The organism is Agrobacterium sp. InxBP2, from assembly GCF_026191755.1.
GTDB classification, from domain to species: Bacteria; Pseudomonadota; Alphaproteobacteria; order Rhizobiales; family Rhizobiaceae; genus Agrobacterium; species Agrobacterium pusense.
Window position 1 is genome coordinate 1 of record NZ_JAINDY010000016.1, and the last position, 48,373, is coordinate 48,373.

Sequence of the window (48,373 nt, forward strand, 5' to 3'; positions counted from 1 at the left end):
ATCCGTCGTCGCTAAAGCAACGACGTAACCGCGACATTCGGCCTTGCCGAATGCGCTGGACGCGGGGTGGAGCAGCCCGGTAGCTCGTCAGGCTCATAACCTGAAGGCCGCAGGTTCAAATCCTGCCCCCGCAACCAAAACCCTACGCTACAGTATCCCACAATAGCCAAAAAACTACGATCCAGCGCGCTAAACAGCTACGATCAAACAGGCAAAATCCTCGACTTAACAAAGCTCCTCCGCGTCAGCGTCGAGGAGCTTTTTGTGTTTCTGCTGCGTGTCGATCTCTCCAACCTCCATGACCTTTGACCCTGTCCCCTTTGTCCAGTTTTGAGTTCGCTCCAGCGGTTTGGGTTGCTGTATCGCAGCACCTCATCACGTCACGTCGCGGGTTGATTGTCTGAGCGAAGAACTAGGCGGATGTCAGCCACCCGAGTCCAGAGTTTAGTCGATGATCGTTGGAATCGCTGCGCCAGTTTGAAGGCGCTGGTCGGGCGTATTGTCGATAGGCCAACTGCATTGTTATAATTCTGTCAGTGGCCGTAGCAATCGGTTGTCTCCTGCCTCGCCGTTCTGTGCCGCCATACGGGCGTATCGAGCAGGAGGGATGCCGGTGCGTCGGGCAAAAGCCACGCTGAACGTACTTGCTGATCCATATCCCACCCGCTCGGCTACATCGTCTATTGCGAGATCACCGCTCCGCAAGAGCTGCCTCGCCAACGCCATACGCCATGTCAGCAGGTATTCCATCGGCGCAACCCCGACTATTCGGTTGAAGCGCGCAAAAAATGCCGAACGGGAGAGCGCCGCCTCTTTCGCGAGATCAACGACGGTCCAGGGATGGCCGGGACGGTCATGCATAGCCCGAAGTGCCGCCGAAAGGCGCTCATCACCAAGCCCTCTGCCGAGGCCCTGTGCAGAATTGGTGTCGGTTGAGGACCGTAGTGCCTCGATCAACAGCACCTCGATAAGTCGTTCCAGAACCGGTTCGCGCGCTGCGCGCCGTTCCTGCGTCTCCTCGTCGATCAACTGCATCAACGTCGCAAGTCGGGGTTTGTCGCGAACCAGAATCACGTCCGGCAACAGGGAAACGAGCAGGGCCGCATCCGGCGTGCCGAAGCTGCAATGTCCGATACGCATTCGTAGCGCGGGTGGGCCGTCATGTGGTCCCAAATAAAAATGTCCCTCATTGATCTTTGTCGGGACCGTTGCCGGCAAGTCGGCTGTGGCGTTGGCGCTTTCATTGACGAGATCGCGCATGGCAGGCGCGAGAATGAAGTCTCCGGCCTGCAGGATAAACGTTTGTCGGCCACCGAAAGTGACCCGGCATTGCCCTTCCAGGATGGCACAATAAAACGGCTCGCCTGTGCCCTCACGACGTATACGCCATGCACCGGCGCACTCCACCAGTTTCGAAGCCCGCGCGGCGGGTTGCAGGAGTGTGACGATCTCGGTGAGCGGGTCTGTTGTCATATCCAGGACTATTACTAAAGAAATGAGGAGCTTTGAATATATAAAGTCTTCCTTCGGGTCGCTACCATAATGACACAGCCACTTATGGAGAAAATAATGCCCGCAATTCTGATAACCGGTTGTTCCTCGGGTTTTGGCCTGGAAACTGCAAAACTGTTCCTTGAAAAAGGCTGGGACGTGATCGCCACGATGAGAACGCCCGACGAGAGCTTACTCCCTGCGTCTGGGCGTCTCCGTGTTCTAGCACTCGATGTCACCGTCCCGGACAGCATCTCACAGCTTATGAAGGCAACGGGTCAAATCGATGTGCTCGTCAATAACGCCGGGTTCGGAGCACCATCTCCTGTCGAACTGACTGCATCCCAGACCGCACAGGCACTATTTCAGACGAACACGATAGGCACTCTGGCGATGATCCAGGCCCTCGGCCCGCAAATGCGTCGTCGCCGGGCTGGCGTCATTATCAACGTTACGTCCTCGGTCACACTGAAACCGCTACCGGTCATTGGGGTTTATCGCGCCAGCAAGGCCGCAGTGAATGCGCTCAGCGAGTCCCTTGCGATTGAAATGGAGCCTTTCGGCGTTCGCGTCCACATCGTTTTGCCCGGACGTTCGCCGGAAACGAGTTTCGGCGCCAGTGCCCGCCCACACCTGCGCGGCATGGACGATGCGGACTATGCGCCTCTTTTGCAGCAGTTCGTCAGGAATGTTCAGGACGACAAGGGCCCTGTGACCCACGCGCGCGATGTCGCGGAAGCGATCTGGAAGGCTGCCACCGATCCGTCTGCGCCACTGCGCATACCGGCAGGTGCAGACGCAGCGCTATGGATGGCTGAGGCGGGCCTGTAATCAGCGAAATTGCGATCCGTCGCTTCTCTGTCGAGCGTTTGCTGTACCCGGTCATTCCAGATCGGGTACAGCGCTTCGAATTCTGGCTCAGACCTGCCGCAAGCCGCCATCGACGCACAGTTCGGCACCGGCGATGTAACTCGCCTCATCGCTTAACAGGAACAAGGCAGCTGCAGCCACCTCGGCGGGTCGCGCCATCCGTCCCATGGGAATCGGAGCGACAATGGCCGCGCGCATGTCTGGCTGAACCGCAGCCATCATTTCCGTATCGGTTGGACCCGGTGCGACGACGTTAACGCGTATACCCTTGGATGCCAATTCTGCAGTCCAGGTTCGTGCATAGGAACGCACGGCTGCCTTGGTCGCAGCATATGTGCCATAGGAAGCATAGCCGCCGCTGTCTGCAATTGACCCGACGAGGACGACCGAGCCGCCTTCCCTCATCGCCGTCAGAGCCGCCTGGAAGCCGAAGACCATTCCTCGAACGTTGACGTCGAAGTGGCGGTCAAAGTGTTCAGGCGTTATCTCCGTGATCTGGGCGGGCTCGGAAAGACCGGCGTTCAAGACCAGCGCGTCGATACGGCCGTGTTCCCTTCTCACTTTTTCGACCGCCTCCCGCATATCTTCGGGGAGCGCGGCATCGGCGACAATGCCGACCGCACCATGACCGATGGCAGTTGCCACCTTTTCGGCATCTTCACTTCGGCGACTGGTGATGAAAACCATCGCTCCTTCGGCCGAAAGCCGCTCTGCAATTGCCAAGCCGATACCCTTGGCGCCCCCGACAATCAGGGCGACCTTGTTACTCATCCGAGCCATCGTAAGTCCTTTCAATTGATGGTCGCTGCATGATATACATTAGATATCTGGTATCAATTACGCACCTTAAGTAGCCTAGATATGGACGAGTATACTGACCTTGAAGCACTTTCTCAGTGCGCCCTTAGAGACATGGCGCAGGTTCGCCCCGTGCTCGACAAGATCGCGGACAAATGGACAATCCTGATCCTGACGGTGATTTGTCCCAAGCCCTCGCGCTTCAACGAGATCAAGCGCCGTCTCGACGGTATCACCCACAAGGCCTTGGCCGATGCTCTAAAGAGGCTTGAGCGGAACGGTCTTGTGACGAGGACCGTCCTGCCGACCCAGCCGGTGGGTGTAGAATACGCGATCACCCCGCTGGGCCATTCTCTGCGGCAACCGTTTGAGGCCCTGTGCTCATGGGCAGTAGCTAATGGCGATAAGGTCGAGGCCGCTGTGCTGCTTTATGACAACAGGGCAAATCATCGCTGATATCGCGATGGCCGCTTGAGCACCTACTGGCCGGAAGGCTCGTCGTTTTAAACCGGAGAGCCATACCCCGGCTAAGCAGGACGTTTCCGATAATCGTAGGCTGGTTCGGATCTGCGGTTGCCGAACAGTTCACCTCGTTGAACGAAAGGAGATCGGCACTATTTAGAAGAGATGCGGAAACTCGAGAAGAGCGATATCGAACTGATCAGGACGTGGATGTTGTCGCCTGCGATGACGCTGGGATCGTCCGTGCGAGCGAAAGGCATTCTGCAGGAAATGCAGGCCCGACTGCCTGCGGCTTTGAAGAAAGCGATCAGCCTGGAGGGCAACGAGATCACGCTCGCGATGCCAGCCCGCGACAAAAACGCCTTCGACGCCGCTGCGAGGACCGTGGCCGGCGTGATGATGGAAGCCGAAACTCTTCCGGTGATCCCGCGCGAGATACAGGACATCCTCGCCATCAAGACGAGCGAGCGACATCGCTGGCTTGCGGATGGGCGTCTCAAGAACGCCGGGACGAGAACCGTGCGGCTGAACGGCCGTGCCCGGCGCATCACCTTCCATGTCTTCGATCCGAAGGTGGTCGAGGACCTTCTCGATCGCGGGGTCGTGGAAGAGTGGCGGGTGGAGGACGCCGAGGCGAAGGCAGAGAAACGACAGAAAGCGGCCTATCAGAGGCGGCTGGCTCGATCGCTCAAAAAGAAGTTGAAGCCGGGAGAAAAGGCGGGTCAGAAGGTTGACGAAGGTGCGGCCGACCTTCGTGGATGGGGAGAGTTCGACCGGGATGGGTTCCTTCGCTAGGCAATCGCACCAAACATGGTGCCTCCAGCGATTTCGAGAGGCTGTCCCTCCAGCGTTACGGAACGTTCTGTTGTTATCACGCAGCATCAATCGTGGCCGCGGGCCTGGGTCGACCTTCGCGGAATGGAAGGCGGCATAGACTTCCGGCCGGGATATAATGGAAGCCGCCCCACCACAATGTGGGAGAAACTTCTGATTGACGGAACAAACAGGACAAAATCCCCGTTGCTCGTCACAATAATTTCTTTGGAGGCGCGTCATGAGACTCAAGCTGGCTTTAAGCGTGGTTCTAAGCGTTACCTTTACGGCGGCAGCGGCGGAAGCGCGGACACAATTGCATCTTTACGGCACCGTTCCGGTGACGGGTAACCATGTACTGGAGATGGCCCATCAGACAGCCCTCGACAGATGCAGTATCGAACGTTACCCATCATATGGCGACGTGGGTTTCTATGCAGGTGCCTATGGCTCCGCCCAGGTGCGCAGTTGCATGTATCGCAAGGGTTTCGTTTTTGAGAATGGTGAGCCTTTCGCATATCCTGTGAGAAAAGCGACCTACCTTTCATGGTGACGAGATCACGAAACGTCTGACGGCGGAGCGCCTGAGGGGTGAGGGCCGTCTTCGCAATTCACAAGTTGCGGATTTCAGGAGCATGTGATTTTTCAGTCGAGTGGCCCGAATCCGTATTGAAAACCGGCGGCAGAGTATCGATTTCAGGGGTAACCTGGAGGTCGGAATGATCTACGTTATTTTCGCGTTGTGCGCGCTCGCGGTAACATTCTTTGCCTGTCGGTATTTCGCCGCCAAGGCTCTCCTTGTCGAACGCGAAATCGACAAAGCGATCGCAAGGCGGTTTGAATCGAGCGGAAAGGTTATCGAACTGGCGGAGCTGCGAGAGGAAAACGCGGTCATGCGTAATCTTCTGCTAGACCTTCTGGAAAACGAAGCCGTTTTTCCAGTCCAGTCAGTACCTCCATCAAGGGTCGATTTGCGCAGGATGGGCGCCGCAAAGGTCCAGAGGTATCGCGAAATACTTGCTGAAAGTCGGTACGTCTTGCAACAGCGTGGAGCCATTGGGGTCTTCGAAGACCACGGCGCATTCAAGGCCGATCAACGCAGGTCTTGAGTTTAGGAACAGCTCGCGCAGCTTCCTCGTGGGAGTGCGGTAGGAAGATAGGCCTGAAGTTTTCCTTGTAGAGCGAGGCATCTTCACGATCCTGGATTGCTTTACCCGATGAGACCGTCTGACGAACCGTTTCTGCGTGGACTCCATCTGGAATTCCCGACGTGTTTTGACTATCACGGTAGCGCCTCGCGTCGCAGCTGAAGCGAAGCAAAAGTGTATTCGCATGAGAGCCGACAAAGGAATCCGGATGTCGATCACTGTACAGAGAACAATTCCTGCCGAGCGGATGCGCCAGTTCCATCAGATGGTTGATCGCTGGCTGGAAGAAGGTCCGATCAAGCTCGCGACGAACGCAACGATAACCGCCATGGACAACGCCGGCATCCCAAAGGCCGAACAGGCAGCGATCATCGAGGACCGCGATATCATCATGAAATACAATATGCGCCTCGGTGTAATCAGCGAGGTATTCGGCCCCGCCATCGAGAAGGCGGTGGGGTCGTACCGCTCGGGAAGTGAAGCACAGGACGAGATCGCGCGTTTGATTGTAACTGCCATGGGTCTCCGGCAGGACGATGACAGCGAACTGGTCACGTTCACCTTCACGACCCAGAGTGAGGCAGATGTATTCGAAAAAGCCACTTGAAACATCAAATTCTGCCCGCCGCGCGCGGCCCCTGCGAATCAGGGCTTGGGACCGTGACCGTCAATGCGGCTGAAGGGCAGGCAAGATTAGCTCGGGCCTCTATCGATCAATCCATCAATCGGAAAGCGCGACTGGAAACCGATATCGAATTGCCAGACGGATCGTTGGAAGCGTCTCCATAAAATTCGATCGTGACCGGCTCGTCCGCGACATAGATCATTATGTAGCCAATTTCATTCGACGTTCCTTCTGCGGTTCAGATGCATATGCATCCCTCTAGTCGAACGCGCGCAACTCGCGCCGCATCAGGACCCACCATGTCAGGGTCAAGAGAATGCCGATCACAGCGACGAGTATGGCGCTGAACGAAAACGATACCCAGCGCATGAGCCCGACAGTCAACGCCGCACCGATGCCTATGCAGATCTCCTTGATGAACATGGTTTTTTGCCGGACAGAATAGTAGTCGATATGACCAAAGGTACATTCTGCCAGCGAAATCATGAACACCCAGACCACAGCGCCGGTGAATGTATGGACGTGGAATGCACCCGGAAAAGCCAGAAGAAGAAAGCCGGAGAAGATAAAGGCAAAGATCACCAACAGTCGGAAGCGGCAGGTCATCTCGATGAATTTTAACGTCGGTATCTGGCCAAGGACCACCACCGCACTGTTGAGGATGATCATCAGACCATACCAGGCAGGAAGCGACTGCCCCGATTTCAAAATTGTCTGTGGTAGCACCGAAAAAACACCAAAAAGCATCATTCCCATTGCTGTGCCGACAGATATCCACGCGACGATGGCACCGGCTGATTGCCCCTGGAATATTTTGACGTGAATGAGGGTTGTATCGAAGCGTCGAGGCATTGCGACAAGCGCGCAACCCGCGATCAGCGCGGCGGCGCCCCAGAAAAACATGTCTTGTGTAAGAAATGGCAGCATGATCACAAGTCCCGCCGTGAACGCACCGACATTCATGGCGATGCGGTTATTGGCCGAGCCGCGTTTGGATTGCGCAGCGACGTTCTTGATCAGATAGCCACTGTTTGCCGCGCCATAGGAAAAGAGGCATGCCGCAGAAAGCGATTGTATCAGGCTGCAATTAAGAGACAGCAAGCCGGCGCCTGCCGCCATGGCGGCAAGTGAGACCAGCAAGGACCGGCCACCAAACAGATGAATTGTCACTGGCAGCAAAACGAGGCCAAAGCGATAGCCGAGGGCCAGCACGGTATTTGTGGTAGCATCGAGCCAGATATTAGCTTCGCCCAAAACGGCAAAGAGCGTGACGGCCGTCACGATACGGATGCTGATTAAATTAGAATCATACGTCAATCGGCCACGGGAGGCCTCGATTTCAGGTTCGGCATTTCAGCCACTTTTCAAGCTCCGCTGGACCTTAGCGCGAGAGGCGTCCGGCCCTGTTGTTATGTGAATTGGATACGCCGTTTTTGCAGTCTGGGATGGCCTTTAGAAGCAGGTTGGAATAGATTTCAGTGATCACGATCTGGAATAAATGGCATTACTAATGTTGGATCCCGAGGCGGTGCTGACCTTCATTTTGGTGAGCGAACACAAGAGTTTTACCAAGGCGGCGCACGCGCTTAACACCACTCAATCGGCCGTCAGCATGCGTTTGCGTCGGTTGGAAGAAGAATTGGGGGTCCTGCTTGTCGAGCGATCGACACGGAGCCTGAAACTTTCCTCGCCAGGGCAGGCTTTTATACAGCCGGCGCGAGACTTTCTGAGCGCGCATGACCGGGCGATGGGAGTGTTCGAAACGCATCGACCACAATTGAGCATAGGAATAAGCCACCATTTGGTGGGCCTCGACGTCTCACAGGTTTTAGCATCTATCGCTCGCGAGAATCCCGGCCTGATTGTCAATCTCACTGTGGACGGATCGCAGGCCCTTCTCGCCCGATATGAGCAGGGCGAAATGGACGCAATTATCTTGATGAAGCACGCGTCAGGGAGACGGCACGGAGAGAAGATCGGCGTTGCCCGTTTCGGCTGGTTCGGGGCGCCGGATTTCGAGAGCGGGACGCGCGAAGAAATTCCGATCGTCATCTATCCCGAAGGATGCAGTATGCGAAATATGGTCATTAACTCGTTGGGCGATGCGAACGTGCAATGGCGCGAAGCCTTCATCGCTACGTCAGCCACTAACCTCCGCGCGGCGATCCTGGCGGGATTTGGCGTCGGCGCGCTATCGATCAATGTGACAGAAAACGGTTTGCTCGACCTTGGCGATACTTTCGGCCTTCCGCGGCTGCCGTCTCGCGATATTATGCTCTTGTCGCAGGTCCGCTCGCACCAGGCGCAGCGAGGCATCGAGACGATCAAAATGGCAATCAGCGATTTGAGTAACAGCTGAAGCGAATTGCGGTTTCGTCGGGCTTTCGGCAGCTCGGATTCCGCATGTGAAAGCGGCGGTCATCTTGTCGAGTTTACGACAGGTTGGCGACTGATCTGCGGGGCGAAAGGAGATACTCGTGGATGAAAACAGCCTCGACGTCCATCTTGCGCCGATCACCAGGCGGTCGCCGAGCGTGCATTCGTTAGCCATGGCGCTCCAGTGCTCCAGCCGATTGAAATATATCGCGACGCGCCGACCGTTGAGGTCACGTGGCATTTCGTATGTTCATCGCGCCATGCGGCGCAATGCCAGGGGGTCCCATATGTCGTCGAGCGGACCTTCGAGAGCGGTTCGCGGCGAAATGAGCGTCGGTTCGATAATGGTGACTTCGGGTTCGGTCCGGTTCTCTGCCAGAAGTTCGAACCCCTTGTTGAGCATTTGCGCTATATCGGGCTTGATCATGTAGACCGGGAACGGAAGGAACGATGCGAAGGGGTCGTAGTCAAAACAGCCGACAACGATATCGCCAAACGCCTCGCCGTCATGGCGCCCCATGAAACGCAGCAATCCTTCGAAATTGATCGATGAATTGACGAAGAAGCAGCGGGGCAGGCGGCCTTTGCGTTCAAAGAAACGTTCGAAAGCGAGTTCCGTCATGCGTGGTGAATAGCCGGTGATTTCGATATCCTCTCCGTTATCCACCCCGAAATAGGCGGCCTTGGTGGCGTGGAAGCCATCTATACGGGCGCGGCTGGCGTGGTCGTCATGACCGCCGAACAGGATGACGTCGTCAGGGCCGAGAGGTCCGTGTTTTTCCGCATGGGCAAGGATTGCCGATGTCAATATTTCCGCACCATGTCTGTTGTCGGAAATGACCGAGGGTACAAATTTGCCGGGAAGGTCAATATTGACATGCGGCAGTGCTGCGCGGGCGCAGACCTGGTGCACGCCGTCGGGATCAGTCGCGCCCGCAATGAAGAGTGCATCGATCGAATAGGCGATCAGTGTCTCCACCGTGCGGCGTTCTTCTTCAGGATCGCGCCGCCCCGATACAACCATCGGCGAAAGGCCGCGCTTGCGTGCCTGTCCCTCGAATGTTTGTGCCATCGAGGAAAAGAACCGGTTGTCATAAATCGGGACCAGTAGGCCAATGAGTCCGGATTTCGAGCTCCTCAAACCTCTCGCCTGCAGGTTGGCGGTGTAGCGGTGCGTCTTGGCGAGCGATAGAATTTTGTTGGCCGTTTCCTCGGAAATCCGCCTTTTTCGCCATGATCCATTCAGGACGGCGCTGACGGTCGACGCTGATGCGCCGGACAATAGCGACAAGTCGTATATAGTGGCCTTCTTGGAACTCATGCCCGTCATTGTGATCTCCCCAACTGATTCTAATTATTAGAGTAGGCGTCCCCTTGACGGAAGGGAGCTTCATGATATGGTTATTGCACCATCGATTGTGCAACCTGGCAATATCGATTGTGCAAGATGGTTGCTGTGGGAGTGGCAAGGGAGAGTCTCGAATAAGCGAGATGAGAAATTTTGAACGCGCCAGATGAAAAATGGCTGCGGCGGGTTTCGTTTGCCTGTTTTTTGGAGGAGGAACATCATGAAGAAAATTATTGCTGCAGCGGTTGGTCTGTCGCTCGCGCTGCTCTCGTCCGCAGCCTTTGCCGAAGGGCCGAAGGTGGGCGTCGTCGTCAAGATCGGCGGCATTCCGTGGTTCAACGCCATGGAGGCCGGGATCAAGGAGCAGAGCAAGAAGCTCGGCGTTGACGGTTTCATGGTCGGCCCGACGAGCGCCGATCCCGCCCTGCAGGTCCGCGCCATCGAGGACCTGATCGCCCAGAAGGTCGATTTCATCGGCGTCGTGCCGAATGATGCCAAGGTGCTGGAGCCAGTTCTGAAAAAAGCCCAGGCCGCCGGTATCAAGGTCATTACCCATGAATCCCCGAAGCAGCTCGGTGCCGACTGGGATTTCGAACTCGCCTCCGCCAAGGGTTTCGGTGAAGCGCATGGCAAGCTGCTGGCGGAGAAGATGGGCGGCAAGGGCTCCTATGCCGTCTTCGTCGGTTCTCTCACCGTTCCGCTTCACAATGCCTGGGCCGATGCCGCCATCGCCTATATCAAGGCCAATTATCCGGACATGAAGCTGGTCGGTGATCGCTACGGCGTTGCTGAGGACCTCGACAAGAGCCGTTCAACCGCGCTGGACCTGATGTCCGCCAATGCCGACCTCAAGGGCTTTCTGGCCTTCGGCTCGCAGGGACCGATCGGAGCCGGGCGTGCAGTTGAAGAGCGGCGCAAGGATGGCAAGGTCTTCGTCATCGGCCCGTTCTCGCCGGGACAGGGCGCCAAGCTCATCAAGACGGGGGCGCTGACGGGAGGCTTCATGTGGAACCCGAAGCAGGCCGGTGAGGTCTTCATCACGCTCGCGGATCGCATCGCCAAGGGTGAGACACCCAAGGCCGGCGACAATATCGAAGGTCTCGGCACCATCAATCCCGAGGGCAACACCATCGTCGTCGACCAGCTTCTGAAGATCGACAAGGAAAGCATCGACAAGCTCGTTTCCATGGGCCTCTGATCCTCCCCAAGGCCAAGGCGTCGCGCGAGGTGTCATACTCGCGCGACGCCTCATCTGGAAAACATGCCGAGCGCCACGTCTGCAATGCTGCCGCGGCGAGGAGATTTACGTTATCATGAGCGCAGAACCGCTCCTGTCCCTCAAAAATGTCAAAGTCACCTTCGGCGGTGTTCGCGCGCTGAAGGGTGTTTCTTTCGAGGTCAATCCGGGTGAAGTGCATTGCCTTGCCGGCGAGAACGGCTGCGGCAAGAGCACGCTGATCAAGGTCATTACGGGCGTTTACACGCCCCAAAGTGATGCTGAACTCTATTTCGACGGCAAGCCGATAGCCGCAATGACCCCAACGCTTGCGCAATCGCTTGGCATTCAGGTGATCTGGCAGGATCTGGCGCTGTTCGATGAAATGACGGTGGCTGAAAATATCGGCTTCCAGTACGCGGTGAATGCAAAATACGGGCTGGTCGACAAGCGCGCCATCGAGCAGGCTGCCGAAAAGGCGTTGGCCCGGCTCGGTGTCGAGATCGATCTCGACAGGCCGCTCAAGGAACTGCCCATCGCCCAGCGTCAGATCGTGGCGATTGCCCGCGCGTTGGTCGGTGAGGCACGGCTCGTTTTCATGGACGAACCGACCGCGTCGCTCACGCAGTCGGAAACGGATTACCTGATAGACATCGTCCGCAACCTGTCGGCCTCGGGTGTCGCGGTTGTCTTCGTCTCGCACCGCCTTGCGGAAGTGCTTGAGATTTCAGACCGCATAACCGTTTTGCGGGATGGGTCGCTTGTCGGTGTCTTTCCCGTTGAAGGCATGACCCAGTCACGGGTGACCGAGCTGATGACCGGCCGCAATTTCGACAGTGCCGTCATTGCCGCCGATCACGATGACAAACCCGTCGTTCTCTCGGTGCGCGGGCTGAGCCGTGCCGGCGAGTTCGAGGATGTTTCGTTCGATCTGCGGCGGGGCGAAACGCTTGGCATAACGGGCCTACTGGGAGCCGGCCGCACGGAACTGGCTTTGACACTGTTCGGCATGCATCGGCCGCAATCGGGTGAAGTACTGATTGACGGCGAGAAGGTTGATTTCCGTTCCAACCGCGATGCGATCCGGGCGGGCGTAGCCTATCTTTCCGAGGACCGGCTTTCGCTTGGTCTCAACCAGCCGCAATCCATTGCCGACAATCTGGTCATGGCCTCGCTCGACCGGCTGCTGCGCGGCGGCCTGATCTCACCGTCGAAAAAGGCGGATGTCGTTTCCCGCTGGATTTCTGCGCTCGGGGTGAAGATCGGCCTGCCCGAAGACCCGATCCGAACGCTTTCGGGCGGCAACCAGCAGCGTGTGGCGATCGCCAAGTGGCTGGCGATCGGGCCGAAAATCCTCATTCTCGACGCGCCGACCGTGGGGGTCGATGTCGGCGCCCGCGCCGGCATCTTCGAAATCGTCCGCAAGCTCGCCGCAGAAGGTCTCTCGATCATCGTGATCTCCGACGAGCCGCCAGAAGTTTATTTCAATACAGACAGGGTCATCCACATGGTCGAAGGCCGGTTCCACGCCACCTATGATCCGCGACGACTGTCGTTGACCGAACTGGAGGCCGCCATCTATGCGTAGGCTCATCCTCGGACATACGACCGAATTTACGCTGCTTGTGGTCATGGTGCTGCTTTGCACGGGACTGTCCTTCGCCACCGACCGGTTCCTCACCATCTCAAACGCCTTCGATGTACTGAATGTCTCTGCGGTCAACATCATCTTTGCGGTCGGCCTGCTTGTGGTGCTGATCTCGGGCGGTATCGACATTTCCTTCGCGGTCGCCGCTTCCGTCGTTCAATATGTGACGGTGCTGGCGCTCAATGCGCTCGGCGGCGGCAACTGGGCGGAAGGTTTCATCATTGCCGGCGCGGTTGGGCTTGGTCTCGGTTTCGTCAACGCTTTCCTCGTCTGGCGGCTCAACATCATTTCAATCGTCGCGACGATCTCCACCTTCAACATCTTCTTCGGGTTGCTGATGTTCTTCACCAAGGGTGTGTCGATCTACGACCTGCCGGAATGGCTGTCGACGCGTGTGGTATTTTACGAACATGAAATGCCTGATGGTTCATGGGTAGAGCTGACGCTGCCGGTCGTAGTCATGATCCTCTGCTGTATTGCAACGTGGTTCATGATTTCGCGCACCACTGTTGGGCGCAAACTTTACGCCTTCGGCGACAACCCGGAAGGTGCTCGCCGCTTCGGCATCAATATCGGCGCGATGCATTACATTTCTTTCGGCTGGCTCGGCCTGATGGCGGGCATTGCGGGCCTCATGCAGGCGCATTATGCGCAGGAAGTGGTGCCCAACGCGCTTTATGGCCGCGAGCTGGATGTACTTGCAGCAACGGTCCTCGGCGGTGCGCGGCTTGGCGGCGGCAAAGGCTCTGTCATCGGCTGCGTCCTCGGCGTTCTCATGGTGTCGATCACCCAGAACGGTCTCAACCTGATGGGCGTGTCACCCTTTGCCTTCAAGATGATCGTCGGTGCCATCATTCTGATCGCGATCACCCTCTCTTCCACCCGGTTCGACAAGCTTTTGCCGAGTGCGCTTCGCACGTCCACGAGAAAGGGGAGCGCCCACTGATGAGCAGCCTTGTCAGGAAATTCAACGCCATTTTCGGTGCCGATATGGCTGGACCGGTGATTGCCTTCATCGCAGTCATGCTCATTTTCGGAACGTTCGCGAATAACTTCCTCTCGCTTGCGACATTCGGTTCAGTGGCTTTCCAGCTGCCGGAACTCGGCCTTCTCACGCTGGCGATGCTGCTGCCACTGCTGACGGGCGGGATCAATCTGTCCGTCACCTTCGCGGCCAATCTCTCAGGACTTGCCGCAGCCTGGGTACTCCAGGCCCATGGCGGCGTAGATGCACCGCCGAGCGCCTTCCTCTTCGCCTGCCTTGCTGCATTTGTCACCGGCGGGGCTGCCGGTGCCATGACGGGTGCGGCGATCGCCTATACCCGCGCGCATCCCATTCTGGTGACGCTGTCGATGATGATTTTCCTGCGCGGCCTCGGCGAATTTCTGACGCGCGGCGGTGACGTGTCAGGGTTTCCCGCCTACATGGCGCCCCTTGGCCATGGCACGCTTCTCGGTCTGCCGATCCCGCTTCTGATTTTCATCGTCTGCGTGGCGCTCTGGCATGTGCTGCTGACGCGCACGAAGCTCGGCTTCGGGCTGTTGATGATCGGCTCGAATATCGAAGCCGCGCGTTATTCCGGCCTCAACACGCGCAAGATCCAGGTGCTCGTCTACACGCTCTCGGGTCTGATGTGCGCGGTCGCAGGCATCATCATGCTTGCCCGTTTCAACTCCGTCCGTGTCGGCCACGGGGAGTCCTATCTGCTGATCACGGTGCTCGCGGCCTTTCTCGGCGGCATCAATCCCTTTGGTGGTTTCGGTCGTGTGTTTCCCGTTTTTGTCGCGCTCATCGTCCTGCAGCTCCTGTCCTCCGGCCTTAATCTTCTCGGCGCCAACCAGCATCTCGCCACGGCCCTTTGGGGTGTCCTGATGATTGTCGTCATGGCGGCGCGGGGCCTGTTCTCCAGCTACTTCGCATCTCTCAGAAAGAAGGTATGACGTGAAAGGCTTCGGTGTTCACGCAATGATGTGGTCCCTGAACTGGGACCACGAAAACGCCAGACGGTCCATCGCCGCTGCTGCGGATTACGGTCAGGATTTCATCGAGATTCCGCTTATCGATATCCCCTCCGTCGATGCAAAACACACGCGCACGCTGCTGGAAAAATACGGGTTGCGCGCCGTCTGCTCGCTGGTGCTGCCGGAGCCCGCCTGGGCGTCCATACGTCCCGATGCGGCAATCGACTATCTGAACACCGCGCTCGACAAAGCCGCCGATATGGGGGCGGAAGCGCTGACGGGTGTCACCTACGGCGGCACCAATGAGCGAACAGGATTTCCGCCGACACAGGGTGAATATGACAACCTGACAAGGGCGCTTTCGCGGGCTGCCGGCCACGCAAAAACACACGGCCTGCAATTCGGCATCGAGACGGTCAACCGCTACGAGAACCATCTGCTCAACTCCGCCGAACAGGCGGTGGCGCTGGTAGAGCGCATCGGTGCGGACAATGTCTTCATCCATCTCGATACGTTCCATATGAATATGGAGGAAAAGGGCATTGCCAATGGCATCATCGCCGCCCGCAACCATCTGAGATACATGCATATGTCGGAAAGCGACCGCGGCACGCCGGGCTGCGGCAACGTTGCGTGGGACGAAGTGTTCTCAGCGCTCGCAGGCATCGGCTTCAAGGGCGTGCTGACGCTCGAAAGCTTCGCCGCGATGCCCAAGGAGATGGCGGGCGCGATTTCAACCTGGCGCCCGGTTGCGCCCAGCGCCGATGAGGTTCTCGACAAGGGACTGCCATTCCTGCGCGACAAGGCAAACCAGTACCGCATTTTCTGAAAGCACTCATTATCGGGGCAAGTACCTTGAACACTATTGACGATAATGCCCGCGAGATTGTGGGCCTTGCTCTTCAGCGACTGGAAGGGTCAAAGGCCCGGCGTGTGATGGTTGCGATTGCCGGTGCCCCCGGATCGGGAAAATCAACCATCGCCGAGCGTGTGGTCGATGCGTTGAACGCGGGCGAAGGCGTGTCCGCCGCACTGTTCCCGATGGATGGCTTTCATTATGACGATGCGGTGCTTGAGGAGATGAACCGCCGGCCCTTCAAGGGCGCCATCGATACGTTCGATGCTCACGGCCTGCGCCATATGCTTGAGCGCCTGAAAGCCAATCAGGACGACGTCGTTGCCGTCCCCGTCTTTGACCGCGCCATCGAGATCGCCCGCGCCGGTGGCCGCCTGATCCCGCAATCCGTCGATATCATCGTCTGCGAGGGCAATTATCTCCTCGCCGGCCAGTCGCCATGGGATCGCCTCAAGCCGATCTTCGATCTCACTGTCTTCGTTGATGTCGACGAGGACGATCTGCGTGCGCGGCTGCGGGATCGCTGGCGGAGCTTCGGTCTCGGCGAGGGGGAGATCAACCGGAAGGTGGAGGAAAACGATCTCCCCAATGGCCGCTTCATCACATCCACAAGCACGGAGCCGGACCTTCGCATCGGAAATCCGGGAAGCACTCCCGCGTCGTGAAACGGCCTGAAGGGTTGCGCCTCCCCACCCAAAGTCAAGCAAAACAGAAAAGCGAAAGAGACCCCCATGAAACACGGCATCTATTACTCTTACTGGGAACATGAGTGGAGCGCCAAGTTCGGCCCCTATATCGAGAAGGTTGCCAAGCTCGGCTTCGATATCATCGAAGTCGCCGCCCATCACATCAATGAATACAGTGACGCCGAACTCGCCGTCATCAGGCAGAGCGCGAAGGATAACGGCATCATACTCACTGCCGGTATCGGCCCTTCGAAAACGAAAAACCTGTCGTCAGAGGATGCCGCGGTTCGCGCAGCCGGCAAGGCGTTCTTTGAACGCACCCTTACCAATGTCGCCAAGCTCGATATCCATACGATTGGCGGCGCGCTGCATTCCTACTGGCCGATCGACTATTCGCAGCCGGTCGACAAGGCAGGCGATTATGCGCGCGGCGTGGAAGGCATTCATGGCATTGCCGATTTCGCCAATGACCTCGGCATCAACCTTTGCATCGAAGTCCTCAACCGCTTTGAAAACCACGTGCTCAACACGGCTGCCGAAGGCGTCGGTTTCGTCAAGGATGTCGGCAAGAACAACGTGAAAGTCATGCTGGATACTTTCCACATGAATATCGAGGAAGACAGCTTTGGCGAGGCCATCCGCACGGCTGGCCCGTTGCTGGGGCATTTCCATACCGGCGAAAGTAATCGCCGCGTACCGGGCAAGGGCAGGATGCCCTGGCACGAAATTGGCCTCGCCCTGCGCGATATCAATTACACCGGCGCGGTCGTCATGGAGCCTTTCGTGAAGACCGGCGGCACGATCGGCTCCGACATCAAGGTGTGGCGCGATCTGAGCGGCGGCGCCGATCTCGCGAAAATGGACGAGGATGCGCGCAATGCCCTGGCATTCTCCCGTTTCGTCCTTGGCAGCTGATGCCCCATGGCGCGGATGGAGCGGGATGGCTTGATCAAGCGTGAGCCCGATCCGTGAGACAAGCGGTCCAGTCTGGTATCGTTGACGCAGGCGGCACTTGCGCGGTTGCCAGCTGGCCGCGCTTTTTGCGCCAGGGCAATGCGGGACATGACCAAGGGATTATCGCGGGAAGAGGTGGACACACTGGTGTCTTTGCTTCGGCGGGTGCTTGATAATGTGGAGGCACTTGAGACGTGAGTGGCTCTCCAAACGCCCTTATATGCACATGGGTGACGCATGCAATGCAAGAGGATCACCCATTAGGCCGAGACCGCTCCACAAGGGGTCTCGATCTGCCAGTGCGATTGCCAGAGATTAACGGGAACCGCCTAGGAAGCAAGAGCATGCGGCTCGATCGGGACGACGGCTAAAAACCGCTCTTCCAGAATTTGGTGTCAAGAACCGATGTCCGGGCCCGCCCCACAATCGGCAAGGAGCCTCGATCTCCTAGCCGGTCCTTTCGCGCTATGAACAAGGCCTATCGGGAACTCCTTCTGCTGCTCATTCGTTCACGGGTCAGTTTTCAATGATCCGCGTTCTCGCCCCTTGATGCGAAACCTTTGATTTCTCCAATCGATGAAGTGGAACTGGCGATGCCAGGCACCGGCATATTTGAACTTTCACGCCGAAACTTACTTATATCTTCGGCCGCGACCGTCGCTGCCACCACTGTCACCAGGGGAGCAGCAGCCCAGTCAGGAGGAGAAACCATGAAACACACGTCAAGCGTATCGTTGAAGGTCAACGGACAGGTCCGAGACCTTGATGTTGACAATCGCACGTCTCTTCTCGACGCACTGCGCGAACACCTTCACCTGACCGGAACCAAGAAAGGTTGTGATCACGGTCAATGCGGGGCCTGCACCGTACTGGTCGGTGGACGCCGCATCAACTCGTGCCTCTCGCTTGCCGTGATGCATGATGGTGACGACGTTACGACGATCGAGGGCCTGGGACAGCCCGGCAATATGCACCCGATGCAGGCGGCGTTTGTCAAGTTTGACGGCTTCCAGTGTGGCTACTGTACGCCGGGACAAATCTGTTCCTCCGTGGCGGTGCTTGAGGAGATCGCGGCAAACATTCCGAGCCATGTCACGCTGGATCTTAACGCGCAGACATCGGTGAGTGAGGGCGAAATTCGCGAGAGGATGAGCGGCAACATCTGTCGCTGCGGCGCCTATTCCAACATTGTCGAGGCCATCGTCGAAGTTGCGGGGACAAAAGCATGAAAGCCTTCACCTACGAAAAGGCCTCATCTATCGAGGCTGCAACCAGGTCCGCCTTTTCGAACTCGCAAGCAAAGTTCATTGCAGGCGGCACCAATCTCCTCGATTTGATGAAACTGGAGATCGAGACGCCGACACATCTGATCGATGTGAATGGTCTCGGGCTCGATACAATAGAAAAGACGTCTGAGGGAGGCCTGCGCATAGGAGCGATGGTTCGCAATACCGACCTTGCCGCCGATCCAATTGTTCGACGTGATTATGGGCTCCTGTCGCGCGCCTTGCTTGCAGGGGCTTCGGGCCAGCTTCGCAACAGGGCAACAACCGCAGGCAACCTCTTGCAGCGAACACGATGTCCATATTTCTACGACACCGCACAGCCCTGCAACAAGCGTTCGCCGGGAAGTGGCTGTTCCGCCATCGGCGGCTTCAGTCGCCAGCACGCCGTGGTGGGTGTGAGTGATAGCTGTATCGCCACGCATCCCAGTGACATGGCCGTTGCCATGCGCGCACTCGATGCGGTTATCGAGACGGTAAAGGTCGATGGTAGCCGCCGATCAATCCAAATCGCCGACTTCCATCGCTTGCCGGGCGATACCCCTGAGATCGAAACGGTTTTGGAAAAGGGTGAGTTTATCACCGCAGTGGTGCTACCGCCGCCAACTGGAGGAAAACAGATCTACCGCAAGGTCCGCGACCGCGCTTCCTACGCGTTTGCTCTGGTCTCTGTGGGTGCAGTCATCCAGCCTGATGGTACTGGCCGGGTAGCAATCGGCGGCGTTGCTCATAAGCCGTGGCGCGTGGAAGCTGCGGATGACGAACTCTCAAAGGGAGCGAAGTTCGCAGCGAAAGCTCTCCTCAACGGCGCTCATCCGACCGAGCAGAACAAGTTCAAGATCGATCTGGTGGAGCGCACACTCGGCGCCGTAATCGCCGAAGCGAGGGGGTAATTGCCATGAAGTTCGATACACCCGCAACGACCAATCCGATCGACCAGCTGAAAATCGTCGGTCAGCCCGTTCACCGCATCGACGGTGAGCTCAAGACAACGGGGCGGGCCATGTACGCCTATGAGTGGCATGATCCGAACCTGGCCTATGCCTACGGTTACCCCGTCGGATCGACCATCGCCAAGGGCCGCATCATCTCGATGAATATCGAGGCTGCCGAACGCTCGCCGGGCGTGCTTGCTGTGGTAACGACGCTTGACGTCGGCAAACTTGAGAAGGGCAAGTACAATACTGCGATACTTTTCGGTGGCGATGAGATCCAGCACTATCATCAGGCGATTGCCGTGATCATCGCCGAAACCTTCGAACAAGCCCGCGCAGCGGCAGCGCTAGTAAAGGTAGATTACGCGGAAGAACAGGGTAGTTACGATCTCGCCGAGGCGATGGGTTCGGCAGTCAAGCCGAAAGATGCGGGCGGCGCCCCGCCCGATACCGCCGTGGGAGATTTCGAAGGTGCGTTCAAGTCCGCCGAGGTGACATTGGACGAGACCTACACAACGCCGGACCAGTCACATTCGATGATGGAGCCGCATGCCTCCATCGCTGCCTGGAATGGTGACGAGCTGACGGTATGGACTTCCAGCCAGATGATCGATTGGTGGCGGTCCGACCTTGCAACGACGCTTGGTGTCGACAAGGAGAAAATCCACCTCATGTCGCCGTTCATCGGCGGCGGCTTTGGCGGTAAGCTGTTCCTACGTGCCGACGCTGTTCTGGCCGCGTTCGGCGCGAAGGCAGCAAGGCGGCCTGTAAAGGTGGCGCTGCCGAGGCCTTTCCTCGTCAACAACACGACGCATCGTCCAGCAACGATCCAGCGCATCCGCATTGGTGCAGCTCGCGATGGAAAAATAACGGCAATCGCCCATGAAAGCTGGTCGGGCGATCAGCCCGATGGCCAGCTTGAAACGGCTGCCATGCAGACGCGGCTTCTCTATGCCGGTGAAAACCGCATGACGGCGATGCGGCTGGCGACGCTGCACCTTCCCGAGGGCAACGCCATGCGCGCACCCGGGGAGGCACCCGGACTGATGGTGCTCGAGATCGCTATCGACGAGATGGCCGAAAAGCTCGGAATGGATCCAGTGCAGTTCCGTATCCTCAACGACACACAAGTGGATCCGGAAAAGCCCGAACGTCCGTTTTCGCATCGCGATCTTGTCGGTTGTCTCAAGCTCGGAGCAGAACGGTTCGGCTGGCCGGGGCAAGCGCAACCCGGCTCACGTCGCGAAGGCAACTGGATGATCGGTTCCGGTGTTGCGGCTGCGTTCCGCAACAACCTTCTGGTGCCATCGGGCGCTCGCGTCCGTCTGGACAAGGAAGGGGTCGTCACCGTCGAAACCGACATGACGGACATAGGCACCGGGAGCTACACGATCATCGCCCAAACCGCGGCGGAAATGATGGGCCTACCGATTGATAAGGTCGCCGTGCAGCTTGGCGATTCTCGCTTTCCCGTATCTGCAGGCTCCGGCGGGCAGTTCGGCGCGAACTGCTCGACCTCAGGCGTCTACGCAGCCTGTGTCAAGCTTAGGGACGCTATCGTCAAGAAGCTCGGCTTCAACGAACAGGACGTCGTCTTCGAAGATGGTCAGGTCCGTTCCGGTTCGCGTTCGGTTCCGCTGGCCGAAGTGGCGGGTTCCGAAGGGCTCGTCGCCGAAGACACGGTCGAGTGGGAAAAGCTTTCAGACAGTCATCAGCAATCGACCTTCGGTGCGCATTTCGTGGAGGTGGGCGTCGACGTTGCCACGGGCGAGACGCGGATTCGCCGGATGCTTGCGGTATGTGCCGCCGGCCGCATTCTCAATCCGATCACGGCCCGCAGCCAGGTGATTGGTGCGATGACGATGGGCGCCGGTCTGGCGTTGTCAGAGGAACTTGCCGTCGACACCCGTCGCGGGTTTTTCGTCAACCACGACCTCGCTGGTTACGAGGTGCCGGTTCACGCGGACATCCCGTACCAGGAAGTCGTGTTCATGGATGAGACTGATCCAGTTTCCTCGCCAATGAAGGCGAAGGGTATTGGCGAACTCGGACTATGCGGAGTTTCGGCAGCGATCGCGAACGCGATTCATAACGCAACCGGCATCCGCCTGCGACACTATCCGATGACCTTGGACAAGCTTATTGGGGGCCTGCCAGACGTTGCGTAACTGCGCCATACCCCTGGAAATCGCCATGCGCAAGCCGCTTGGCGAACAGGCATACGCCGCTGCGTAGGCTCTGAAATCGGCATATGTCCCAAGCCCTCTGTTCAGGTTCAACATCGTCAATCACAAGATGATCCGGAAGGCGGGGTCAAAACGACGCTTATTTTCCTGCCAGTGGGCGCGTGGGTAGATTTGCCAGGATACGCGAGCTCGTCATCAATGGTCCGCCCTATGTCGCCGCCTCTACCGGTTGATGAAATACAGAAGTCCCGAGTCCTATTGCGGGAAAAGAACGCCTAACAAGAAAGTGGAGATCCAAACAGGAAATCAATTGGATCTGAATTAGTCCGCCGGGGCGCTTGGGTTCGAATCTCGACAAGTGTTGAGCTATCGGCGTTCGAGAGCTCCTCGCCGGATGTCTATTGAGGAATATTCGCGAAAGCATGAAGCGCCACGCCGATCTTCTGAGCCGCAGCGGCGAGGCGTTCATCCCTCGTCCACAAGCTTGATCGTCGATCGGGGAGGATTGAGGTCAACCGATGGGCATCAGTATGCCAGCGTCAGTCAACGGGCTATGCCGTACGGATCGCTAAGCCTGCTCAAGTGCTGGTGCAGCCGATCTATAATCGCGACGCGCGTCCCGGCCCGCCTTTGCACGAGCCCGATAGGCCGAAATATCTGCGGCTCACCAAATGGCGCAGAGACAATCGGCACAGCGATATCTCTCAGCGCGATCCAGGGCACCACGGACACGCCGAGACCATGAATTACGCAAGAGACCACCGACGCGATCGTGTCGATCTCGGCTATCAGGTTCGGGACGACGCCGGTTTTTGCAAGCTCGGTCTCGATGATCTGGGCCAATCTGAACCGACTGTTGAACCTGACATAAGGCATGGTCGACAGCATGTCGATGCCGGACATTCGGGGAGTGCCCTTGGGAGCGATCACGAGCAGAGGTTCGTTGATAAAGGGGTGCCACCTTAGCGCTGAAGGGATTCCAGAGTACTCGGCGACCATCGCGCAGTCCAGGCGGCCGGACAGGACGCCGCTCATCAATTCATCTGTATTGGCGACCTGTAGCTTGATCCTGAGATCAGGATAATCTGCCTTGAGGGCGACGATTGAGAGAGGCAGGAGCGAAAGCGCACTTGAGCGAACGGAGCCGATTGTGAAGGTCCCGCTGATGGCTCTGCCGGAGATAGTGTCAATGATGTTGTCTGCATCACGCACCAGAGTACGTGCTGCTTCGAGCATCTGCAGCCCATGGCCGTTAAGCGTGATCGGCCGGCTCGAGCGATCGAAGAGTTCTCCGCTGACCTCTAATTCCAGTGCCTGCATTTGCTGACTGACTGCGGATGGGGTCAAACCGACGGCCTCAGCAGCCTTTGCAAAAGTTCCGTGCTCAGCGATCGCGATGAAGGTCTTCAGTTGCCGCGTATCCAAACCATCCTCCGACTAATTAAGATTCTCTGTTCATCTTGGCCAGAATTATTCGCTTTAATCAAGAGAGGCTTATGTTAACTTCCGCTCAGGAGACGCCAGGAGGAGCTTTGGCGTATGGGAGGATGGCTACGCTGCGCGCTCAGCGCTCGCGTCCTCGCGCATTCCAGTTTGAGGTACGCATGGGAAGCCGAAACATCCTGGTCACTGGACCAGCCATCAACGAACAAGCAGTCAAGCTGATCGCCGAGAACGGCTATCAGGTGTCTTACGTTCCCCCTTACACGAGCGAAGACGACCTGGTCCGGATTGTGACGGAACTTGATCCTGTCGGCGTGGTGGTGCGTATGGGGCGGTTCGGCTCCGCAGCGATTGAAGCCGCGCCTTCGCTACGTGTCCTTTCCAAGCACGGGGTTGGGGTTGACAACATCGACGTGGATGCCGCGTCTCGCCGCGAAATCCCCGTTGTCGTCGCCGCTGGCGCAAATGCGCTTTCGGTCGCTGAACATGCGATTGCACTACTTTTTGCCGTGGTAAAGCGGATTGTGCCGCTCGACAGCAGCCTGCGCGCTGGGCGCTGGGAGAAGGCGGGCTTTGCTGGCAAGGAACTGGCTGGCATGACTATCGGCCTTGTCGGGTTCGGCGCGATTGCTCGGCAAACTGCCTTGTTCGCTAAGGGTTTTGGCTTGAAGGTCCAAGCCTTCGACCCCTTTACAGATGAGGCGGCGTTTGTCGAGGCAGGTGTCCGCCAGGTGACTGATGTCGACCGCCTCCTCTCCTCGTCGGATATCGTGAGCCTGCACTGCCCTTTGACGCCCGACACGCGGAATTTGCTTGATGACCGCCGGCTCGGCCTGATGAAGCCGGGATCGTTCGTTATCAATACAGCCCGGGGCGGCCTGATCGATGAGGATGCCCTTCTTCGCGCTGTCGAAAGCGGACAGATTGCCGGGGCCGGGCTTGACACGTTCCAGACAGAGCCTCCTGGAGACAACCACCCGTTCTGGCAGAATCAGCGGATCGTCGTCACGCCGCATATCGGCGGCGTAACCCAGGAGGCGAACGTTCGCGTCGGCGTCGATGCCGTTGAGGGCATTCTTGCGATCGTGGAAGGTCGTGAGCTTGGCCGCGAGAGGATCGTGAACCATCGCGCGCTGGCAAAGACACCTGCCTGAAAAAGACAATCAAGAGCATCGAGGAGAATACGTTGACTATAGGATTTAGGGTTCGCAACAGGGACAGGATCGTCGAACAGGAATGGATCGACAAGTTCAGGGAGCTTCCCGTCGCCAACATCAGCGATAGCATGCACCGCATGTACGCGGGCGGCGCTCAGCTTCGCCCGATGCACCGCCACGGCAAACTTGTCGGCCGCGCACTGACCGTCAAAGCGCCTCCGGGCGACAACCTTATGCTCCACAAGGCGATGGACATGGCCGTGGACGGCGACGTCATCGTCATGGATGCCGGCGGCGACGTGACCCACGCCCTGATGGGGGAGATGATGCTCGACTACGCTCATCGCCGCGGTGTTGTGGGCTTCGTTCTCAACGGTGCGATCCGCGATGCGGATGCGTTTCTCGAAATGAACGTCCCCTCCTACGCGGTCGGCGTGACCCACCGTGGCCCCTATAAGAACGGCCCAGGCGAAATCAATACGCCCATTGCCATTGGAGGAATGGTTGTGATGCCGGGTGACCTGATCGTAGGCGACGCGGACGGGGTCGTCGTTGTTCCGATCGACGATGTGGCGGAGGTTTACGAGCGGACGGTTGCCAAGCACGCCGCCGAGCAAAAGCAGATCGAGAATATCAAAGCTGGCACGCACAAGCCGACTTGGTTCAACGACGCCCTCGTCAAGGCGGGATGTGAGCTACCGTCGACTAACTGAACGAAGCTGGCCGATGTTCCGGAGGGGAAACGTCGGCCAGTCACCGAGACCTTGGACGGTACCGTCCAAATACAAACTATCCTGGGAGGATAAGATGAAGCATTTGATTAGAAATACCGCACTGGCAACGACGCTGCTTCTCGCCACAGGCGTAGCCCACGCTGACTGGCCAACGGATCGTCCGATCGAATTTATCGTGGCGTTTGCTCCGGGCGGCGGCACTGATGTGATGAACCGTACGCTTGCTCCTTATGTGGAAAAGGAGCTGGACGCGAAGATAACCGTCCTAAACCGCCCAGGTGCGTCCGGTGAAATCGCCTATACTGCGATGACCCAGGCTCGCCCCGATGGCTACACAGTTTCCTCGCTAAACACGCCTGGCTATCTGACGATGCAAATGGATCGCAAGGTGCGGTTCGACCCGAAAAAGCTCTGCCTCGTCGCGCGCATTGTCGAAGATCCCGGTTCGTTCATTGTCCAAACCAATTCCAAGTTCAATACGCTCAAAGACCTCGTCGCCTATGCGAAGGAGAACGCTGGGGCTGTTACCGTCGGCACAACTGGCCTCGGAACCGACGAGCATCTTGCCATGCTTCAGTTGGAGAAGTCTGCAGGTATCGATCTGACTGCGGTCACCTTCAATGGGGCGAACGAGGCTCGCACCGCGCTTCTCGGTGGGCACGTCGACACGATCGGCATCAACGTCGGAGAGTTCGTGGGCAGCGATCACTCCGCGTTCAAGAATCTCGGCCAGTTTGCCGAAGAGCGCGCCTCCATCGCTCCCGATCTCCCAACCGCAAAAGAACAGGGTTTTGAAGTCTTGATGAGTTCTGAGCGCGGAATCGCAATGAGCTGTGACGTGCCGGAGGAAATTCGGACGAAGTTCTCCGCCGCGGTGAAGAAAGCTCTCGACGATCCAGAGTTCAAGACAAAGGCGAAGCAGATGTCGCTGGCCATTTCCTATCGCTCGTCCCAAGATTGGGACAAGGAGCTTCCCGTGCGCGCTGAGCGCCTGGGCGCGATCTGGAAACTGGCCAAGGAACAGAAGTAATGGCCGCTCCCCGCAAGGCTGGAGGCACCGGTGACCGGCCGGACCTCTTCACCGCAGCGTTATTTATGGGATTCGGCGCGCTTGGCTTATGGGCCGGGCGCGACCTGACCATGGGCACGGCATCCGCCATGGGCCCAGGTTACCTGCCTCGAATAGTGTGCTGGCTTCTTATCATCATTGGCGCCACGATCGGCGGGTTGGGCGCGGTCCGGGCACGGGTCGACATCGATAAACCGAAGCTCTGGCCGCTTGTGGTCATCCTTGCAGCAGTTGTTGGCTTCGCCTTCATCGCGGAGTTCTTTGGTTTCGTTGCGGCGTCCCTATGGTTGCTTCTGGTCGGCAGCATCGCTGACCGCGATTCACGGCTTCGTGAAGTCATCCTGCTGACCGCTGGGCTAACAGCGTTTGGCGTTTTGGTCTTCATTGTCGGCCTTGGCGTGCAAATGCCTATCTGGCCGTTCTGAGGGAGGTATACATGAACTTCGTTGACCTTCTCATGCTGGGCTTCAGCGAGGCCCTGACGCCGACGAACCTGGGCTTCTGTCTGCTTGGCGCTCTGCTGGGAACGCTGATCGGGGTGCTACCAGGTATCGGGCCGACGGCGACGATCGCGGTTTTGCTGCCGATTACGTTCTACCTTCCGCCTCTGGCGGGCCTCATCATGCTCGCCGGCATCTATTACGGCGCGCAGTACGGTGGATCGACGACGGCTATCCTCGTCAATCTTCCCGGAGAGGCGTCGTCGGTCGTGACCGCTGTCGACGGTTACAAGATGGCTCAGAAAGGAAGGGCCGGGTCAGCGCTTGCCGTCGCGGCGCTCGGTTCCTTCTTCGCCGGAACGGTCGCGACGTTCGGAATTGCTATCGCTGGTCCGACGCTATCGTCTTTCGCCCTTTCCTTTGGCCCGGCAGAATACGTGTCGCTGATGCTGTTCGGCCTTCTGGCGGCCACTATCCTCGCCCGCGGACCAGTCCTGAAGGCGATCGGCATGATCCTTCTCGGTCTGCTGCTCGGCATGGTCGGGATCGACGCCAGTTCCGGGGAGGAACGCCTTACATTCACTGCAGTCGAACTCTTCGACGGGATCGACTTCGTGGTCATCGCCATAGGTCTGTTCGGTTTCGCAGAGATCATCGAAAATCTTGAGAACGTCGAAGCTCGTGGTGTGCTTGTCAGCAAGCTCAGCCGCCTGTGGCCGACCAGAGAGGACTTCAAACGGGCCTGGCCGGCTGTCCTTCGCGGCACGGGTGTCGGGACGTTTCTCGGCGTACTTCCGGGCGGCGGAGCCACTCTTGCCTCCTTCTGCGCCTATTCGGTCGAGAAAAAAGTATCCAAGCGTCCCCAGGAGTTCGGCGAGGGTGCCGTTGAGGGTGTCGCCGGACCGGAGGCTGCCAACAATGCCGGCGCACAGTCCTCGTTTATCCCGCTTCTGACCCTGGGCATCCCATCGAACAACATGATGGCGATGATGCTGAGTGCGTTCATCATACACGGCATCACCCCGGGACCGACGGTACTGGCAACCCAGCCGGAAATCTTCTGGGGACTCGTTGCCAGCATGTGGATCGGCAACCTGATGCTCGTCGTGATCAACCTGCCACTGATCGGCGTCTGGGTGAAGCTCCTGACGGTCCCGTATCGTCTGCTGTATCCGGCAATCCTTCTCTTTTGCTGCGTCGGTGTCTACAGCATCAACAACCGCATATTCGACGTGGTACTGGCTGCCGGGTTCGGCCTGCTGGGATATGCCTTCCGCAAGGCCAAGTGCGAGCCGGGTCCGCTACTTCTGGGGTTCGTCCTGGGACCGTTGTTGGAAACCAACATCCGTCGCGCCCTGACAATTTCGCACGGAAACCCCAGTGTCTTCGTGGAGCGGCCGATCAGTCTGGTCCTGCTGATCGCGACAGCCGGCGTGCTTCTGCTGATGATCCTGCCGCCATTCCGCAAAACACGCGAAGAAGCGTTTCAGGAAGAAGAAGCCTGAGGCTGATCTTAAATTGAGCGGCCGCTTGAAAGCGGCCGCTGTTCTCCCTCTGAACCTGGTGTCCCCCCAATGCCTCATGCTTCCAGCAAGCCTCTTCGGATCGTCCTTCTCGATCGGAAGACCTTACCCGACGATATTCACTTTCGAGCGTTCTCCTTTGCTCATGAGCTCGTTCAGTTTGACCAGACGGCTCCCGACGAGGTGCCGGAGCGCATCAAGGATGCCGACATCGTCATTACCAACAAGGCCCCTGTGCGCGGTTCAGCGGTCGCGTCCGCTCCCAAACTTAAACTGGTCGCCGTAGCGGCGACGGGCACCGACGTCGTTGACGTCACAGCATGCGCGCAGCGTGGAGTCATCGTCTCAAACATCCGCAACTACGCCGTCAACACCGTTCCCGAGCACACTTTCGCTCTGATCCTTGCGCTTCGCCGCAGCCTGCTCGCCTATCGCAATTCGGTGCAGGCCGGACGCTGGCAGGAAGCAAACCAGTTCTGCTATCTCGACTTCCCGATTAACGATCTCGCCGGTTCGACGCTCGGCATCATCGGTGACGGTGCCCTCGGGCGCTCGGTGGCCGATCTTGGTCGTGCCTTCGGGATGAAGGTTCTTTTTTCGGACTACAAGGGCACCAGCGGAATGGGGCCGCTCTATACGCCGTTCGAAAAGGTCCTCGCGCTCAGCGACATCATCACCTTGCACTCTCCCTTGATGCCTTCGACCTGCAACATGATCTCGACCGCGGAGTTCGCACGGATGGCCAGGCGGCCCCTTTTGATCAACACCGCACGCGGCGGACTCGTCGATGAGGCCGCGCTGGAACACGCCTTGAGAAGCGGCCAGATCAGCGGCGCCGGCTTCGACGTCGTCACCACCGAGCCGCCTGCACGCGATCATCCGCTGATGCGGCTGCTCGATCTGCCGAACTTCATCCTGACGCCGCATGTGGCGTGGGCGAGCCGGGAGGCTGTGCAGTCGCTGGTCGACCAACTGATTGATAATGTCGATGCGTTCGAGCGCGGCGCCCCCACGAACACCGTGGCCGCTTGATCATGGCGGCAGTCGCGGACAAACGCGCGCAGCCTTCGGGATATCTCTGCCTCGATGATTTCGCGGAAGGTATCCGCCCATTTTATTGAGGCGAAGTAAACCTCTCGACAAGGGACTTTTGAACTTTAGCTGTGTCCCAGCAGTTAACCGGTTCAAATAGCTTCAAGAGTTTAAGAACGCCCAGCGTTCACTGGCATCGAACATCTGCACGCCGGTCATTCTCTTGCAAATTCGCGAGCAGCCTGAATGAATGCGGTGAACGCTGCAGGGGGGTTCTTCCTACCAGGGTAATACAACGCCAGCGGGGCCAACGAGGGCGTCCAGTCCTCAAGAACGCGCACCAGTCGCCCAGCCTCAATATCCTCTCGAACATCCGCTTCCATGAGATAACCAAGCCCCACCCCATTTTGGGCTGCTATCGTAACGAGGCTTGGCTCGTCCAGAGTGATCGCGCCTTGCACGTCGATCTGGAGTGCATTTCCGTCTTTCTCGAATTTCCAACGGAAAAGCGCGTTGTTCGGAAGGCGCGCGCGAATGCAGCGAAACCTGTAGAGGTCAGTTGGTACAATTGGCTTGCCATGTCTGCGCAGGAATTCCGGTGATGCGACGACCGCATTGCTGCGCTTCAAGCCCAAAGGCACGGCGATCATGTCGGCAGGAACGAGATCGGCCGGTCTCAGACCCAGATCAAAACCCGCCGCGACAATATCGACAATCCGTCCCTCCGTGACAAGGTCGATATGCACTTGCGGATACTTCTCCAGAAATGACAGGACGAGCGGCGCCATTACTTCTCGTGCTGCCGTGGCGAAGGCGTTGATGCGCAATGTTCCGCTCGGGGTCTCCTGAAGCGACTGGGCCGCGAGCATTGCGTCGCGGATGTCGGTCACCGCTGGTCCGACCCTTTCTACAAACGTCTTCCCCGCATCAGTCAGGGACACGCTTCGCGTCGTCCTGTTGAACAGCCGGATACCGAGGCGCTGCTCCAGCTTCGCGATGGAGTTGCTCAAGGCCGTTGTTGACATTCCAAGGTCGAGAGCCGCTGCGCGGAAGGTTCCAAGGCGGGCGATGCTGAGGACGGCATCAAGGTCAGCAAGGACGGAACGGGTCATTTATCCCTCTTTTCGCAATACCTCATCCTTATTTATCCCGCTTATCCCGTCAATAAGCTTGATCTATCTTCCAGCCAGTGGATATCGCGAAGGCGGAGCCACAGCCCAAGATACCAAAACGACGGGAGATACTACGATGATCGAACTACCCAGCGCTATCGAAGCCTATTTCGAAGCCGACAGGTCAGGCTGTCCGGACGCCATCGCTGCCACCTTCACCGAAAACGGGGTCGTCAAGGACAAGCGGAAGATTCACATCGGGCAGAAGGCCATTCGGGCGTGGATGACCGATGAGGCCCAGCAGTACAGCTACACGGTCAGGCCTTTCCTGATCGCCGTCGAGAATGGAAAGACCCAGGTGATGGCCCACGCAGCCGGCAACTTCCCCGGAAGTCCGATCGACCTTCGCTTTATCTTCGTCCTTTCGGGCGACAGGATTGCTGAGCTGGAGATCACCCTATGACGCCGTTTCTGACACTGGAGGGCCGTCGAACTCTCATCACCGGCGGGACGTCGGGCGCTGGCGCTGCGACTGTGGCTCAGTTCAAGGAGCTCGGCGCCCGCGTGCTGACAACCGCACGCAGAAAGCCGGAGGACTTTTCCGGCGCGGCCCTCGTCGAGGCCGACCTGACCACGATGGATGGCGTTCAGACAGTTGTTGACGCAGTCCACCGGGAGCTCGGCGGACTCGATATCCTCGTCAACGTGTTGGGCGGATCCTCAGCACCTTCTGGCGGCTTTGCGGCGTTGACCGAAGAGGAATGGGAAAAGGAATTTAACCTTAATTTCTTCCCTGCGGTGAGGCTGGACCGCGCCCTTATCCCCGGAATGATCGCGCAAGGAAGCGGCGTCGTCATTCACGTGACGTCGATCCAGCGCGTCCTTCCGCTGCACCAGGCGACGACCGGATACGCCTCCGCAAAGGGCGCGCTCAATACCTACAGCAAGAGCATCTCCAAGGAGGTTTCTCCCAAGGGTGTACGGGTGGTTCGTGTTTCTCCCGGCTGGATTGCAGATCCGGGCTCCAACGGTCTTGCGCTTCGTATCGCGGAGGAAGCCGGCATCAGCTACGACGAAGCTGTGCAGACGATCATGGACTCGCTTGGTGGTATACCGCTTGGCCGGCCGGCCAGGCCTGGAGAAGTCGCCGACCTGATCGCGTTCCTTGCGTCGGATCGAGCGTCGTCAATTACGGGTACAGAGCATGTGATTGACGGTGGGACCGTACCGACCGCCTGAGCATTGAGGCGATTTACCACTATCGAAGGTCAGGCGGGTGCGTCCCATCCGCCGATCTGGGAATAGATCGCGTCACGGAGATACCGGACATCGCGGTTAAGAGCAGCGAGTTCCTTTGGCGTCTGTGTAGAGGCCGCGAGCAGAGTGTTGCTGAGGCAGCCGGCCTTGTGCTGCAAGGCACGGCCGTCGTCGGTCAAGGCGATGACTACCTGCCGCTCGTTGCTAAGGTTGCGCGTCCTGCGCAGCAAGCCGGCGGTTTCGAGTCGCTTCAGCAGCGGTGTCAGCGTGCTTGATTCCAGAGCAAGGGCCTGGGCGATGGCGCCAACCGTCTGTCCGTCCTGGCTCCATAACACGTTGAGTACGAGATATTGCGGATAGGTCAGGCCCAGTTCATCGAGAAGAGGCTTGTATGCACGCTGGATCGCAATGGCCGCGGTGTAGATCGCATAGCATAGCTGGTCGTGCAGGGGCGGCGGATCGTTATGGCGTTTGGTCATTGTGAACTCCAGTTGCGTCAAATGTAACGAACGAAATCGCGAAAAACAATATCGCGATAATAATTATGTTGACGCACAGTTCGAAATCTGCCAGCTTTAATGTATCGCAATAAATGTTATCGCGAATAAAAGAGGAGAAAGTCATGACACGCAAGACCGCGCCCACCGTCGCAGCAATTGCAGCCGCAGCCACATTAACTGCCGCATTGCCGGCAAACGCAGCCGATACCATCCCCAGGGAGCAGTCCGTCAGAAACGTTGTCCTCGTTCATGGAGCCTTCGCGGACGGCTCCGGCTGGAAGGGGGTTTACGATAATCTGACCAAGCGTGGTTACCGCGTGACCATCGTCCAGAATCCACTGACGTCTCTCGCTGATGACGTTGCCGCGACTGCCCGCGCGCTTGAGCGTCAGGATGGTCCGGTCATTCTTGTCGGACATTCCTGGGGCGGCACTGTCATCACAGAAGCCGGTATCGATCAGAAGGTTGCCGGCCTCGTTTACGTCTCCGCGCTTTCTCCGGATGTCGGCGAAACGACGGCTCAGCAATACGAGGGTTTTGCTCCTGCATCGGAGTTCGTCATCGAAACCACGAAGGATGGATTTGGCTATGTCAGCCTGGATAAGTTCAAGGCTGGGTTTGCCCATGACGTCAGCGACGCCGATGTTGCGTTCATGAAAGATGCCCAGGTCCCGATCAATATGTCGGCGTTCAGCACGAAGCTTGAACATGCTGCCTGGCGTATGAAGCCCAGCTGGGCTGTCATCGCAACCGAAGACAAGGCGTTCGATCAGGCAATGCTGATCCATATGGCAGAGCGCATCAAGGCAAAAATCACAAAGGTCTCGGCAAGTCACGCACTGTTCATGACCCAGCCGCAGGTCGTGGCCGATACCATTGATCAGGCCGCCAAGGCCGTCTCCGCGAAGAAGTAATGCCAGGCACGGCGTCATCGGAACAGGTCTGGAAACACCGGAACATGGCTGGACGATGTTCAACGGACTTGCCCAGCCGAAGAGTCGGGGCCGGGCGACTCTCCGGCTCCGACGCAACTGATCCGATCCTGATCGAACCGAATTCACTCAGTGAGCCGGAAGGCGTGGCTGCCGCTTTGGCCGCCGTGGAATTGTGCCGCGTGCTCGGGAATAGTGAAAGTTTCGCGCCTCCGGTGAAAGGCGAAACTGCTCCGGGCGCGCGCGACCGATCGGGCATGATCAATTTTATTCGCCGCTCGGCCGTCACATACTGGCATCAGTCCTGTACTGCAAAGATGGGTCGTGACAGCATGTCTGTTGTCGATAACAAGCTGAAAGTCTACGGGATCGGCGGCCTCCGTATTGCGGACGCCTCCGTCATGCAGGCATCTCCGGTCTTCATGTGTCGGCGTTGAAGTGGGTCTGGCCAGGATTTCGGACGCCGAACAGTTCGTCTGCTTCCAGATTGCGCAGATTATTTTGGCATCTTCACCGAGATCGAAGAGCAAAATCTTTGGAATGCTGACGTGATTACGGACGAGATCACAACGACTGGAGAGGGGCGGCATTGTGCGACCGATTGTTCTTCACGGTTTCGACACGTCCGTTTAGCATCTTGTTTCTGCTGCGAGTGTGCGCCATGGCGGCGAGGAGGTGGGGACTTCCGATGTATAGCCCAGGTCGTCTCGCCTTTCATGGCTTTCTCAAACAACGTGTGGTGAGCGTTTTTCCTGATAGGTTCACACGCCCGTAAGCAAGTCTCGGGTACTCACTCGGCAATCCTAGTTGTGTATTCCGGGTTTCGCGCCTTGTAGACGACAGCCTCCAAAGCGGGATCTGCGTAGGCATTCACATTGGTCAGGTGACCATTATATCCGCCGACTTTCGTAAGCGTCGCACCGTTTTGCCAAACCATCATGAGGCCACGTTCGACATCCCAGCCGCACTCAGCCTGCATCACGACGTACCAGTTTTCATCGTCCTTTCGCCCTTTCTTGACGGTAACAGGTCCGGGAGTGACATGATCCCATATATCGGCGGGTGATTGTGGGACGCCCATTTCCGCGTCCAGCCATTCTGGTTTCCCGGCCTCTTCGTAATAGTCCTTGTAGAAGGCAAAAACGTGCCGCGTGTCCAAGAGCCTGTCCGCCTCCGTCAGCGCAAGAAACGAGGCCAGAGCAACAGCGGACCCCGGAGCGTCAGGATCAGGCTCTTCGTCCAGTTCAACTTCAGCGCCATCAAAATAAGAAACGACGATCGTAGTCATAAATCTGCACCTTCAATCCTGCCGCACGCCGATTTTCAATGCGCCTCCACGGGAGCGTCGGAGGCGCACTGTATCATGATGTTTCGCTGCCGGAAGGGATAGAGGGCGCAGGCAGCGCAGGCCGCGATGGGGGGCCTAGAGGCAAGACGCCTCTATCAGGTCCTCTGTATCTCCTTAACGGCCAATGTAACGAACATGGTCTAACTGCAGTAATTGAAAGTTCGGGTCGAATTAAAGCGCGGTGATGGGGCGGCTTTTTGGAAGACCGGTTCGTTTTTTGTTCAATGCTGTTAGTGACGTTAACCCGGCCTCTGCGTGCACCAGATTCCATCTAATTGCTGTGGTCAAAACAGATGATTTTGGCGATGGATTAAAGGCCCGCCAAGTTTTTTACCCGCCGTTCACGGGTTTCGCCGTACTGGTCACGACTTCTGAGAATGGGACATCAAATGCCCGACTTTTATACGCTCTTTCTCGTTGTCTTGCTGCTCGGTCTTTCTCAATGCCTTATTTGGGGTCTGGTGGTCTATCGCTACGGCGAGCTGAAGGCGGCACGTTATTGGTTCTCAGGCAGCGTTGCCAGCGTGCTCGGAGGAGCTATTCTGGCCCTCCAGGGAAATGATGGTCTGCTCATCCAGACTGTACTCGGTAACAGTTTCATAGTTCTGGGATTTTATCTGAACTGCGTGGGCGCCCGCTGTTTCCACGGCGCTCGATTAAAGTTGCTTTCTGTCGCTTGTCTTTTCGTGATCAGCGTAGTGCTGATGCTGGCAACTTTTTATCCCTGGTACGCGCGCAATCCTGTTTACACGTTGGCGCAGTTGTTGCCGCTAGCAATCACCGCAGCCTTTCTCTTGCGACACCATGGCGGCGATCTCGGCGCAATTGTCAGCAGCGGTGCAATGATCGTGGCCGTTTCCTCGCATGCGGTAATTGCTTGCGGCAACATCTTGATCGTCACCCGCCTAATGCCAGAACTGGACCTCAAAGCGGCAGCCGCTGTTGATCTCTTGGCATTCCTTTTTGCCGCAGTAGTCTGGAATTTCGGGTTCCTGTTGTCGGCTGTCGATCGGCTTCGAGGTGAAGTCGAACGCCTCGCCAATGAAGACGAACTGACGGGTCTCGCCAATCGTCGAATGCTGATGAACAAGCTTGCAGATATGTGTGGTCCGTCCCATACCAAACGTGTTTTTAGCGTCCTGCTTTTCGATCTCGACCGCTTTAAGGCGATCAATGACAAGTATGGGCATGCTGCCGGGGATGCTGCGCTCCGGCATGCCGCTGCCGTTGTTTCCGAGAAATTATCTGCCAACGATGTTTTTGCTCGGCTTGGCGGGGACGAGTTTTGTCTGCTTCTACCCGGCGTGTCACCCGTCGATGCCGCCGCCAGGGCGAGGGCAATGATCAAGGCGCTCACGGCAACACAGATGATATGGAATGACTGTCCCTTGGTGATAAAGACAAGCATTGGCATTGCCTGCTGCACGACCCTGGATAAAATCGATCCTGAGGCACTTCTCGACCAGGCGGACCGTGCATTATACGAGACCAAAAAACGTAGTCGAAACGGATACTCTGTCTATAGAGGTTCGTCTGGCTCTGCGATCAGCGGTAACGTGATACAGCTTAATGATTTCGTCGCAGCAGAGGCAAAATCCAAGTCTTGAAAGTGGAAGCCGAGGGAACTCCCACGACTTGCATCGCTCCTTCGACCGAAAACCCGCTTTTAATCTGCAAGCGAAGTTTCCGATCCAAGGCACTCGTGATGATGATCAACGGCCGGGCGGTTGGTCTGTCGCGCCGCGGCCGTAGATTTTTAGAACTCCTCCCAGCTGTCTTGCGCAACCGCGGCAGCCGAACCAGCCCCGAACGCGTTCGCAATCTTGCGGCCAAGGGCTCTAGCCGGTGATGCTGCAGGTCGTGAAGCTGGCGATGCCGAGCGAACGGCCGCAGGGGCTACAGACGAACGACTTGTGCTTGTGCCATCGGCTAGATTGAAACGCGATAGCAGCTGGTTGAGGGATGCCGCCTCCTTGGCGAGGCTGTGGCTTGCGGCTGTCGACTGTTCGACCATGGCGGCATTCTGCTGTGTGCCCTGATCCATGGTGTTGACGGCCGTGTTGATTTCCTGAAGGCCAACCGACTGTTCGCGCGAGGATTCGACAATCGCGGCGATATGACGGTTAATCTCTTGCACTTCCGTGACGATCACTTCGAGTGCCCTGCCGGTTTCACCCACCAGTGTCACGCCGGAGCGAACGTGTTCGCCGGATGTCGTGATCAATGCCTTGATCTCTTTCGCAGCCTTTGCAGACCGCTGGGCAAGTTCGCGGACTTCCTGTGCGACGACCGCAAAGCCCTTGCCGGCCTCGCCGGCGCGGGCGGCCTCAACGCCTGCATTCAAAGCCAGAAGATTGGTCTGGAAGGCAATTTCATCAATCACGCTGATGATGTTGGTAATTTCACCGGATGAACGTTCGATTTCGTTCATGGCGGTAACGGCCTGACGTACGACTGCTCCGGACTTTTCCGCACCATCACGGGCCCTCGCGACCAGATGGCCGACTTCTTCGGCGCGGTTGCTGCTGTCCTTCACGGTCGTGGTGATTTCCTCCAGAGCGGCGGCTGTTTCTTCGACTGAGGCAGCCTGCTGCTCAGTGCGCTTGGACAGGTCGTCGGCGGCAGAGCGAATTTCGTTGGCACCTGCATCGATGCCGCGAGCGTTCTCGCCGACGGCGCGCAACGCGTCATTCAGATTCGCGACCGAGCCATTGAAGTTGTTCCGCAGAGTATCGAGATGGGCAACAAACGGTGTCTCGATGCGATACGCGATATCACCATCGGCGAGACGGTCGAGCCCCTTGGCCAGTTGGTCAACGGCAAATTGGGTGTCGGCAGCGTCCTTCGCCTTTTGGGCCTCGCGTTCCAATCGTTCCTGTTCGGAAAGGCTGCGATTGGCATCAGCTTCTTTTTCCAGACGGATTTTCTCAAGAGCATTGTCGCGAAAAATGGAGACCGCCTTTGCCATCTGACCTACTTCGTCCTTGCGATCCTGACCATCGACGAGTGCAGTGGTCTCCCCCTGCGCCAGAGTGATCATGCGCTCGCGCAAAGAGGCGATAGGCGTCGTGATCCCCTTGGCGGCAACAACGAGTGACGCGATGATGCCGAGTGTGAATGTGATGCCGACAACCATCAGCGAGGTAAAGATGGTGGAGTTTGTTTGGTCGGTCAGTTCGTCACTTCTCGCAGCCACGGATTTCAAGACCTGGTCCAGAAACGCTGCGTTGTCGGTCGTCAGGGGAAGAATCAAAGAGTCCGCTTTTGCCAGGGTCGCCCTTGCCGGTTCGTCCTGATCAGCTTTACCCAGTTGAACGGCCTGGTCAGTCAAGACGATGACTTCTTTCGTTCTCTCAATGATTTTGTCTATCGCAGCGCTCTCACGTGGGAGAAGTTCTTTCGTGTGCTGGAGACGCTCAAGAAGCTTGCCTTTGCTATCGCTGTAAAAGTCGATAGCTGTTTTCATGGCCGGATCGTTTTGGCGGTAGGTCAGGATTTGATAGGCGGCGTAAGCAGTTGCGACGACATTTCGGTTTACGCGCGACATCTCGACACTGGCGCCAGCATCATTGGAAATGAAATCGGAGTAGCTCGTATCTGCTGCTTTGTATCGGGTTGCGATAAACGCCGTGGCACACAGGCCCACCACGCACAGAGGGATGATCAGGGATAGAATTTTCGTGCGAATGCTCGCATTTTTAAGAAACGACATATTTCCTCGCGGTTCTGTTTTGAAATCGCGAACACGAAGCAGGGAGCATTGCGACCGGGAACTGGTCGAATGAAAAAAGAACTCTGCTGCAGGGGATTCGGCATGGATATGAAGAATTACAGAAGGTGCATGCCGTCATGGCAACCTGATTTTGCTCTGTCTGCTGTTATGGTAAATTAGTTATCGTTTAAATGTAATTAAAGAAACGGCGGCGCTCATAACAAAAGCCGAGGGGACAGGACTTCGCTTTTCGAGCCGAAGCGACCTGTATCCACGAAGTGCAATTTGGCACGTCACCGGATCATCTCTTCAAGATCGAGGACGCCGAAACGGCATTTTCTTGCGTCGTATGCCGATCGCCAGTTGCAACCGTTTTGCGCCTTCATGCCGGCCACAGAAACCAGCTTGGCCGCTGACCGAAAGCAGACGTCACCAGCGATGCGCGCCTTGACATCCGACAACCGTCGGAGCCCGGCGCGCTGCTGTCACCGGATTCCGTTGCTTGGGGAGTGTCACAATGTGCCCATGCCACCGTCGATCATGATCTCGCTGCCGACCGTGTAGGCGGCTTCGTCCGATGCCAGGAACACTACCGCCTTTGCAATCTCGGACGGTTCGCCAAAGCGGCCGGCCGGGACCAGATTTTGTATGCTCTCAGCGACATTCTTCAGGTCAGTCTCGGTGAAACCCAGCTTGCCATAGAGCGGTGTAGAAATGGGACCTGGGCTCACCGCATTCAGCCGGATACCGCGTGTGATCAGTTCGCCGGATAACGTGCGGATGAATGACTGTAGTGCCGCTTTCGAGGCGGCGTAGACACTCGAGTTAGGCATGCCGATGTGGGCATTGACCGAGGTGTTCAGTACGATCGAAGCCGGATTGGCCAGTATCGGCAGTAGTGCCTGCAGCAAAAAATACGGGCCTTTCACATTGATGTCGAAGACCCTGTCAAAACCTTCTTCGTCCCATGCTTCCAAAGGCTTGAGAAGGGCAACGCCTGCATTGATGAAGACGATGTCCAGGCTCCCGAATGCCTCCCTGATCGTTTCAGCGACGACCTTCTGGCCATCCACGTCGGCAGCGTCTGCCTTGATGACCAGTACACTGGGACCAAGCTCCCGCCGTGCAGCATCCAGCGTCTCGGGATTGGTTCCCGTGACTGCTACGCGCGCACCCTCACTGATGAATTGACGTGCTGTCTCAAGTCCGATGCCGCTGGTGCCACCGGTGATGAGCGCCCGCTTGCTTTTGAGCCTACCCATAATCCGAATTCCTTCTCGTTGTGTGGGTTTTCGTAAGTGCGAATGTGGCGCAAGCATGCTGTTCGTACTACTGTGCCAATGGCGGACGTACCTTTCGGAAAGGCCGAACAATGAAGCTGGATGGCATTGCGAGTTTCGTGGCTGTCGCCGAAGAGGGCTCGATCAGCGGGGCGGCACGCACGCTCAGGCTGTCAAAATCGGTCGTGAGCGAACGCCTGGCGGAATTGGAACGCAGCCTCGGCGCTACTTTACTCCACCGTACGACACGTCGCGTTTCGGTGACGGAAGATGGCGCTGCCTTTCTCGAACGCGCCAAGCGCATCCTGCGAGAGGTCTCTGAGGCAGCGGCGGATTTGTCCGAGCGGCGTGGAACGCTGGGCGGTCCAATCCGCATTGCTGCGCCTGTTACCTTCGGGCGGATGCACCTGGGACCGGCTCTGTATCCGTTTCTGGCTGCCAATCCCGAAATTGAGATGTCGCTCGAACTCGACGATCGGCGAGTCGATATTGCATCAGACGTTTACGATGGCGTCGTGCGCCATGGGGCGATTGACGATTCGAGACTGATGGTCTGGCGTTTGGCGCCAAGCCGCCGTGTCCTGGTGGCCTCCGAGGCCTATCTGTCGGTCAACGGGATGCCTGCAACAACTACCGAACTCGCTGCCCATAAGGGTTTGTTCTACACGAACCGGGGTGTTGCGGATTGGCGTTTCCTTACGCCTGGAGGCATTGAAATCGTTCGTGCACGCATTGGATTCAGAGTGAACAACGGCGACATGCTGCGAGATGCGGCAATCGCCGGTCTCGGTATTGCACTCCTTCCGCTCTTCATCGCAGGACCGGACATTCGCGATGGGAAGCTCAAGATCGTCGATGTCGGCGTTCGGCCGGATGCGGAATTCGTCTTTCTTGCGCACCCCGAGGGTCGCCGTCCTTCGGCAAAACTGCGCGCACTGGCGGCTCACTTGAAAGCGTCGTTCGGGGACCCGCCCTACTGGGAGGATGGCGTGGGTTAAGGGACGCATCATAACGGCCCCGCGCGCCTGCGCCTCGTCAGAGAGTTATATATACTAACCCGATGAAAAGTTACGTATTAAATCGTCGCGGTGGCATAGGGTGGATTAGATCAAATATCTTCATCGATCGGCCGGTGTAACGTAAGTACGGTTGCCGGCCGGGCGCAGACAAGCTGGGTCAACATAGCTCGCCGCTGAATTGTCGATGGTGATCCAAATTCCGAATGTTGAGCTGGAGTGGATCCGGTCGCTTTCACGGATTTGTCAGGCCCTGAACACGCACATTATAGGTTCGTACGGTGCCACGCTGATTTTCAGCGTATGCACGTAGCGAGCCTGCAATTCCGGTTTTGATGAAGGCTTCGAACATCGTCTTTGCATCTTCAAGGACCGAAACCTGCGTCGAGAGGTAAGCCTGGTCAAACTCACTTTGTGAAGCGGTTTCTAAAGCTCTCATCTTCTCGGCATATTCGGCGCTCAGGTCCGTCGGGACCGAGGTACCATCCTTTTTAGCAGCATCGGCGAGATCGACGAGCGCTTTCTCATGGTCGCGCATGATGTCATTAGCGAACATTTTCGTCGCGTCATCCTGCGCGCTTCTAAGCGCCAGCCTGCTCGCCTCCACCTCAAACTGATTGAAGGAAGCCGCCTCGGCAGTGAAGTCCGCGGGTGATTGCGCGTTCGAGAAAGCGGGCATTAACATCGAAAGACACAGAGCGGCGCAGCAGGCATGGAATGGCTTCATGTTAAACTCTCCCTCAATGACTATTGTGGTCAGGGCGTCGTGTTCTGGCTGCCCGGCAGCGCATTCCTATCAGCAGGCCCCGCAGGTGCTTGGTCTTCCGTCTGCCCCCTGTCTGGTGAATTTGACGGTGCTGTATCCGGAGTCGTCCTGACGAAGTAGACGGCCACGATCATCGCGAGAGCCACAGCCGCAGCCCCTACCACGGGCCATATGGTTCTATAGTTCATATCAGTCTCCGCTTCCGGTTACTTTCCGTCGTAAAGCTTATGAACCTTGCGAGCTTGTTCTTGTTGCTCCTTGGCGGATAACCTGCGCTGACGCAGCAGGACATAAACGACCACGGCACCCAGCAGCAATGGGCCTCCAGCGACAACAACCAGCCAAAATACATCCGCCATAATCCGTCCTGTCAGTTCATGAGGTTGGTGCCACGACGAACCACAGACCAGGGCCAATGTTCCTGGAAATTTGGAAAGCAAGCAGATGGGACAAAAATCGCCTGTCGGATGAGGCGCTGAAGCAACGCTCAGACGGTGGATTTCATCGCGGAAATTTCGCCAGCCCTTTGGCCAAGATCGGTCCGGTCGGTCTGCCTGTCGGCGATCCTCCCGCTTGTTCGAGCGTGATCTCGTATAGCTGGTTGTCACGCGGGGTGGGCAATGCGGGTCCATCAAGGCGAGCCGAGCGAACGCCTTTCAGCAATCCGAGCGAAACAGGCCCAATTTCTCGAGACGGAAGCGTCCATACCTCTATCGTCTTATCGTTCGGCACCGCAAAGTCGGCCAGTATACGGATCATCGCCCGTTCATCGCCAAAGTCCTCGACAACCGCCTGAATATCTCCAGCCTCATTGATCAAAACGGCGACGACAAGCGGCTCCGCCTTGTGAATGAGGCTGTATCCAAGACCGATGGCAAGCAACAATGCGGCGGCAATTGACGAAAGCGCAGCGATCTTCCAGCCTTTGCTGTTATTGTCATTCGCGCGCGTGGAAACAGACATGTAGCGGGTCACAGGCTGCGAAGTCAGCCCAGATTCAATGCGATGCCACAGGCTCTCGTTGACGGTTGCCGGTGTGATAGCGGTGTCGAGCGGCAGGAAACGCTCACGGCTTGCAGCAATCGCGGCCTTGAGTTCGGAATCTCGTTCCATGGCGTCCTCGATTTCCGCGGCGGCCGTGCTTTCGGTCAAGCCCAACACATACTCGTCAGCGAGGTTCGGTATATCCTTGCGGCCGTAGATCATCCCATGCACTCCCGAAGCGTCAGAAGCCCACGCCTGATCCAGGATTTCGCTGTGCCAAGTGGAATGCGCAGCCTTCCGGCGATCTCGCCGTGAGAATAGCCTCCAACATAGGCCATCAGAATACCGCGCCGCTTTGTCTCATCGAGCGATCCCAGGCATTCGTGCAGGCGCGATTGTGTGTCCAGACGGTGCCACGCACCCATGATCGCGTCTGCCTGTTCGGCTTCCTGAAGCGCTTCTACCTCTTCGACGGAATGTTCAAGTTTGCCATCCCGCAGGAGATTGAGCGCTCTGTTTCGAACAATGGCATAAATCCATCCGCGCGCGGAGCCACGGTCCGCACTGTATTGATAAGCGTGGGTCCATATTCGGATAAAGGCTTCCTGCACGACCTCTTCGGCAAGTTCGCGACGTCCAACGATGCGTTGCGCCACGGCGACCAACCGCCCAGCCTCCTGATCGAAAATTCGGCGTAATGCCGAACGATCACCCTTAGCGCAGGCAGCAAGCGCCTTATCCAGATCGTCCGGCCCGGAACCCATTAATATCCTTCCATGATCCAGCGGTGAAAATCGTCAGCTTTCACGAACTATACCCATCCGGCGATCAAATGGATGCATCCTGAGAATTATTTTTACGACCTGCATCCATTCGCCTCCCTTGCGGTGTCTTCGATGATGAAGGGTCAAACGCCGAGTGCCTGACGCCTTCTCGAATGTTGAACGCACGGGAGAAAGACATGAAGACCATCCTTTTCGCACTGACCGCCTCCGCCGCCTTTGCTGCCATGGCATCGACAGCCTTTTCGGCACCCGTTCTCGGGCTGACGAGTGACAAAACACTTGTCATGTTCGATACCGCGAAGCCCGCCGTTACAAGGACCATGGAAGTAACTGGCGTCGATAAGCTCGTCGGTATTGATTACCGCCCCGCCAACAAGACAGTGATCGGTGTTACCCCGGACCATCGTATCGTTACCATCAACCTTGAAAGCGGTGCTGCCACGGATCTCGCAAAAATGGACAAGACGCTGACGGTGACACAGGCTCCGATCGTCGTCGATTTCAATCCGGTGGCTGATCGTCTTCGTTTCATGACTGGTACCACCAACCACCGTGTCCATCCTGACACCGGTGCAGTGACGGTCGACGGTGTCCTGGCCTTCGAAGATGGTGACATGCACAAGGGCGAGACGCCGAACATTGTCGCAGCCGCCTATACCAACTCCATCGGCAAGCCCGAAAAGACCGCAATGTACAATATCGATGCGACGATTGGCGCCTTGATCCAGCAGACCAAGCCGAATGACGGCACTTTGAAAGCAATTGGCAAGCTGGGTCTCAAAGATACGCCAGCCACCTATGCTTTTGACATTCAGGGCACGGAAGCCGGAAAGAACACTGCCTATCTCGCTGCAAACAAAATGCTCTACACCGTCAATCTCGACACCGGCAACGCTACCGAAGTAGGCGCTATCACCGGCACGGACAACGAAGTCCGCGACATCGCTGTTCTTCCCGAAATGTGACACAGGAAGACGGGCGGAGGCCGATGACCAGCAATCTGCCTCCGTCCGATTTACTCTTCGAGTAATCAGGCCTCAATTGTCCTTGCGAGCTCGACCTGTCAACGGTCGAGCCGAGCCTTGCAGGTTTTTGCCGACCTCAGGACAAGATCCAGGTCTGCGGCACTCGCGATGCAATCCTCAACATGCGAGAAGTGCTGGCCATTTTTGTCGAGAGTAGCCCGAATCATGGCGCAGTTGCGATCGCCGCAATTACCAGCTGTACAAATACTTCGTATCCCCCGTTTGCTAATTGCCGCCGGCTTGCGCGCCTGGAAAGTGACGGAGCTTGGCATTCGACCTGCGGCATGGGTCAAGGCCTCACTGGTGCCAGGCTCGCTTACCGCGGAGCGATATCTCCGCCGCGCGGGCTTCCTGCCGATCTGGAAGCTTTGGGCTTGGGGGTGGTGCGAATGTCACCCGCACCGTGCGAGGATCGGCTTTGAGGAAAAAGGCCTCCTTCCGTTCCAGTCGAATAAGTCCCACCCAAATTTGGGCACTAAGTCCCAATCGATGAACCCCTCCGCATAATGAGTGTTGATTGTTTGGAAGTTGTCGCTCGAGGAACTCCAGCCGGAAACGATCCGGAGAACTCGACACAAGCCAATCATGGGCGCATTTCGCGCCCGGCGTCTAGGATACGCAATCGATCGCACAGCATCTGATTGCAGAACGTAAAGAGGATAAGATGGACCAGAGCTTACGACCTGAGCCTTACACCGTTGAGCAACTTCAACAAAAATACTCTCTGAGCATTTCGAAGGCAGTCGACATTCTGGATCACTGTAACGGAGACAGGGCCCTGATCGACAAAATGTTGAAGAGATGCCACCAGAAGCAGCTCGATGCTCATCCGAAAAGCGATACGGACGGGAGCTGCTGACGCTTACTTTTGAGACGACGTTGCTTTTTTGGTCGCGCTGAGCCAGCGGGAAAGTGCAGGGTTTCTTCACTTTGTTTTACGCGCGGCTCTTGTGCAACCATCACGTCAGTCGCTTTCAGACGGCGATTATTTCAGAACAAGCGGGTTCAAGACTACCCCAGGTCAGTTCTCAACCGAGCCAAACTCTGGCAGCCTGCGCAGAGATAATTGGTTCGCGTCCATTCCGGCAGGACGGCAGATATGGAGAACGGAGTGCGTACAAGAAGAAACATGCTTAAGTACCTCTTCACCTTTCCCATGGTCGGACGGCCCGTGGTTGCGTTGATCGCTGTCCAATTCTTGCAGGCCGCTGGTGTTCGGGTTGCTGTCGCTCAAGGCAATGGCGGCGGCAACGGTAACGGGAATGAAGGCGGTAATGGCGGAGGGAACAACGGCGGCGGCAACGGTAACGGGAATAACGGCGGTAATGGCGGAGGAAACAACGGCGGCGGCAATGGAAACGGAAATGGCGGTAACAGCGGCGGAAACGGAAGCGCAAACGGTGGCGGCAACGGCAACGGCGGCAGCAATGATGGCGGACATGGAAATGGAGGTGGCAAAGGGAACGGAAACGAGAGCGGAAGCGGGAAAGCACCAGATCCTGGAGCAGCCGGAAATTCCGGTCAGAACCGGGCTGGCGTTCAGCAGTCTGGCCAGGCTCTCGAAGTGCGCCACGCCAATGGCATCACCGAGACTTTACGAAAAGGCCGGTATTCGATGCGCGACAATAAGGGCCGTGTCATCGTTGATCGGCTTGCGACGGTCAAGGATCGTTCAAGGTTTCAGGGCTCACGCTGAGCAGAGATACGATCTCTCCAAAGAAGTGCCGCCTCCGTGCGATTGCTGACCTTTAACTTGGCAAAAATCCTTGTCACGTGATGCTTCACCGTTTTCTCGTGGAGACCCAGTTTGCGGGCGACAAGCTTGTTGCTCATTCCGATGGCGATGAGGTCCATGACTTGCCGCTCTCTTCTGCTCAGATCCTGACGCTGCTCGATCAGTTCCGATGCGGCCTTTCTTTCAGCCAGCAACTTGGCGCCCAGTTCGGGTGGAATGTAACGCCCGCCGTCTGCGATGGTCCGCAGCATCTGTACCAGCTCACGAGAGCCGACACCTTTCAAGGCGTATCCCGCCGCGCCCGACTGGATTGCTGTCTGAAGATCATCCACGCTCTCAGATGCTGTGAGAATGAGAATTCGAATGGACGGAGACAGGCTCAATATGGATTTGATCGCCGCTAGGCCGTTGCCGGGCATTGAGATATCCAGAAGGATGATGTCCGGCGCTAATCTGGTCGCAAGGGCTAGTGCGTCGTCGGCGTTTTCTCCTTCACCCAGGACGTCGAAACCACACTCTTTCAGGCTCTGCGATACACCCGAGCGAAACATCGGGTGATCATCAACGATGACGACCTTTATATTTTCTGTCATGGATCGCTCACATCGACGGTGTTCAGTCTCATGGTGAGGTGCGTTCCGCGTGCCGATGTCTGCACTTCGAAACGGCCTCCCAGACTTTCAATTCTTTCTTTAAGGCCTGACAACCCGATGCAATCGGGTCCAATCTCGTCGAACGAAAAACCACTGCCGCCGTCTGAAACAGTAGCGACGATCTCTGTTCCTTCCTGTCGGAGTGACACGCATTGATTTGTTGATGCTGCGTGGCGCCAACCGTTGTTCAGACCCTCCTGGACGAACCGATAAGCGCAGATTTTAACGGGAACTCCGACTTGCGCGTTCACATCCTCAATTGAGGTCGTTATTCGCGTACCAGCACGGGACTGATGATGTTCAACTGCCCGACCAACAACGTCTTCGATGGGCAGATTTTCTATATCTGGCAAAACAAGGCCGCGGCAGATGTTGCGGATATCCCGGATAGCTTCATCCAGACTGGCCTTGATTGATGTCGTCTCGGATTCTCGCTCATTCCGACTTGTCTGGTCACTGACGAGCTTCTCGCTGTCCACCCGAAGTGCTGCGTAGGCGATGAGCTGTGCAGGCCCATCGTGCAGATCGGCACCGATCTTGCGCAACAGCCGCTCGTTCAAGGCCACCGTGCGCTGCGATCCTTTCTGCACGCGACGCGCCAGGTCCTCGATCTCACGCAGTTGATGCCGGATCATCCTGCTGCCCTTGAGCACAATTGTGGAAAGAACGGCGAAAAATGCAGAGGCAACCGCGATGACGACGATCCAGCTCTTCCAGCGCGCTCGCGCCAGGCTTTTCTCAAGATCCGTTGCCCGCTCATAAAACTCTGCGACGGCAACCACCTCTCCGGACCATGGCTGCAAGACGGGATTATATATCTCCAGGAGGGGTTCCCCGAGCGCTCGCTCCGCGTCGCTCTCCGGGTCTCCTGCCTCTTCGAAATTTGCGACGAGCTCGCCGGCGAACGCTTTTGTCCTGTTTTCGCCAGGCGGCACGACCATGTTCATCAGCCGCTTGTCGTTCGAGTAGATAATGGTTCCGTCTTTCGTCCACAGCCGGAAGGAAACCAGTCGTCTGCCCAGTGCACCCTGTCCCAGAGTTTCATCCAGCGTTCGTTCGATGGAATCGTCGAGTTTTGTCGCGCGGGTAAGATCCGGTAGGATAGGTGCAATGATGCTGTCGACGTAAAGCGCGGTTGTCGAGCCTGCATTCCTTGTTACAGTCTCAACAATCTGATCTGTCACCAGCAATCCAATCAAAACCGTCGCACCCAACGTAACAAGACCGCCGGCGAGGAAAAACTGTTGGGCGAGTGACAATGAGCCCAAGGTCTTCGATGAAAGACGAGTGATTGTGCGACCTGACATAGTGACACGCGTGCCTGTGACTTTGCCGCCGAGGGTCAGCCCAGCGAACTTCAGACAAAAGTAAATTATGATCTCGAGGACGGAAAGCGAAGCCTGAAGGCATGAAGATTTTTATTTCTGAAAATACTAATTTATTCCCCTAGGAAAAGGCCTGCCGGGAAGAAAACCCGGCAGGCAATGCCATCAGTTGATAACCTGCACGACTTTGCGCGTGGTCGGTTCAACGATTACTCGCTGCTTGTTGACGATGGCATAAGAATATTTCGGTTCGTCCGGAACCTGATGAATGACCACAGTCGAAGGAAGCGGCTCGCCCACAACGACCTTTTCCTTCACGACAACTGTCTCGGCCGGCATCGGAGCCTCCCGAACATAGGTAACGACGCGCGGGGGCGGCGGATCGATAGCTGTGCCTGCGACGGCGCCCACGACGCCACCAACGGCTGCGCCGACCGGGCCGCCTACGATTGCCCCGGTAATCGCGCCGCCAGCGGCGCCGGTTACAGTCGATTCCTGAGCCTGAGCTCCGCCGGCGACCAGTATTGCGAACGTCAGGAAAGAAAGCTGTTTCATCTGCATGGGTGTTCCTCCTTCGGGCAGAATTTCTACAGCCAAACAATATTTTTCGATCTGCATCAGTTCCGGGCATAGGACTTTGTGCCCTGTCTGGAACACTTTCCGCGCAATTTGCTTGAAATCCCACCTGCAACCGCAGGCAAAAAGCAACACTTGCCAAGGTGGAATGATATGAAAACCCGAGTCCTTGCAATGACGGCTGCAATGATCGTTATGGGCACGTCGAGCGTTCTGCACGCGCAGACCGTCGTGATCAGCCCGGAACAGGAAGTTGTGATCCAGAAATACGTGACTGCGCACACGGTCACCTCAGTGGATGTGCCAAATGTC

General features: G+C 57.3%; 49 protein-coding genes, 1 tRNA gene and 2 pseudogenes. 32 read left to right on the forward strand and 20 right to left on the reverse strand.

Annotated elements, in window-relative coordinates:
* Nucleotides 1-60 precede the first annotated feature (60 nt).
* A tRNA-Met gene (locus K7A42_RS00635) sits at nt 61-137 on the forward strand.
* Nucleotides 138-323: 186 nt separating this feature from the next.
* On the opposite strand, the pseudogene K7A42_RS26080 reads toward K7A42_RS00635, so the two are convergent.
* Together K7A42_RS26080 and K7A42_RS00640 are read right to left on the reverse strand one after the other, a co-directional pair.
* A pseudogene (locus K7A42_RS26080) lies at nt 324-499 on the reverse strand (IS3 family transposase); the annotation flags it as partial.
* A gap of 23 nt (nt 500-522) precedes the next feature.
* On the reverse strand, nt 523-1,473 hold the full coding sequence (locus K7A42_RS00640) for an AraC family transcriptional regulator (RefSeq protein ID WP_112556437.1): 951 nt from the start codon (nt 1,471-1,473) through the stop codon (nt 523-525).
* A 96-nt stretch (nt 1,474-1,569) separates the two neighbouring features.
* Between K7A42_RS00640 and K7A42_RS00645 the strand changes: the two genes are divergently transcribed.
* Entirely contained in the window at nt 1,570-2,322 is a 753-nt protein-coding gene (locus tag K7A42_RS00645; protein WP_072493387.1) for an SDR family oxidoreductase, read from the forward strand.
* Nucleotides 2,323-2,409: 87 nt separating this feature from the next.
* On the opposite strand, the gene K7A42_RS00650 is transcribed toward K7A42_RS00645, so the two are convergent.
* Nucleotides 2,410-3,141, reverse strand: coding sequence for an SDR family NAD(P)-dependent oxidoreductase (locus K7A42_RS00650; protein ID WP_112556435.1), 732 nt, complete (start codon nt 3,139-3,141; stop codon nt 2,410-2,412).
* Between the two features lie 81 nt (nt 3,142-3,222).
* Between K7A42_RS00650 and K7A42_RS00655 the strand changes: the two genes are divergently transcribed.
* The 5 genes from K7A42_RS00655 (at nt 3,223) to K7A42_RS00675 (ending at nt 6,189) form a co-directional block, all read left to right on the forward strand.
* Nucleotides 3,223-3,615 (forward strand): winged helix-turn-helix transcriptional regulator, encoded by a 393-nt coding sequence (locus tag K7A42_RS00655; RefSeq protein WP_004446167.1) that lies wholly within the window; start codon nt 3,223-3,225, stop codon nt 3,613-3,615.
* A 171-nt stretch (nt 3,616-3,786) separates the two neighbouring features.
* Nucleotides 3,787-4,416 (forward strand): hypothetical protein, encoded by a 630-nt coding sequence (locus K7A42_RS00660; RefSeq protein WP_112556433.1) that lies wholly within the window; start codon nt 3,787-3,789, stop codon nt 4,414-4,416.
* Nucleotides 4,417-4,675: 259 nt separating this feature from the next.
* Complete coding sequence (locus K7A42_RS00665; protein ID WP_112416080.1) at nt 4,676-4,987, forward strand: hypothetical protein; 312 nt, start codon at nt 4,676-4,678, stop codon at nt 4,985-4,987.
* A gap of 166 nt (nt 4,988-5,153) precedes the next feature.
* Nucleotides 5,154-5,543: a hypothetical protein gene (locus K7A42_RS00670; protein WP_037092194.1), complete on the forward strand. Its 390-nt coding sequence runs from the start codon at nt 5,154-5,156 to the stop codon at nt 5,541-5,543.
* 247 nt (nt 5,544-5,790) lie between these two features.
* Nucleotides 5,791-6,189 carry a hypothetical protein gene (locus K7A42_RS00675; RefSeq protein ID WP_052114233.1) on the forward strand — a complete coding sequence of 133 codons (399 nt, stop codon included), beginning with the start codon at nt 5,791-5,793 and terminating at the stop codon, nt 6,187-6,189.
* Between the two features lie 276 nt (nt 6,190-6,465).
* Here K7A42_RS00675 and K7A42_RS00680 read toward each other — a convergent pair whose 3' ends face one another.
* The gene (locus tag K7A42_RS00680; RefSeq protein WP_202049042.1) at nt 6,466-7,488 is read right to left on the reverse strand and encodes a hypothetical protein; all 1,023 of its coding nucleotides are present in this window, start codon (nt 7,486-7,488) and stop codon (nt 6,466-6,468) included.
* 217 nt (nt 7,489-7,705) lie between these two features.
* On the opposite strand from K7A42_RS00680, the gene K7A42_RS00685 reads away from it, so the two are divergent.
* Entirely contained in the window at nt 7,706-8,566 is an 861-nt protein-coding gene (locus K7A42_RS00685; protein ID WP_112556429.1) for a LysR family transcriptional regulator, read from the forward strand.
* Between the two features lie 267 nt (nt 8,567-8,833).
* Here K7A42_RS00685 and K7A42_RS00690 read toward each other — a convergent pair whose 3' ends face one another.
* The gene (locus K7A42_RS00690) at nt 8,834-9,913 is read right to left on the reverse strand and encodes a LacI family DNA-binding transcriptional regulator (RefSeq protein ID WP_004446153.1); all 1,080 of its coding nucleotides are present in this window, start codon (nt 9,911-9,913) and stop codon (nt 8,834-8,836) included.
* A 238-nt stretch (nt 9,914-10,151) separates the two neighbouring features.
* On the opposite strand from K7A42_RS00690, the gene K7A42_RS00695 reads away from it, so the two are divergent.
* From K7A42_RS00695 to paoC, 10 genes are all read left to right on the forward strand, one after another.
* A complete protein-coding gene (locus K7A42_RS00695) occupies nt 10,152-11,129 on the forward strand; it encodes a substrate-binding domain-containing protein (protein WP_111814391.1) in 978 nt (325 codons plus the stop codon).
* A 115-nt stretch (nt 11,130-11,244) separates the two neighbouring features.
* Nucleotides 11,245-12,735 carry a sugar ABC transporter ATP-binding protein gene (locus tag K7A42_RS00700; RefSeq protein ID WP_006697920.1) on the forward strand — a complete coding sequence of 497 codons (1,491 nt, stop codon included), beginning with the start codon at nt 11,245-11,247 and terminating at the stop codon, nt 12,733-12,735.
* Nucleotides 12,728-13,741: an ABC transporter permease gene (locus tag K7A42_RS00705; RefSeq protein ID WP_112556427.1), complete on the forward strand. Its 1,014-nt coding sequence runs from the start codon at nt 12,728-12,730 to the stop codon at nt 13,739-13,741. Before K7A42_RS00700 ends, K7A42_RS00705 begins: the two co-directional genes overlap by 8 nt.
* Complete coding sequence (locus tag K7A42_RS00710; protein ID WP_112556425.1) at nt 13,741-14,736, forward strand: ABC transporter permease; 996 nt, start codon at nt 13,741-13,743, stop codon at nt 14,734-14,736. Before K7A42_RS00705 ends, K7A42_RS00710 begins: the two co-directional genes overlap by 1 nt.
* A gap of 1 nt (nt 14,737) precedes the next feature.
* Nucleotides 14,738-15,586 (forward strand): sugar phosphate isomerase/epimerase family protein, encoded by an 849-nt coding sequence (locus K7A42_RS00715; protein WP_112556423.1) that lies wholly within the window; start codon nt 14,738-14,740, stop codon nt 15,584-15,586.
* Between the two features lie 26 nt (nt 15,587-15,612).
* On the forward strand, nt 15,613-16,278 hold the full coding sequence (locus K7A42_RS00720) for a nucleoside triphosphate hydrolase (protein WP_112556421.1): 666 nt from the start codon (nt 15,613-15,615) through the stop codon (nt 16,276-16,278).
* Nucleotides 16,279-16,344: 66 nt separating this feature from the next.
* Nucleotides 16,345-17,214, forward strand: a complete 870-nt coding sequence (locus K7A42_RS00725) for a sugar phosphate isomerase/epimerase family protein (RefSeq protein ID WP_112556419.1) — start codon at nt 16,345-16,347, stop codon at nt 17,212-17,214.
* Nucleotides 17,215-17,846: 632 nt separating this feature from the next.
* Nucleotides 17,847-18,482 carry an aldehyde dehydrogenase iron-sulfur subunit PaoA gene (gene paoA / locus K7A42_RS00730; RefSeq protein ID WP_112556596.1) on the forward strand — a complete coding sequence of 212 codons (636 nt, stop codon included), beginning with the start codon at nt 17,847-17,849 and terminating at the stop codon, nt 18,480-18,482.
* Nucleotides 18,479-19,429, forward strand: a complete 951-nt coding sequence (locus tag K7A42_RS00735) for an FAD binding domain-containing protein (RefSeq protein WP_112556417.1) — start codon at nt 18,479-18,481, stop codon at nt 19,427-19,429. The genes paoA and K7A42_RS00735 overlap by 4 nt, the downstream gene beginning before the upstream one ends.
* A gap of 5 nt (nt 19,430-19,434) precedes the next feature.
* Complete coding sequence (gene paoC / locus K7A42_RS00740; RefSeq protein ID WP_112556415.1) at nt 19,435-21,639, forward strand: aldehyde oxidoreductase molybdenum-binding subunit PaoC; 2,205 nt, start codon at nt 19,435-19,437, stop codon at nt 21,637-21,639.
* A 561-nt stretch (nt 21,640-22,200) separates the two neighbouring features.
* Here paoC and K7A42_RS00745 read toward each other — a convergent pair.
* A complete protein-coding gene (locus K7A42_RS00745) occupies nt 22,201-23,082 on the reverse strand; it encodes a LysR family transcriptional regulator (RefSeq protein ID WP_112556413.1) in 882 nt (293 codons plus the stop codon).
* A gap of 122 nt (nt 23,083-23,204) precedes the next feature.
* On the opposite strand from K7A42_RS00745, the gene K7A42_RS00750 reads away from it, so the two are divergent.
* The 6 genes from K7A42_RS00750 to K7A42_RS00775 all read left to right on the forward strand — a co-directional run bounded on the left by K7A42_RS00750 (nt 23,205) and on the right by K7A42_RS00775 (nt 29,055).
* The gene (locus K7A42_RS00750) at nt 23,205-24,254 is read left to right on the forward strand and encodes a hydroxyacid dehydrogenase (protein WP_174151358.1); all 1,050 of its coding nucleotides are present in this window, start codon (nt 23,205-23,207) and stop codon (nt 24,252-24,254) included.
* 32 nt (nt 24,255-24,286) lie between these two features.
* The gene (locus K7A42_RS00755) at nt 24,287-24,970 is read left to right on the forward strand and encodes an RraA family protein (RefSeq protein WP_162696253.1); all 684 of its coding nucleotides are present in this window, start codon (nt 24,287-24,289) and stop codon (nt 24,968-24,970) included.
* A 94-nt stretch (nt 24,971-25,064) separates the two neighbouring features.
* Nucleotides 25,065-26,021, forward strand: coding sequence for a tripartite tricarboxylate transporter substrate binding protein (locus tag K7A42_RS00760; RefSeq protein ID WP_112556409.1), 957 nt, complete (start codon nt 25,065-25,067; stop codon nt 26,019-26,021).
* A complete protein-coding gene (locus tag K7A42_RS00765) occupies nt 26,021-26,485 on the forward strand; it encodes a tripartite tricarboxylate transporter TctB family protein (RefSeq protein ID WP_112556407.1) in 465 nt (154 codons plus the stop codon). The genes K7A42_RS00760 and K7A42_RS00765 overlap by 1 nt, the downstream gene beginning before the upstream one ends.
* A gap of 11 nt (nt 26,486-26,496) precedes the next feature.
* Nucleotides 26,497-28,005, forward strand: a complete 1,509-nt coding sequence (locus K7A42_RS00770) for a tripartite tricarboxylate transporter permease (protein WP_112556405.1) — start codon at nt 26,497-26,499, stop codon at nt 28,003-28,005.
* Between the two features lie 69 nt (nt 28,006-28,074).
* Nucleotides 28,075-29,055, forward strand: coding sequence for a D-2-hydroxyacid dehydrogenase (locus K7A42_RS00775; RefSeq protein WP_112556403.1), 981 nt, complete (start codon nt 28,075-28,077; stop codon nt 29,053-29,055).
* Between the two features lie 215 nt (nt 29,056-29,270).
* On the opposite strand, the gene K7A42_RS00780 is transcribed toward K7A42_RS00775, so the two are convergent.
* Complete coding sequence (locus K7A42_RS00780) at nt 29,271-30,167, reverse strand: LysR family transcriptional regulator (RefSeq protein WP_006697895.1); 897 nt, start codon at nt 30,165-30,167, stop codon at nt 29,271-29,273.
* A 136-nt stretch (nt 30,168-30,303) separates the two neighbouring features.
* Between K7A42_RS00780 and K7A42_RS00785 the strand changes: the two genes are divergently transcribed.
* Nucleotides 30,304-30,630, forward strand: coding sequence for a nuclear transport factor 2 family protein (locus K7A42_RS00785; RefSeq protein ID WP_006697894.1), 327 nt, complete (start codon nt 30,304-30,306; stop codon nt 30,628-30,630).
* Complete coding sequence (locus tag K7A42_RS00790; protein WP_006697893.1) at nt 30,627-31,406, forward strand: SDR family oxidoreductase; 780 nt, start codon at nt 30,627-30,629, stop codon at nt 31,404-31,406. The genes K7A42_RS00785 and K7A42_RS00790 overlap by 4 nt, the downstream gene beginning before the upstream one ends.
* Nucleotides 31,407-31,435: 29 nt before the next feature.
* Here K7A42_RS00790 and K7A42_RS00795 read toward each other — a convergent pair whose 3' ends face one another.
* Nucleotides 31,436-31,903, reverse strand: a complete 468-nt coding sequence (locus K7A42_RS00795; protein ID WP_006697892.1) for a MarR family winged helix-turn-helix transcriptional regulator — start codon at nt 31,901-31,903, stop codon at nt 31,436-31,438.
* Nucleotides 31,904-32,046: 143 nt separating this feature from the next.
* Between K7A42_RS00795 and K7A42_RS00800 the strand changes: the two genes are divergently transcribed.
* Nucleotides 32,047-32,838 (forward strand): alpha/beta fold hydrolase, encoded by a 792-nt coding sequence (locus K7A42_RS00800; protein WP_006697891.1) that lies wholly within the window; start codon nt 32,047-32,049, stop codon nt 32,836-32,838.
* A gap of 16 nt (nt 32,839-32,854) precedes the next feature.
* A pseudogene (locus tag K7A42_RS00805) lies at nt 32,855-33,293 on the forward strand (GMC oxidoreductase); the annotation flags it as partial.
* A 353-nt stretch (nt 33,294-33,646) separates the two neighbouring features.
* Here K7A42_RS00805 and K7A42_RS00810 read toward each other — a convergent pair.
* On the reverse strand, nt 33,647-34,144 hold the full coding sequence (locus tag K7A42_RS00810; RefSeq protein ID WP_006697889.1) for a DUF6985 domain-containing protein: 498 nt from the start codon (nt 34,142-34,144) through the stop codon (nt 33,647-33,649).
* 449 nt (nt 34,145-34,593) lie between these two features.
* Between K7A42_RS00810 and K7A42_RS00815 the strand changes: the two genes are divergently transcribed.
* Nucleotides 34,594-35,811, forward strand: coding sequence for a GGDEF domain-containing protein (locus K7A42_RS00815; protein WP_282454658.1), 1,218 nt, complete (start codon nt 34,594-34,596; stop codon nt 35,809-35,811).
* 149 nt (nt 35,812-35,960) lie between these two features.
* Here K7A42_RS00815 and K7A42_RS00820 read toward each other — a convergent pair whose 3' ends face one another.
* Both K7A42_RS00820 and K7A42_RS00825 read right to left on the reverse strand, forming a co-directional pair.
* A complete protein-coding gene (locus K7A42_RS00820; RefSeq protein WP_112556399.1) occupies nt 35,961-37,916 on the reverse strand; it encodes a methyl-accepting chemotaxis protein in 1,956 nt (651 codons plus the stop codon).
* A gap of 512 nt (nt 37,917-38,428) precedes the next feature.
* Nucleotides 38,429-39,178 carry an SDR family oxidoreductase gene (locus K7A42_RS00825; RefSeq protein WP_006697886.1) on the reverse strand — a complete coding sequence of 250 codons (750 nt, stop codon included), beginning with the start codon at nt 39,176-39,178 and terminating at the stop codon, nt 38,429-38,431.
* Between the two features lie 110 nt (nt 39,179-39,288).
* Here K7A42_RS00825 and K7A42_RS00830 point away from each other — a divergent pair, with 110 nt between their 5' ends.
* Nucleotides 39,289-40,194 carry a LysR family transcriptional regulator gene (locus K7A42_RS00830; RefSeq protein ID WP_006697885.1) on the forward strand — a complete coding sequence of 302 codons (906 nt, stop codon included), beginning with the start codon at nt 39,289-39,291 and terminating at the stop codon, nt 40,192-40,194.
* Nucleotides 40,195-40,447: 253 nt separating this feature from the next.
* Here K7A42_RS00830 and K7A42_RS00835 read toward each other — a convergent pair whose 3' ends face one another.
* From K7A42_RS00835 to K7A42_RS00855, 5 genes are all read right to left on the reverse strand, one after another.
* Nucleotides 40,448-40,939 carry a DUF4142 domain-containing protein gene (locus K7A42_RS00835; protein WP_006697884.1) on the reverse strand — a complete coding sequence of 164 codons (492 nt, stop codon included), beginning with the start codon at nt 40,937-40,939 and terminating at the stop codon, nt 40,448-40,450.
* A gap of 29 nt (nt 40,940-40,968) precedes the next feature.
* On the reverse strand, nt 40,969-41,166 hold the full coding sequence (locus K7A42_RS00840; RefSeq protein ID WP_128636256.1) for a hypothetical protein: 198 nt from the start codon (nt 41,164-41,166) through the stop codon (nt 40,969-40,971).
* 18 nt (nt 41,167-41,184) lie between these two features.
* Nucleotides 41,185-41,337 carry a hypothetical protein gene (locus K7A42_RS00845; RefSeq protein WP_004446089.1) on the reverse strand — a complete coding sequence of 51 codons (153 nt, stop codon included), beginning with the start codon at nt 41,335-41,337 and terminating at the stop codon, nt 41,185-41,187.
* Nucleotides 41,338-41,479: 142 nt separating this feature from the next.
* Nucleotides 41,480-42,184: an anti-sigma factor domain-containing protein gene (locus K7A42_RS00850; RefSeq protein WP_006697883.1), complete on the reverse strand. Its 705-nt coding sequence runs from the start codon at nt 42,182-42,184 to the stop codon at nt 41,480-41,482.
* Entirely contained in the window at nt 42,181-42,726 is a 546-nt protein-coding gene (locus K7A42_RS00855) for a sigma-70 family RNA polymerase sigma factor (protein ID WP_006697882.1), read from the reverse strand. Before K7A42_RS00855 ends, K7A42_RS00850 begins: the two co-directional genes overlap by 4 nt.
* A gap of 197 nt (nt 42,727-42,923) precedes the next feature.
* Here K7A42_RS00855 and K7A42_RS00860 point away from each other — a divergent pair, with 197 nt between their 5' ends.
* Complete coding sequence (locus tag K7A42_RS00860) at nt 42,924-43,712, forward strand: DUF4394 domain-containing protein (protein ID WP_006697881.1); 789 nt, start codon at nt 42,924-42,926, stop codon at nt 43,710-43,712.
* A 95-nt stretch (nt 43,713-43,807) separates the two neighbouring features.
* Nucleotides 43,808-44,194 (forward strand): aconitase family protein, encoded by a 387-nt coding sequence (locus K7A42_RS00865; protein ID WP_369250030.1) that lies wholly within the window; start codon nt 43,808-43,810, stop codon nt 44,192-44,194.
* Nucleotides 44,195-44,793: 599 nt separating this feature from the next.
* Here K7A42_RS00865 and K7A42_RS26020 read toward each other — a convergent pair.
* From K7A42_RS26020 to K7A42_RS00885, 4 genes are all read right to left on the reverse strand, one after another.
* Complete coding sequence (locus tag K7A42_RS26020) at nt 44,794-45,345, reverse strand: hypothetical protein (protein ID WP_162719278.1); 552 nt, start codon at nt 45,343-45,345, stop codon at nt 44,794-44,796.
* A gap of 107 nt (nt 45,346-45,452) precedes the next feature.
* Nucleotides 45,453-46,100, reverse strand: coding sequence for a response regulator (locus tag K7A42_RS00875; RefSeq protein WP_004446078.1), 648 nt, complete (start codon nt 46,098-46,100; stop codon nt 45,453-45,455).
* Entirely contained in the window at nt 46,097-47,467 is a 1,371-nt protein-coding gene (locus K7A42_RS00880) for a sensor histidine kinase (RefSeq protein WP_051634459.1), read from the reverse strand. The genes K7A42_RS00875 and K7A42_RS00880 overlap by 4 nt, the downstream gene beginning before the upstream one ends.
* Before the next feature lie 183 nt (nt 47,468-47,650).
* Nucleotides 47,651-48,046, reverse strand: a complete 396-nt coding sequence (locus tag K7A42_RS00885; protein ID WP_004446075.1) for a DUF1236 domain-containing protein — start codon at nt 48,044-48,046, stop codon at nt 47,651-47,653.
* Between the last annotated feature and the right edge of the window lie 327 nt (nt 48,047-48,373).

Excerpts from the sequence above, each read along its gene's own strand:
- K7A42_RS00700 (WP_006697920.1), top strand. The coding sequence starts at position 11,245 with ATGAGCGCAGAACCGCTCCTGTCCCTCAAAAATGTCAAAGTCACCTTC.
- K7A42_RS00855 (WP_006697882.1), bottom strand. The coding sequence starts at position 42,726 with ATGGGTTCCGGGCCGGACGATCTGGATAAGGCGCTTGCTGCCTGCGCT.
- K7A42_RS00695 (WP_111814391.1), top strand. The coding sequence starts at position 10,152 with ATGAAGAAAATTATTGCTGCAGCGGTTGGTCTGTCGCTCGCGCTGCTC.
- paoC (WP_112556415.1), top strand. The coding sequence starts at position 19,435 with ATGAAGTTCGATACACCCGCAACGACCAATCCGATCGACCAGCTGAAA.
- K7A42_RS00840 (WP_128636256.1), bottom strand. The coding sequence starts at position 41,166 with ATGAACTATAGAACCATATGGCCCGTGGTAGGGGCTGCGGCTGTGGCT.
- K7A42_RS00850 (WP_006697883.1), bottom strand. The coding sequence starts at position 42,184 with ATGATCTACGGCCGCAAGGATATACCGAACCTCGCTGACGAGTATGTG.
- K7A42_RS00665 (WP_112416080.1), top strand. The coding sequence starts at position 4,676 with ATGAGACTCAAGCTGGCTTTAAGCGTGGTTCTAAGCGTTACCTTTACG.
- K7A42_RS00655 (WP_004446167.1), top strand. The coding sequence starts at position 3,223 with ATGGACGAGTATACTGACCTTGAAGCACTTTCTCAGTGCGCCCTTAGA.
- K7A42_RS00790 (WP_006697893.1), top strand. The coding sequence starts at position 30,627 with ATGACGCCGTTTCTGACACTGGAGGGCCGTCGAACTCTCATCACCGGC.
- K7A42_RS00650 (WP_112556435.1), bottom strand. The coding sequence starts at position 3,141 with ATGGCTCGGATGAGTAACAAGGTCGCCCTGATTGTCGGGGGCGCCAAG.
- K7A42_RS00785 (WP_006697894.1), top strand. The coding sequence starts at position 30,304 with ATGATCGAACTACCCAGCGCTATCGAAGCCTATTTCGAAGCCGACAGG.
- K7A42_RS00800 (WP_006697891.1), top strand. The coding sequence starts at position 32,047 with ATGACACGCAAGACCGCGCCCACCGTCGCAGCAATTGCAGCCGCAGCC.
- K7A42_RS00725 (WP_112556419.1), top strand. The coding sequence starts at position 16,345 with ATGAAACACGGCATCTATTACTCTTACTGGGAACATGAGTGGAGCGCC.
- K7A42_RS00880 (WP_051634459.1), bottom strand. The coding sequence starts at position 47,467 with ATGTCAGGTCGCACAATCACTCGTCTTTCATCGAAGACCTTGGGCTCA.
- K7A42_RS00760 (WP_112556409.1), top strand. The coding sequence starts at position 25,065 with ATGAAGCATTTGATTAGAAATACCGCACTGGCAACGACGCTGCTTCTC.
- K7A42_RS00685 (WP_112556429.1), top strand. The coding sequence starts at position 7,706 with ATGGCATTACTAATGTTGGATCCCGAGGCGGTGCTGACCTTCATTTTG.
- K7A42_RS00825 (WP_006697886.1), bottom strand. The coding sequence starts at position 39,178 with ATGGGTAGGCTCAAAAGCAAGCGGGCGCTCATCACCGGTGGCACCAGC.
- K7A42_RS00860 (WP_006697881.1), top strand. The coding sequence starts at position 42,924 with ATGAAGACCATCCTTTTCGCACTGACCGCCTCCGCCGCCTTTGCTGCC.
- K7A42_RS00835 (WP_006697884.1), bottom strand. The coding sequence starts at position 40,939 with ATGAAGCCATTCCATGCCTGCTGCGCCGCTCTGTGTCTTTCGATGTTA.
- K7A42_RS00750 (WP_174151358.1), top strand. The coding sequence starts at position 23,205 with ATGGCTACGCTGCGCGCTCAGCGCTCGCGTCCTCGCGCATTCCAGTTT.
- K7A42_RS00710 (WP_112556425.1), top strand. The coding sequence starts at position 13,741 with ATGAGCAGCCTTGTCAGGAAATTCAACGCCATTTTCGGTGCCGATATG.
- K7A42_RS00830 (WP_006697885.1), top strand. The coding sequence starts at position 39,289 with ATGAAGCTGGATGGCATTGCGAGTTTCGTGGCTGTCGCCGAAGAGGGC.
- paoA (WP_112556596.1), top strand. The coding sequence starts at position 17,847 with ATGCCAGGCACCGGCATATTTGAACTTTCACGCCGAAACTTACTTATA.
- K7A42_RS00670 (WP_037092194.1), top strand. The coding sequence starts at position 5,154 with ATGATCTACGTTATTTTCGCGTTGTGCGCGCTCGCGGTAACATTCTTT.
- K7A42_RS00765 (WP_112556407.1), top strand. The coding sequence starts at position 26,021 with ATGGCCGCTCCCCGCAAGGCTGGAGGCACCGGTGACCGGCCGGACCTC.
- K7A42_RS00660 (WP_112556433.1), top strand. The coding sequence starts at position 3,787 with ATGCGGAAACTCGAGAAGAGCGATATCGAACTGATCAGGACGTGGATG.
- K7A42_RS00845 (WP_004446089.1), bottom strand. The coding sequence starts at position 41,337 with ATGGCGGATGTATTTTGGCTGGTTGTTGTCGCTGGAGGCCCATTGCTG.
- K7A42_RS00770 (WP_112556405.1), top strand. The coding sequence starts at position 26,497 with ATGAACTTCGTTGACCTTCTCATGCTGGGCTTCAGCGAGGCCCTGACG.
- K7A42_RS00690 (WP_004446153.1), bottom strand. The coding sequence starts at position 9,913 with ATGACGGGCATGAGTTCCAAGAAGGCCACTATATACGACTTGTCGCTA.
- K7A42_RS00885 (WP_004446075.1), bottom strand. The coding sequence starts at position 48,046 with ATGCAGATGAAACAGCTTTCTTTCCTGACGTTCGCAATACTGGTCGCC.
- K7A42_RS00735 (WP_112556417.1), top strand. The coding sequence starts at position 18,479 with ATGAAAGCCTTCACCTACGAAAAGGCCTCATCTATCGAGGCTGCAACC.
- K7A42_RS00705 (WP_112556427.1), top strand. The coding sequence starts at position 12,728 with ATGCGTAGGCTCATCCTCGGACATACGACCGAATTTACGCTGCTTGTG.
- K7A42_RS00820 (WP_112556399.1), bottom strand. The coding sequence starts at position 37,916 with ATGTCGTTTCTTAAAAATGCGAGCATTCGCACGAAAATTCTATCCCTG.
- K7A42_RS00675 (WP_052114233.1), top strand. The coding sequence starts at position 5,791 with ATGTCGATCACTGTACAGAGAACAATTCCTGCCGAGCGGATGCGCCAG.
- K7A42_RS00645 (WP_072493387.1), top strand. The coding sequence starts at position 1,570 with ATGCCCGCAATTCTGATAACCGGTTGTTCCTCGGGTTTTGGCCTGGAA.
- K7A42_RS00815 (WP_282454658.1), top strand. The coding sequence starts at position 34,594 with ATGCCCGACTTTTATACGCTCTTTCTCGTTGTCTTGCTGCTCGGTCTT.
- K7A42_RS00780 (WP_006697895.1), bottom strand. The coding sequence starts at position 30,167 with ATGACCCGTTCCGTCCTTGCTGACCTTGATGCCGTCCTCAGCATCGCC.
- K7A42_RS00640 (WP_112556437.1), bottom strand. The coding sequence starts at position 1,473 with ATGACAACAGACCCGCTCACCGAGATCGTCACACTCCTGCAACCCGCC.
- K7A42_RS00810 (WP_006697889.1), bottom strand. The coding sequence starts at position 34,144 with ATGACTACGATCGTCGTTTCTTATTTTGATGGCGCTGAAGTTGAACTG.
- K7A42_RS00775 (WP_112556403.1), top strand. The coding sequence starts at position 28,075 with ATGCCTCATGCTTCCAGCAAGCCTCTTCGGATCGTCCTTCTCGATCGG.
- K7A42_RS00795 (WP_006697892.1), bottom strand. The coding sequence starts at position 31,903 with ATGACCAAACGCCATAACGATCCGCCGCCCCTGCACGACCAGCTATGC.
- K7A42_RS00875 (WP_004446078.1), bottom strand. The coding sequence starts at position 46,100 with ATGACAGAAAATATAAAGGTCGTCATCGTTGATGATCACCCGATGTTT.